The sequence below is a fragment of the Trichodesmium erythraeum IMS101 genome (genome assembly GCF_000014265.1).
Classification (GTDB): Bacteria; Cyanobacteriota; Cyanobacteriia; order Cyanobacteriales; family Microcoleaceae; genus Trichodesmium; species Trichodesmium erythraeum.
Map to the genome: position 1 here is coordinate 749,729 of NC_008312.1, position 57,671 is coordinate 807,399.

The window sequence follows — 57,671 nt, forward strand, 5'->3', positions numbered from 1 at the left end:
CCTCGGTAACTGGTATTTTCCCGCTTTTAAACCAGCTTCAGGGATTGATGTTCATTCGCTACCCTGTGGTCTATGCTGTCAACCTAACAACAAGGTGGATGGGATTTCACCATCAAGGTAATAAGAGTTATCTCCAAGTTGAGGTTGTCCTCATGTGTTACTTGGGACGGCCATGTATACCTAGTTGTATGGCTTAGTGGCCAACGAGTCGTACTAATTTATCTTACATAATGAATCCAATTTGATACATAACAGAATAGTAATGATCGAGTTTATGATTATGGCCAAGTAAAAATAGCCCATGTAAAGATTTGATATAAATTATAGAAAAATTTCAAATAGGGAATGATAGTAGCAGAGGTAACTTTACTATGGTTGATATAAATTCCCATTTAACTCGAAAAATATTTATCTATCAGTATGTAATCTGATAATACCTCATATAAAATTTATATTCATACTATATCATTAATAGTCCATCAGTAAAGTGGACAAGTTTAACATTACTATTGTTTTTTGGAGAGCGTCAAAGAATGGTAAAATATAATCAAGCTAACCTTGCTCCTAAATTATCTATACCTTCTAACTTACAAGGATTTACTCCTACAGAACGTCCTTGGGGATCATTCACAATTTTAGAAGAAGGAAATAGATACAAAATAAAGCGCATAGAAGTAAAACCAGGCCATCGACTTAGCCTACAAATGCACTACCACCGTAGTGAACATTGGGTTGTAGTGTCAGGAACTGCTAAAGTTACCTGTGGTAACAAAGAAGAAATCCTCGAAAACAATCAATCTACCTATGTACCTCAATGTACTCCACATCGCTTAGAGAATCCAGGAGTTATTCCTCTGGTATTAATTGAGGTACAGAATGGGGAATATCTTGGAGAGGATGACATTATTCGTTTTCAAGATGATTATGCTCGAACAAACTCATAAATTATACTTGTTGTAAGAAAAAAAGATTCTCAATGATTAACTTGAGTGCAACAGCAGTCCAAGAGATTATCCGTCTTCAGTCCAAACAAAATCAACCAAATATCTTATTTCGCCTAAGAGTTAAACCTGGTGGTTGCTGTAGTTTATGTTACACAATGCAATTTGATACACAACAGGATAGTAATGATCGAGTTTATGATTATGGCCAAGTAAAAGTTGTAGTGGATTCTCTACAACTTAACTACCTGAATGGATTAATCTTAGATTATTCTGAGGATCTTATGGGTGGAGGATTCCGATTTAATAATCCGAATGCTAAAGTAGCTTGCGGTTGTGGTAATTCTTTTTCTGTTTAGTATTGACAAATATATCTCACTGATTTAAGATAAAAGACTGTCTGTAAACTTATAGGAAACTAACCCTGTTATTTTCCCGAGACTTCCTAAAAATTGCGCTGTTGCACCAAATAACCCTATGAGTGTAACCATAATAAATGATGAATTTAACCGAGAAATATACCTCATAGCAAGCTGTAAAATCTTGTGGCAGGTTTTTCTGTTATGTTCCTAAAAAAATAGGAGGCTTAAAGCACTTTAAATATTGGCACTGGGGTCATTCGATGCAGCAAAGTTAAAATTGCGCTTTGGGGATTTTCCTCAAAGCGTTGTGATTTATATAATGTGTGATAATTATGCTGTATATATGGCTATTAAGAGTTTGATCATTTTGTAGGTAAAGCAGGGTGAGATTAATTTAAACTAGTGAATTATTCCCAAATCTGATAATTTAATTAGGGTTGGTAGAAAAAGTGTTACGGCTGAGGGCCGCAAATGGCTCTTAAAGCTCTATGATTAGGGTTAGCAGAAAAAGTGTTACGGGTGAGGGAGGGCAATGGCTCTTATGCACTATAGTAATGGTTGGAATGTTAATTTTTCTACATTTTTTCTTCTGGAATACTAAGGTAAATATCTAATTTTTAATATGAGTTAACTAATTTTATAATACTTTCAGTCAGTAAATTTAGCACTTAAAACTTGGAAAATTCTGTGTTTGTATATTTATTCAGCAGACCTTTAATTAAAATTCCCAGGATTTTAGGTATTATGCAAATAATATAACTTTACTTTCGAGAAACAACAAAATATATCAGTTCACAAACTGAGTATCATAATAGTAATTGGCCTAAATGTATAGATTCGGTTTTGAGAGTATAGAGAAAAAAATTGGTCAAGTAAACTTGCCTAGAATTATTCTGTGGCGAAAATATAAAAACAATTAGACAAAACTGTTGCTAATGCCCACAATTCAACAACTGATTCGTTCAGCTCGTCAAGATACAGAAAAGCAAACCAAATCTCCGGCACTGAAAAGTTGCCCTCAACGTCGTGGAGTATGCACAAGGGTGTATACAACGACACCAAAAAAACCCAACTCGGCTCTACGGAAAGTAGCTAGGGTCCGTCTAACTTCAGGCTTTGAAGTGACCGCTTATATCCCTGGTATTGGTCATAATTTACAGGAACACTCTGTAGTTATGATTAGGGGGGGTAGGGTTAAGGATTTACCTGGAGTAAGATATCACATAATTCGTGGCACATTAGATACTGCAGGAGTAAAAGACCGCAAGCAAAGTCGATCTAAGTATGGAGCTAAAAAGCCCAAAGCTTAAATTAGTAAAATGTAAAATTCTTGAAAGTCCTGGGTAAAATTTAAGTAGGGTAGCAAATATTGAACTTTACATAAAGCTATTACCCATTGTTGAAAATTAAATTTATTGGTTTTTATTATGTCTCGTCGTAGAGTTATTCAAAGACGTCCTATTCCTCCAGATCCTAAGTACAATAGTCGGTTAGTTACCATGATTGTACGACGCATAATGCGTCATGGAAAAAAGTCTGTAGCCTATAATATTGTTTACGATGCCTTTAAAGCTATTGAAGAAAGGACAGATTCAGATCCACTAGAATTATTTGAAAAGGCAGTTCGGAATTTGACGCCCCTAGTAGAGGTTAAAGCTCGTCGTGTAGGTGGTGCTACTTATCAAGTGCCAATGGAAGTACGCTCTGATAGAGGAACTACTCTGGCTTTGCGTTGGTTAGTTCAATACTCAAGATCTAGAGGTGGCAAGACAATGGCCATGAAACTAGCTAATGAGTTGATGGATGCAGCTAATGAAACGGGTAGTGCTATTCGTAAGCGAGAAGAAACTCACAAGATGGCAGAAGCGAATAAAGCCTTTGCTCACTATCGTTACTAATAGATTAGGATTAGAGAAATTTGATGGTTGTCCCAACAGTAGGCAATTTTAATCAACTCTAAAAATGGGTAGCATAGATCAACGAAGGAGGTAACTGTGGTAAGAACTATGCCCATTGAGCGTGTGCGAAATATTGGTATTGCAGCTCATATTGATGCTGGTAAAACAACAACAACAGAAAGAATCCTATTTTATTCTGGCATAGTACATAAAATGGGAGAGGTTCACTATGGCACCGCAGTTACCGACTGGATGGCTCAAGAGCGTGAACGTGGAATTACTATTACTGCGGCTGCTATTAGTACCAAGTGGTTAGACCATCAAATTAATATTATTGATACTCCAGGACATGTAGACTTTACCATCGAAGTAGAACGTTCGATGAGGGTTCTCGATGGTATAATAGCTGTTTTTTGTTCTGTGGGAGGAGTACAATCTCAATCAGAAACGGTTTGGCGTCAAGCTGACCGTTATCAAGTGCCTCGTATGGCCTTTATCAATAAAATGGACAGAACAGGGGCTAACTTCTTTAAGGTGTATGAGCAAATTCGTGATCGTCTCCGTGCTAATGCAGTTCCTATTCAAATTCCTATCGGTAGTGAAAATGAATTTACTGGAATTGTGGACTTGGTGGCCATGAAAGCTTTGATCTATAATGATGACCAGGGAACAGATATTCAAGAAACAGAAATTCCAGCAGATGTGGAAAAATTGGCTCAAGAATATCGTCTCAAGTTAGTAGAGTCTGTAGCTGAAACTGATGATGCTTTGACAGAAAAGTATCTAGAAGGGGAGGAACTAACAGCAGAGGAAATTCGTAAAGCTCTACGTCTTGCTACTATTTCTGGTACAGTTGTACCTATATTATGTGGTTCTGCTTTCAAAAACAAAGGTATTCAGCTTTTGTTGAATGCGGTAGTGGATTATTTGCCCGCTCCTCAAGAAGTTCCAGCAATTCAAGGTACATTGCCTAATGGAGAATTGGATGTGAGGCCAGCAGATGATGAAGCCCCTTTAGCATCTCTGGCATTCAAAATTATGTCAGACCCTTATGGTCGTCTCACTTTCCTCCGGGTATATTCTGGAGTCCTTGCTAAAGGCAGTTATATTTTAAATTCTACTAAAGATAAGAAAGAAAGAATTTCTCGTTTAATTGTTCTGAAAGCTGATGACAGAATAGAGGTCGATGAATTGCGAGCTGGAGATTTGGGAGCAGTTGTGGGTTTAAAAGACACCTTGACAGGAGATACGATTTGTGATAAAGATAATCCAATTATCCTAGAGTCTCTTTATGTCCCTGAGCCAGTTATATCAGTTGCTGTAGAACCGAAAACCAAGCAGGATATAGATAAATTGTCTCAAGCTCTTCAGGCTCTTTCTGATGAAGACCCTACATTTCGGGTGAGTGTTGATCCTGAAACTAATCAAACTGTGATTGCTGGTATGGGCGAACTACACCTAGAAATATTAGTAGATAGGATGCTTCGGGAATATAAGGTGAAAGCTAATGTAGGTAAACCACAGGTAGCGTACCGAGAAACTATTCGCCAACAGATTCAGGCAGAAGGTAAATTTATCCGTCAAAGTGGTGGTAAAGGTCAGTATGGTCATGTGGTCATAGAGCTGGAACCAGGAGACCCAGGTAGTGGCTTTGAGTTTGTCTCTAAAATTGTTGGAGGGACAGTACCTAAAGAGTTTATTAGTCCAGCAGAGCAAGGAATGAAAGAAGCTTGTGAAGCCGGTGTTTTGGCTGGTTATCCATTAATAGATGTTAAGGCTACTCTAGTAGATGGATCTTACCACGATGTGGATTCTTCGGAAATGGCTTTTAAAATTGCTGGTTCTATGGCAATTAAGGAAGGTGTAATTAAGGCTTCACCTGTATTATTAGAGCCTATGATGAAGGTAGAGGTAGAAGTACCTGAAGATTTTATCGGTAATATTATCGGAGACCTAAACTCTCGAAGAGGACAAATAGAGGGTCAAGGATTAGAAACAGGTATGGCAAAAGTAATGGCAAAAGTTCCTTTAGCAGAAATGTTTGGTTATGCTACTGATATGAGGTCAAAAACTCAAGGTCGCGGTGTGTTTTCGATGGAATTTAGTAATTACGAGGAAGTGCCTCATAATGTCGCTGAGACTATTATTTCTAAAAGTAGAGGGTATGTTTAGTGGTTTGGGAAATTTTGTGTTTTTTAGGTTAAAATTCTAGTTCTGAGATTAGATAATGTAAGAATCAAATAACTGATAAATAAATGAAAACTTGCAATTTACTGAAAAAGTTAGCAATTAATTGTCTAAAGCAAAAGCTAAAAAATATTAGGTAAAGGAATAAGCATGATTTTCAGAGTTTATCTTATTATTAATTAGTGTATCAATTTCCTAATTTAAGGGAAGCAGAATTAACTACGAAAAAAAAGGAAAAAGTTATTAATGGCACGTGCAAAATTTGAAAGAAATAAACCTCATGTCAATATTGGAACTATTGGCCATGTAGACCACGGTAAAACAACCTTAACTGCTGCAATTACAATGAGTCTAGCAGCGCAAGGAAAGGCTAAGGCAAGAAATTATGCAGATATTGATGCAGCTCCAGAAGAGAAAGCACGGGGTATCACAATTAATACTGCTCATGTAGAGTATGAAACAGAAGGACGTCACTATGCTCATGTAGATTGTCCAGGACATGCTGACTACGTAAAAAATATGATTACAGGTGCAGCTCAAATGGATGGTGCAATTCTAGTAGTTTCAGCTGCAGATGGCCCAATGCCCCAAACTCGTGAGCATATTCTGTTAGCAAAACAAGTGGGGGTTCCTAATATAGTTATCTTCCTTAACAAGCAAGATATGGTAGATGATGAAGAACTTTTAGAACTAGTGGAACTGGAAGTTAGGGAACTTTTAAGCGACTATGATTTTGATGGAGATAATATTCCTATCGTGGCTGGTTCTGCTTTACAGGCAGTAGAAGCACTAACAGCAAACCCAGGAATAGGAAAGGGAGAAAATGAATGGGTAGATAAAATTCTCTCTCTGATGGATGAAGTTGATGGGTACATTCCTCAACCAGAACGTGATGTTGATAAGCCATTCTTAATGGCGGTAGAAGACGTATTTTCTATTACGGGTCGCGGTACTGTAGCTACAGGACGGATTGAACGTGGTAAGATAAAAGTTGGGGAAACTGTAGAATTGGTTGGAATTAAAGATACTCGCAATAGTACTGTTACAGGTGTGGAAATGTTCCAGAAAATTCTGGACGAAGGAATGGCTGGAGATAATGTAGGATTACTACTACGTGGTATGCAGAAAGATGATATCCAACGTGGTATGGTTTTAGCTAAATCAGGTTCTATTACTCCCCATAAGAAGTTTGAGTCAGAAGTATATGTTCTCAAAAAGGAGGAAGGAGGCCGTCATACACCTTTCTTCCCAAATTATCGCCCTCAATTCTATATTCGGACAACAGATGTGACTGGTGCTATTGAGTCTTTTACTGCTGATGATGGTAGTGTGGCAGAGATGGTCATGCCTGGTGACAGGATTAAAATGACAGTTCAACTAATCAATCCAGTGGCCATTGAACAAGGTATGCGTTTTGCCATTCGTGAAGGTGGGAGAACTATTGGCGCTGGTGTTGTCTCTAAGATTGTAGAGTAGGAAAACGTCCTGAGAAATTAAGTAGTAGAAAAGCAGTTATGTAAGTTATTGATTTTTGCTTTTCTGCTGCTTATTTAACGAAAGTCTAAAACTTCGCCTTTTAAGGGGAAATGTTTTTAGAGGATTGCTGACTCATCCCTGTTACCAAAAAAACTTCTAACTTCATATTAGTCCTTTGCAAGTAAAGAAAACTAGCAATTGATAATTGAAAAATTAAAAATCTGAACCTAGAAAATTGAAAATAAATGGCCACAATTCAACAGCAAAAAATTCGTATTCGTTTGAAAGCATTTGACCGCCGTTTACTAGATACATCTTGTGAGAAAATTGTAGATACGGCAAATAGAACAGGAGCAACAGCGATTGGGCCAATACCTTTGCCCACAAAAAGACGTATTTATTGTCTGTTGCGATCGCCCCACGTTGATAAAGATTCACGAGAACATTTTGAAACCAGGACACATCGTAGAATTGTAGATATCTATCAACCTTCCTCAAAAACAATTGATGCTTTGATGAAACTTGATTTACCAGCAGGTGTAGATATTGAAGTGAAGCTATAGATAAACTAAGCCATGAGCAAATAGATAAGAGTTGATACTTGTTAATAATGCCATAGCCTTAAGAAGTAATTTGCTAATCTACAGTTTTTGATATCTTAGAGTTAGATTTACTTTGATAAGGTAAATATTAATCTTAGGGTACTGTTGAGGATAGTGTTGAAGATAGTGAGGTATATTTTGATATTAATCTCTCTTAACTATTCTCTAAGCTCCTAAAACTTTGTAACTAATAAACTCTAAAATAGCTGTAAATTAATATTTGCTCCTTTAAGCAAGAGCACGGGTTTTTAATTAACCTTAAGATCTAACTAAGGCAATATCTCAAAACCTTGGTGATCCTCAATTTTTATCTCAAAATTATCAAAAATCTCAAAATTATCAAAAATATTAAGTATATATATATCCAAGGATAGAAAAATCCGCTTATAATAAGTCTAATTACTAAGACTCTATTAAAACTGGAAAATGGCATCCTCTTCTGTAGCTGTTCGAGAACTTCCCCTATTTCCCTTACCAGAAGTAGTATTATTTCCGGGTAGGCCATTACCACTATATATCTTTGAATTTCGCTATAGAATTATGATGAATACAATTCTAGAGAGTGATAGTAGATTTGGAGTTATGATGTGGGACTCAACCCAAGATCGAGTTGTGGCAACTGGATGCTGCGCTAGAATTGAGGATTATCAGCGTTTACCTGATGATCGAATGAAGATTTTAACTATAGGTGAGAAGAGATTTAGAGTTTTAGATACGGTTAGAGAAAAACCGTATTTAGTTGGTTTAGTTGAATGGATAGAAGATGCTCCTTCTGAAAAGGAGCTTAGAGAGTTAACAACAAAAGTTGATCTCTTACTGAAAGATGTAGTTCATCTTTCGGGAAAATTGATGGATCAGAGGATAGAGCTACCAGAAGATATTCCTAATTTACCTAAAGAATTATCCTACTGGGTAGCTAGTAATCTTTATGGTGTGGCGACAGAACAGCAAGCTCTTTTGGAGATGCAAGATACTGGTGCTAGACTAGAAAGAGAAGTAGAAATTCTCACTTCTACCCGCAATCATCTTGCAGCTAGAACTGTTCTTAAGGATACTTTAAATTGACATTCTCTCAAAGTTACTTACTCTCAAAGTTGCTTAACTGCAAAACCTAATGTTTTTTTTGATTGGACATCATCTCAATGCTGCTCTATGAGACAGCATTGAGGTAAAAAAATATACCAAATGGGTTTAGTTGGAACGTATAAAGTAGAGTATTATATACTGTTTGTTAAACTGTAACATTGTTGGCAATTTCTTATGTAGATCCCGTGAGCTCTGAAGAAAAGTATAAATGCTAATACATCAAACTTATGAATTATATCCCTTGGCTACTAGGAGATAAAATAGGATAGTTTTTGTTCTTGATTAAGTCCTGGGTTTCATCATTAGCCCATTTATAATAATCTAGTAATAATTGATGGGTTAATCTTTGTTTGATTGTCATTAATACACTTTTGAGTAAACTATTACCAGTTGTTTCTAAGACTGGTAATGGTGTCAACAATAATGGAGGGGGTAATTCTACTTTAACTTCTAAATCAGCTTGACCTTTGAGATGAGTAACTCCTTTCAATTCTAGGGTATCAAGGATACCAACCAGATTCAGGTTAAAGCGTTGGTTTATATACTCTACACCACGAATTTCACATCTGTCTGACTTTAAGTAAATTTTGCCTTTAGTACTAGACCACAAGCGCATATCTACAGTTGGTTGAATGCTTAACATCATAAAGTGTAGTGGACGCATTTTTAGGCGGAAACAATTTTGATCTAATTGCTCTAATCTTGTTGGGTCAACTAAAGCATTAACTAAGCGCTTTGGTTGACGAAGATAATGTTGAATAGGAACTTTTTGTTCTACTACAGGAATATCTACTGATTGTGAAGCAGTAAATTTACAAATCATAATTTTAAAAAAAAATCAATAGCTGATAGCTAAAATATAATATTAATTAACATTGAAATAATATTAATTAACATTAAAGTTTGTTAATTTCATTAATTTTATATTAAAGTATATAGTCAAGTTTGGTCAATAACTAACATTCAGATTTAGGTAAAATGGTAATATTGATTAATTAATTCTCATAAATGATATTGCCTCACAAATGGGAAGTAAGTAAACAAATGTAATTTTATTTTGCAAAAATGTAAATTATTTGTACTTTGTAAAAATTTTGTTGGATGTAAAATTTCAAATAGAGTGAGGTTCTTATTCAAGGGGATAAAAAAAAGTCATTTTGGATTTTCTGGCCTCCGGTTTCAGTCAGAGGTACTCATAGCTGATAACTGATAACTTATAACTGAAATGACTATATCTATTGCACATCTTGGTCCTGCTGGAACTTATACAGAAACGGCAGCAGTGGCATTTTCTGAAAAACTGGGCCAGCATGGTCAAAAATCTATTCTGTGTCCGTACCCTAGTATTGCTCAAACTTTATCGGCAGTTTCTCAAGAGCAAGTGAATTTGGCAGTTGTACCTGTAGAAAATTCTATTGAAGGAAGCGTTACTGTTACTTTAGATACGCTTTGGAAACTGGATATTTTAGAAATTCAAACAGCATTAGTCTTACCTATTTCTCATGGGTTGATATCACTAGCTACTAGTTTTGAGGAGATTAAAATTGTTTATTCTCATCCACAAGCTTTAGCTCAATGTCAAGGTTGGCTAGAAAAGTTTTTACCGCAAGTAAAGCAAGTTCCAGCTAATTCTACTACAGAAGCATTAGAGCATTTGGAAAAAGAGCGGAGTGCCGGAGCGATCGCTTCTCATAGAGCTGCTAAAATTTATAAATTACCTGTATTAGCTTATCCAATTAATGATTATTCTGATAATTGTACTCGCTTTTTGGTATTGAAAAAAGGATGTACAGAAATGGAAAATTCAGCTTTTAAACTAATAATTAATACAAGAGATAAGCCAGAAAATTTAGTTTTTACTTCTTTAGGTTTTACTGTACCTGCAAATGAACCTGGAGCTTTAGTTAAACCATTGCAAGTATTTGCTAAAAGGGAGATTAATATGAGTAGAATAGAATCTCGTCCAACAAAACTATCTCTAGGTGATTATTTATTTTTTATTGATATAGAAGCTAATATTAATCATAATTCTGTTAAGGTAGCGATAGAAGAATTAAAAACCTATACACAAACCCTTAAAATTTTTGGCAGTTATATTCTTATGTCTATCAATTAATAGTGATTAGTATTTAATTACCAGTTTGGTTTTGTGATCTTTCCTGACTGTTGATCATAAATATATTCTATATATCTAAATACTTTCCTAATATCTAAATACTTTCCTATTTTATATTTTTTTTTAAAATCAATGCTTCGGTTTATTTAGTTGTTATCCTATATCTCTATATACCCATTAATATATTATACCACTTTAAAAAGAAGAATGCATTTTATGGTCGTGTATTTTGATAAAAGTAGCTGAAAAATATCAAGCACTGTGGCAATTTATTTGAGACAGGTACATCGAGCATTTTTCGCTTTTTTCCAAAATTTACTAAAATCTCGCTCTTTCTTCTAGCCTCGAAACTAGGGAGGTTCTACATAAGGTCTCTACAATTTGGAATAAATATTTATTATGTTTTTTAGCGCCAGGATATATAGCAAAAATTCCTGATATTTAGTATTACTATTTCTTCTTTTTTACTAACTAATTTAGATTATATTTTGCAGCGTAACTAGCAGACGTTGAATTTGTTTTTCCCAAGTTAAATCTTGCATAAAATTCACAGCAGCATTACTCTTAAGTTTAGCATTTTTTGGATCTGAATATACTTTTTCTAACATTTCAACTACTTCTTCAACATCAGATTCCCCCCAACCTTCTACACCTGGAAAAAGAGGGGTAGGTTTGACAGATTTTTGACAACGTAGTGGATAACAATGAGAGTCATTAATAATATCTAAATGCCCGGTATTAGCAGAAATAATTGTTGGAATACCACAGGCAAGACTTTCCATTGCTACGAGATTTGTACCCCCTTCACAACGATTTGTAAATACAGCAACATCAGCTTCTCGTAATATTTGTCCAACCATATAATTGGGAATAATACCGACATCAATAACTGCACTGCTAGGAATATCATTTTCTAGCAACCATTGAGTAATTTGTAAATGTTTATTTGGACTAATTTTAGGTAGTCCAACAACATTTCCAGTTTGCTCAATTCCTGCCATAAATTGAGGCCAAAAATTATGCCAAGCTGTAATTAATAGTGCTTCTGGATGACGTTTTTGGAAAATTTTAAAAGCTGCTATAACAATATCTTGACCTTTGCGATATTCTAGTTTTCCACCAGAAAAAATAACAAAGCGATCGCTAAAAGTATTAGATTTAGGTGCTGGATGAAAAATGGTTTGATCGATACCTTGTAAAACTTTTTGTAGAGGTTTTATACCATTACTTTCTAAAACATTAGTATTCCAAGTAGAACCTGTAATAATCAAATTGTATGCTTGGGCACGATTTATTTGTTCTGAAGTAAATTTAGTATTTTCTGAGAAAATAATTCCAATATTTTGGGTGCCTATAAGATTGTTACTAATAGAAAAATTACTATTTAATGCTTGTAATATTGGCAAGTTTACTTGCAATTTTTTACCTTGTTGATTCTTGAGTTGATTTTGCAAATTTTTTTGCTCATTAAAAGCTGGATTTAGTAAAGCTTGATGGAGAGGGTTTAAGGTTCCAGGTTGAATGGAAGGAGGTGTTAATAGTAGGGGTTTATATCCTGGGGTTTGAAGTAGTTGGAGAGTAAGATTAATGCCATAAATACCCCAGCCAGTATGATGGTTTAACGGCCAGTTAATAGCAATTATTTTGATGATTTCCGAAGTAGATTTTTTTGAATGTTCGGGTTCTTTGATATTACTATTAGTTGCTGGAATTAAACCTTGAGTTTGTAGATTTTTGGGAGAATTTATGAAGGTAGACGAAGGCGTGTTTTTTGGTAGTTTACTAGATTTATATTGTGCTAAAGCTTTTTGAATGGCTTCTTCTGGCAATTTAATAGCCGTTCTTTCAGAAATTTTATTGGTTGGAGAATTATGTTCTAGTAAATTTTCTAAGCTCTCTTTAACTTGCTTCAATACACTATTCCAATATCCTATTTTTGCCTGTCTAAATAATCTCATTGTCGGATACCAAGGACTATCTTTGCGGTCTGTTAACCACCGCCAGTCAGAATCAAAATTTAACATTACCCAAACAGGTTTACCTAATGCTCCTGCTAAGTGAGCAATAACTGTATCTATTGTAATTACTAAATCTAATTGTTTTATGACTGCTGCTGTATCAGTTAGGTCATTAAAAGATGAGCTTAAATTATGTATTTGAGTTTGAGATTTTAACCATTCATTATCTGCGACTGAGACTTCTTTTTGTAAAATATAAAAGTTAACTGTATCTATATTGATAATTTCTTCTAAATATTCAACCGGACAAGAGCGTCTTTGACTAGTTTTAATAGTACTACTTGTTTGCCAACATATTCCTACTTTGAGATTGTTTTCTGGAGCAAGTGGAATGGGAAAGTCGATTGATTTTGGTACAGATAAATAAGGAATTTCAGTAGGTATAGTTTCTAGAGTAGTTTGGAAAATTCGAGGTAGGCTCATCAATGGAATTTGCAGGTCAAAATCTGGCAATTTTTCACCTTTAACAAATAATTCATCTATTTCTGAAACTGTAGTAAATAATAATTTTAATCCAGCTTGATTACATTCAACAATTACACGGCCTCCTAATTTTTTTACCAGAGGAATATAGCGGATAAATTGAATAGAATCTCCTAAACCTTGTTCTGTATAAATGAATAAAGTTTTTCCTGGAAAATTTGAGCCATCCCATACAGGTTGACCAAAACTACGAGTTTCATAATCTTGACGTTTGCACCGCCATTCATATTCAGAAAATCCTTGAATAAAATCTCCCTGTTTTAGAAAAATTAAGCTGAAACCAAAGTGAGCATCAATATAATTCGGTCTGATACTCAGAGCTTTTTGATAGCAACGAATTGATTCTGTAATTTCACCTTTACCTTTAAATATTTGCCCTAAATTATGCCAAGCTTCAGCATAATTTGGTTTCCTAGAGAGCGCTTTTTGATTATGAATAATTGCTGCATTAAATTTATGCTGATTTTTCAGAGCAATAGCTAGATTAAGATATGTTTGTTCATTATTCGGATTTAAGCTAATTGCTTTTTGACAATAAGTAATAACTAGATTAGTTTTATCTGTTTTTTGGGCACATAAACCAAGTATTTCAAAAGCACCAGCAACATCCGGTTTATCTTGAATAATTAGATGGCATATCTGCTCTGCTTCTTCAAAGTTTCCAGCTTTATATTTTTCTAAAGCAGTTTGGAGTAATTTACTATAATTATTGACTGTTTTTTTGAGCTTATTAGATGTGTATTTTCCTAGAGCTTTCTTGACTCCAGATTCTGGTAATTTGAGACTTATAATTCTGGATTTTTTTTCGACATGGGCAGCATTTTCTACTAAATCTATTAGACTATTTTTAATTTGTTTAATTATACTATGCCAATCTCCTATTTTTGCCTGTCTAAATAATCTCATTGTCGGATACCAAGGACTATCTTCCCGGTCTGTTAACCAGCGCCAGTTAGAATCAAAATTTAACATTACCCAAACAGATTTACCTAATGCTCCTGCTAAGTGAGCAATAACTGTATCTATTGTAATTACTAAATCTAATTGTTTTATAGCTGCTGCTGTATCAGCTAGGTCATTAAAAGATGAACTTAAATTATGTATTTTAGTTTGAGATTTCAGCCATTCATTATCTGCGACTGATACTTCTTTTTGCAAAATATAAAAGTTGACTGTATCTATATTGATAATTTCTTCTAAATATTCAACTGGACAAGAACGTCTTTGACTGGTTTCGGTGGTACTACTTGTTTGCCAACATATTCCTAATTTAAGATTGTTTTCTGGAGCAAGTGGAATAGGAAAGTCAATTGATTTTGGTACAGATAAGTAGGGAATTTCAGTAGGTATAGTTTCCGGGGTAGTTTGTAAAATTCGAGGTAGACTCATCAATGGAATTTGGAGGTCAAAATCTGGTAATTTTTCACCTTTAATAAATAATTCGTCTATTTCTGAAACCGTGGTAAATAATAATTTTAATCCGGCTTGATTACATTCAACAATTACACGGCCTCCTAATTTTTTCACCAAAGGAATATAGCGGATAAATTGAATAGAATCTCCTAAACCTTGTTCTGTATAAACTAATAAGGTTTGACCCGGAAAATTAGAACCATCCCACACAGGTTGAGATAAATTACGACCGATAAAACCTTGAGTTTTCCACCGCCATTCATATTTAGAAAAACCGGGGATAAAATTTCCCTGTTTAAGTAAAGCGTTTGCTAAACCAAAATGAGCATTTACATGATTTGTGTTTAGTTCAATAGCTTGTTCATAATATTTTTTAATAGCTTGTTCATAATATTTTTGAGATTCAGCAAGTTTTCCTAATTGGAAAAAAATATAGCCTAAGGAATGATTTGCCTCAATATAATCTGGATTTAGCTCAAGAGATTTTTGACAATATTCAATTGCCAACTCAAATTGACCTTGTTTTTGCAAAATATTCCCTAGTCTACACCATGCTTCGGCATGATTAGGGTGAATTTCAATTGCCTTTTGATAATAGGTATTCGCCTTTGGTAAGTTTCCATTTTTTTCCCACACAAAGCCTAAATTAATATTGATCCATGAGCTGTTAGGATTAATTTTTCTAGACTTTTTATAGTTAATAATTGCTAAATCAATTTGACCTTTTTGTAAAAAAATCCATCCTAAACTTGAGTAGTTACTACTATTATTCGGTTCCAGTTCAATAGCTTTTTGATAATGAGCGATCGCCTCTTCTAAACGACCTTCTTTTTTCATTAGTTTGGCTAAGTTTGAATAAGCTTTAGTGAAGCCAGGATTCAAATTAATAACTTGATTCAAAAGCTGAATTGCTATGTCATTTCTACCTGCTAAATTTTCTAGTACAGCTAATAAATTGAGTACCTGAAAATCTTGAGGTTTTTCTTCAAGTATTAGACGGCATATTCTTTCTGCTTCTACTAAATTATTTTGTTGATAATATTGATATGCATTCTCAAAATTTGCTGGTAAATCTGGTAAATTTTTCTGAGATTCTATAAATTCCATTAATGCTTCTTTTACCTCAATAAGTACACTATTCCAATCTCCTCTTTTTGGCTGTCTAAATAATCGTGCTGTGGGATACCAAGGACTATCATTTCTATCTAACATCCATCGCCAGTCAGGTACAAAAGGTAATAATATCCACACAGGTTTACCTAATGTTCCTGCTAAATGTGCTACTGCTGTATCAACAGTAATTACTAAGTCAAGTTTAGTAATAATTCCAGCAGTATCAGCAAAGTCATTTAGCTGACTACTTAAATCTAATATAGGCAATGTTTTTAATAATTTAAGATCTACTCCAGGTTCTTTTTGCAGACTATAAAAACTTACTCCTGCTACGTCTAAAAGATACTGAAAATTCATTAATTTACAAGAGCGTTTAACAGCAGTTGGACTGTCCTGGTTTGTCATCCAAACAATACCAACTTTCAAGTAATTTCTTTCTGGAGATTCTAATTTTATCGACGGAATTTCAGGTATGTTTAAATTTTTAATTGGTGGAGGAATATTGTCTAAAGTAGTACCAAAAATACGAGGCAATTCTAACAATGGTGCATTAACATCAAAAGTCAAATTTACTATTTCTTCTAAACATTGCTCAATTTCAGGAATTTTTTCGAGCAATCTAACTAAAGGTTTTTGACAAGCTAGAGTTATGCGCGCTCCCTGTTTTTTAACCAATGGAATATAACGGATAAATTGAATTGTATCGCCATATCCTTGTTCGGCATAAATAAGGATTTTTTTACCTTCTAAGTTCGACCCATCCCAAAGCTTTTCTGGCTGTATTAAAAATAGAGCTTTACTAGCTTGCCAACGCCAATTATATTCTTGGAACCCTAACTTTAAATCTCCAAGAAGTAGCCAAACTAAGCTTAAATTTAGATGTACTTCAGGAAAATTTGGTTCTAGTTCAAGAGCTTTTTGATAAGAGGCAATACTGGCAGTGAAATTTCCTTCTTCCTCAAAAGTAACTCCCAAACTATTGTGTGTCATTGCATAATCTGGATTTAGCTCAAGGGATTTTCTAAAATATTCAATTGCTAACTCAATTTGACCTTGTTTTCGCAAAACAACCCCTAAATTGCACCATGCTTCGGCATAATTAGGGTTAATTTCAAGGGCCTGTTGATAATAGTTACTTGCCTTTGATAAGTTCCCCTTTTCTTGAAAGACAAATCCTAAATTATTGTATGCCTGAGCATAATCTGGATTTAGCTCAAGGGATTTTCTAAAATATTCAATTGCTAACTCAATTTGACCTTGTTTTAGCAAAATAACCCCTAAATTGCACCATGCTTCGGCATAATTAGGGTTAATTTCAAGGGCCTGTTGATAATAGTTACTTGCCTTTGATAAGTTCCCCTTTTCTTGAAATATTAATCCTAAATTATTGTGTGCCTGAGCATAATCTGGCTGTAAATTAATTGCTTTTTGATAATAGGTGCTTGCCTTTGATAAGTCTCCCTTTTCTGCCCAAGCAAAGCCTAAATTGAAGTTTCCTTGTGAGTTATTAGGATTAATTTCTATAGACTTTTCAGAGTTAATAATTGCTGACTCAATTTGACCTTTTTCTAAAAAAATAAATCCTAAATTTGAATAGTTACTACTATTATTTGGTTCCAGAGAAATAGCTTTTTGATAATGAGCGATCGCCTCTTCTAAACGACCTTCTTTTTTCATTAGTTTGGCTAAGTTTGAATAAGCTTCAGTGAAGCCAGGATACAGATTAATAACTTGATTCAAAAGCTGAATTGCTATGTCATTTCTACCTGCTAAATTTTCTAGTACAGCTAATAAATGAAGTACCTGAAAATCTTGAGGTTTTTCTTCAAGTATTAGACGGCATATTCTTTCTGCTTCTACTAAATTATTTTGTTGATAATATTGATATGCATTCTCAAAATTTGCTGGTAAATCTGGTAAATTTTTCTGAGATTCTATAAATTCCATTAATGCTTCTTTTACCTCAATAAGTACACTATTCCAATCTCCTATTTTTGGCTGCCTAAATAATCTCATTGTTGGATACCAAGGACTATCTTTGCGGTCTGTCAACCAGCGCCAGTCAGAATCAAAATTTAACATTACCCAAACAGGTTTACCTAATGCTCCTGCTAAGTGAGCAATAACTGTATCTATTGTAATTACTAAATCTAATTGTTCTATAGCTGCTGCAGTATCAGTTAGGTCATTAAAAGATGAACCTAAATTATGTATTTTAGTTTGACATTTCAGCCATTCATTATCTGCTACTGATACCTCCTTTTGTAAAGCATAAAAGTTGACTGTATCTATATTAATAATTTCTTCTAAATATTCAACTGAGCAAGAACGTACTTGACCGGTTTCATTGGTACTACTTGTTTGCCAGAATATTCCTACTTTAAGATTATTTTCTGGAGAAAGTGGAATGGGAAAATTGATTGACTTTGGTACAGATAAATAAGGAATTTCTCCAGGTATAGTTTCTAGGGTAGTTTGGAAAATTCGAGGTAAACTCATCAATGAAATTTGAAAGTCAAAATCTGGTAATTTTTCACCTTCAACAAATAACTCATCTATTTCTAAAACCGTAGTAAATAATAATTTTAATCCTGGTTGATTACATTCAACAATTACACGACCTCCTAATTTTTTTGCCAAAGGAATATACCGGATAAATTGAATAGAATCTCCTAAACCTTGTTCTGTATAAATTAATAAAGTTTTCTCAGCAAAATTAGACCCATCCCATGTAGATTTTGCAAAACTACGAGTTATATAATCTTGACGTTGACAGCGCCATTCATATTCAGAAAATCCTACTAACAAATCTCCTTGTTTAAGAATAATAAATCCTCTAGCAAAGTGAGCATTGATATGATTAGGATTTAACTCAATACATTTTTCATAAAGAACTTTTGCTTCTGTTAAATTACCCTGTTGTTTCAGAATATTAGCCCAAGAGTAATAAATATAAGTATTATTTGGTTGAATCTCTAGAGATTTTTGATAACAACAAATTGCTTCTGGAATATTGCCTTGAATCTTAAATATTACACCTAAATTATGCCAACCAGAAGCCTCATTTGGTTTCAGTTCAATTGCTCTTTGATTATGAACTATTGCCTCGTCTAGTTTTTGTTGTTTTTTCAGAACAATAGCTAACCCTAAATGAGTTTTATAATTATTAGGGTTGAGGTTAATTGCTTTCTGATAGTAAACAATTGCTAAATCAATTTTGTCCGTTTTTTTTGCACACAGAGCAAGTATCTCAAATGCACTAGTACAATTGGGTTGCTTTTGAATAATAAAGTGACATATTTCCTCTGCTTCTTTCCAGTTTTCTACCTGATATTTTTCTAAAGCTATTGTCAGTAAGTCCTGAGTTGTAACTGATAATCCTGGTTTAATTATTGATGGATAATCTGTCTTTTCATATTTATAAAAAGTCAGTAATTTAGAATATAAAGCACCAAAAACTTCTTGAGAAACTCCTTGCCAATCTCCCATTTTTTTCTGTCTAAATAATCTCATTGTTGGATACCAAGGACTATCTTCACGGTCTATTAACCAACGCCAATCAGAATCAAAATTTAACATTACCCAAACAGGTTTACCTAATGCTCCCGCTAAGTGAGCAATAACTGTATCTATTGTAATTACTAAATCTAATTCTTTTATGACTGCTGCTGTATCAGCTAGGTCATTAAAAGATGAACTTAAATTATGTATTTTTGTTTGAGAATTCAGCCATTCCAAATCTTCAGGAGAAACTTTTTTTTGTAAAATATAAAACTTAGCGTTATCTACATTTAAAATAGATTGTAAATCTTTAACAGAACAAGAACGTTTTTTGCTAGTCTTGGTTTGGCTATCTGTTTTCCAGGCTATACCGATTTTGAAACTATTGACAGTTTCTAAAAATTGATTTTTTTTTGATTCTGGTACAAATAAATAAGGAATTTCAGTAGGTATATTCTCTAGGTTAGTACCAAAAATTCGAGGTATGCTCATTAATGGAATTTGTAGGTCAAAATCTGGGAATTTTTTACCGATAACAAACAATTCATCTATTTCTGAAACCGTAGTAAATAATAATTTTAATCCATCTTTATTACATCCAACAATTACACGGCCTCCTAATTTTTTTACCAAAGGAATATAACGTATAAATTGAATAGAATCTCCTAAACCTTGTTCGGTATAAACTAATAAAGTTTTCCCTGGAAATTTTGATCCATCCCATACAGGTTGAGAAAAGCTATGATTTATATAATCTTGACGTTTACAGCGCCATTCATATTCAGAAAAACCTTGCATCAAACTTCCCTGTTTAAGCAAAACAGCAGCTAAACCAAAGTGAGCATTGAGATAATTTTTATCTAGTTTAAGAGCTTCTTGATAATACTTTTGTGATTCCGAAAGTTTTCCCAGCTCTAAAGATATAGTACCTAAACTATGATATACTTCAGCATTATTTGGTTTAATTTCAAGAGATTTTTGATAATGCTCAATAGCTGCCTCAAATTGGCCTTTATCTCGCAAAATAAGTCCTAAGTTATGCCATGCCTCAGCATAATTAGGACACAATTTAATAGCGATTTTACAGTGACGAAGGGCAGCATCAATTTGCTGATTATCTTGAAGTGCAACAGCCAAATTATTATGAGTTTCTGCATAATTATAATTAACTTTTAAAGATTTTTGATAATAAGCGATCGCCTGTTCTATTTGATTGTTTTTATAAGCACATAACCCTAAAAGTTCTAAAACTAAAAAATTATTCGGTTGTCTTTTTATAATCTTATGACAAATGTTTATTGTCTCTTCCCAGTTTCCAGATTGATATTTTTTAAAGGCTTGTTTAATTTCACCATCATCAAATTTGATGTCCATAGGCTTTGACATTTTCTTTTGACAGTAATTATTCTCCAGCAATTTTTTTTAATTATCTTTCACACCTTAAAATAGATTTTCTCAATCTATAATTTTTGACCAAAAACTTAGGAATAGCAATTCTCAATTTTTATTTCTGTTATCCCCAAAAACTATAACCCAATATTTTGATTAATTAATTTAGTTCTAAATATTAAATTTTTAACTAAAGTTAACCCCATATAATTTTAGTTTTAATCTTGCTATTGGGAGTTTTTTTGATTTCTTCAACTATTAATAATTTTTACCCTAATTACTAGGCACAAAAAAAACTAAAAATTATCGTAGCTGTGCCAGGTTATCCCATCAAACAAATAAACAAAAAAATGTGTTATAATAAAATAATAACCATATACATACTATCAGTACATTGATCATAAAAAGGTCATAGTTAAAAATAGTATCAATGTCGATAAATATCTCAAATAAATTCCTATTTAATTGCAGTAAATATTAACCAACCCAAAGACATTCAAAACCTCGGAGTAAATAATCACCCAAAAGGTTTTCATATAACATTTTCTTCTAGGACTAGAAGCCTTTATAATTAGAGTCATTAAGTCAAAGGTTTTTTGATTTAAATAAATTCCTTTATTGAAATCAGTAGTAATTCTTTAGTGCTACATAAGTATTTAGATATAGTCTATAACGCACCAGCCCACTTTGCTATGGCTCAAATGATGATAATTTATGAATTGGCCTTTCAGGATAATTAATAAATTTATTGTGCTTACTGAGGATTTGGCAAAAATTCCCCAGTTATACTTATATTTATATCTTCCTCTCTATTTTTTGTAACCAAGAAACAGTTATACCCCCTTAGTAGGGGTTAAGGGGACATTAACTTCTGACTTCAAACAGAGAAGGTTGACAAGGACTAAACGAAAGACGATGTTGAGGTGACACCCCGTAATTTATTATTCCTTGTTTATGCTTTTTTGTACCATAACCTTTATTTTTCGTCAAGTCATAAACAGGATATTTTTTTGCTAAGCGCATAATCAAAGTATCACGCCAAACCTTAGCCACAATACTTGCAGCAGCGATCGCCAAACACTTACTATCCCCCTTCACAACAGTCCTTTGAGGTATAAATAAATCTCTAATCTCTTGATTTCCATCAACCAAAACCAAATCTGGTCTCAATTTTAGCCTCAAAACAGCCCGCTTCATTGCCAACAAAGAAGCCTTGAGAATATTCAAACGGTCAATTTCCCGTACAGAAGCAATACCAATTTGACAATCCCAAGCCACTGTCCGAATCAGAGAAGCCAAATGACAACGACGTTTTTCCGTCAGCTTTTTACTATCTGTCACTCCAGTACTAGCCAAATCATCCAAAACATCTTCTGGCAAAATTACCGCTGCTGCCACGACAGGTCCAAATAAGGCTCCACGCCCCACTTCATCCACACCAGCACTTAGAAATGAGTATAAACCATCAATAATTAAGTCAGAAGAATTCTCGATTTCCACCTAATGAAACCTCCTCAAACTTACTCAAATCAAAATAATTAAATAGGTTGTTCACTTACCTATTTCATATAACCCTTAACAGACTTGCTGTTAATAGGTTTTTACTCTGGAAACTTTTTATTTTTGAGTAAGCTCTTGGTAGCTGAATATTTTTTGAAATTAATACTTGGGTTTCAGTCTTGCTTCCAGAGTCATAGAAATCCTCAGGGGAGTTAGGAAATTGCCAAATTATCGAAATTTACTCACAATAAGAATCCTACCTCTGATGTCTGAGTTACTGATACCCAACTTCTCACTTCAGCCATACTCCACACTCTCAACTCTTAATAATCTTGTCCAAAAGCCAAACTTTATGCTTATTCTTCCGCTGTAACTGCCGAAGAACGACGACGACGGCGACGAATTGGCCCAGAATCATCAGAGTCATTACTATCAGAATTCAAATCAACATCTGAATCACTCAAATCTAAATCATAGTTACCATTTTCCTCACGAACATCAAAATCATCATCTTGAGCAGAAGAAACAGATAAATCAAAATTATCTAATTCCTGATCATCATCATTTTCCTCATAGTCTGCAACTGATTCAACTTCAACCTCTTCCTTATCTACCCTTGTTCTGCTCAAATGATTCTCTCCTTCCCCTGGTTGTTTAATAGAGATAATGACTGATTTAGGATTTTTTACCATTCCCTCCTCTACAAGTGTTAATGGAGAAATACCCATCAAAGCATATACATCTTGTTCATCAAAAGTCATTTCTACCGTTACTATTTCTGGAGCTTCAGTAATGGGTCTAATTATCTCTCTTCCTGAACGTCTCGTATTACTTGTCAGAGAATATCCCTCCGAAAGGATAGGATACTCCATTCCCGATCCTAATTCTCTTTCATGCAATTCCAAACTCTCATCCTGCATTGTTTCACCAACCCCTACTCGACGACGACGACGACGACGAGTTTCCTGGTAACTAGGATGGTTCAACAATTCCAAATCAGAAGCATTATTAGCATTCTCCCCTTCTTGATATCCTTGTCTAGTCTCCCAAGAATAGTTTTGAGCCACACCCACCAAAGTTGGAGGAGTAACAGCTACAGGTTTAGTTAATTCCTCAGCATCTACATTTCGATTAACCACAGACAAATTAACATCCCCAATAGATACTTCAGATTCACCAGGTAAATGAACTAAATGTCCTAATCCATTACAACTAGGACAATTACGACCAAATAGCTCATATATATTTTGACCTTGGCGTTTGCGAGTCAATTCGACTAAACCCAATTCTGACAACTGAGCTATCTGAGGCCTAGCTTTATCAGCTCTGAGAACTTGATTAAAATGTTCCAGAACTTGCAGTTGGTCTCGTCGTGAGTCCATGTCGATAAAATCAACAATAATAACTCCTGCAATGTTACGTAGGCGTAGTTGACGGGCTATTTCCGTAGCCGCTTCACAATTTGTCCAAAGTACAGTTTCCCGAGCTGTAGCAGACCGTGTAAAAGAACCAGAGTTGACATCTATAACAGTTAGTGCTTCAGTTGGTTGGATAATAACATAACCACCAGAAGGTAAATCTACTCTTGGTCTGAGAGCTTCTCTAATCGCAGCATTCACCCGGAAGTATTCTAGAATAGGGATGCGATCGCCATGATGGTCAATTAAAACTTGCAATGGTTTACCCCCACTCCAGTTGAGCAAATGTTGCTTGACTCGCTTCACTCCCTCACTATAGTCCACTACAATTCGATTAACATCAGTACTATACATATCCCGCAGTACCCGTTGAATAAAATCATTATCACGATTTAGTAGTGCAGGAGCTCTGTTAGAATTAGCTTCAATTTGGATTATTTCCCATTGTTGCTGCAAAACCTCTAAATCTTCCAGAATTGCCTCTTCTTCCATACCTTCTGCTTCAGTACGAACTAACAGGCCCATACCTGCTGGTTTGATTAAAATTGCCAACGCTCTAAGACGATTTCGTTCACTCTCAGAACTAATACGCCTTGATAGATTTACACCCCTTCCATAAGGCATCAAAACTAAATAACGACCTGGTAGGGTTATATTACCTGTTAAACGTGGTCCTTTTGTACCAGTGGGTTCTTTCATCACTTGCACTAAGACTTTTTGTTGGGGTGTAAGTAGTTCTGTAATTGCACCAGAGGATCGTTTCAATCGCAATGGGCCTAAATCACTGACATGAATAAATCCATTGCGCTCAGGATCTCCAATATTGACAAAAGCTGCATCTATTCCAGGTATTACGTTTTCTACGGTTCCGAGATAGATATCACTAACTTGATGGCTACCTTTAGCAACAACAAGTTCTTGTATTTGGTCTTCAGAAAATACGGCGGCAATTCTGTGCTGTTCAGCGATAATTATTTGCTTCGGCATTCAATTTCCTCCTGTGCAGACTTGCTTACCAAGTCTTTCCCTTTTATAAAAATGTGGCGTTTTGACATTCTCCCCGGCCTACAACTACGGAATTCCTAGCGAGCTGAAGCTCTTCGGCGAATTGACGTGCATGCTTACGCAAGTGCGCTAACAATATGGTCGGTGCTACCTTGGCGGTAGTCTGACCCTTCCTTCCACGTCTGTTTTTTGTCTCCATTTCTCTTTCCTTTCACGATCTAAAAAACGTTTTGCTGCGCGAAATGAAAAGCGAATATCCTCTACAAGAAACAACTCATCCGTAGGATGCCTGCCCAAGGAACAACTAATATATTTGTGACTGCATTTTTATCACGGTAATATTTACTACCGCAATTCAAATCTTCTCATTCTCGCTCCTGAAAGGTCTAACTTTCCACCTAAAAACCCACAATAATAGTGGGTTTGATATGCTGCTTCCCATCTATTAATTACCCTAAAATAACGACGGTATTTTTCCCTTTTTCTTTCTAGAAATGTTCGGAATTGTCCCTAACTTAGATCGCTAATTGCCTTGGATAATTGACTATGTTTTGGTGCGTTTTTCCTTGCAACTATTATTATTGCAAGGTTGCACCACTTCTTGAGCATTTCAGACACATTAGAAACTTCCAGTACAATTATTTGGTTGTAGTTAATAATACTGGTTAATAACTTATGCAGAAAGTCATATCTTGTATCTTTAAGTTGATTATGAAATTTAGTAACTTTCAATCTAGCTTTTTCGTACCGTTTGGAACCTAAGCATTTTTTAAATAATGACTTACTCTGTAATATATACTTCTTAATTAGTTTCTTCAAAGGTTTTGGTGCATCTATTTTTTTACTATTACTTAAAGTAGTAAAAGTTTTGATGCCTAAATCTATATCTACTGAATTATCAGTTTGAGGTAATAATTCTCGATTAATTTCTACCAAGCTATAATACCTTATGGAATCATGGAAAAAAGATTTTTGTAAATAAGCCATTTAATTGTAGTAGCTGATCACTCTTGTCAAGTATCTATAAAATAAATCTTAAAGAATGCTCAAAGCTTACATTTTATAAGATATAGAGAATTACATCAACTCACCATTGAGTTTCACTATAAATGTACGCCTTTTATTTTTGCCCTTTCTTTTTGCGCTTTTGATACTCACCCCATACCATAATTTAATGTTTTACTTATAGATACCCTCTTAATAGGTTTCCATTAACATTAAATTTTATTACCTCAAAAACAACTTTTGCCTATGAGTATATACCAATTCAAACTCTAGCTTACTGACTTCTTTCAGCATATAAATTATATTTTGTGGTCTTAGTAAAGTTCCATCATTCTGATAGCTTCCTACATAACGAATAATGGCATCAGTTTCATAATACGAATTAGACTCATAAGACCAAGGTATGCAAAAATTTAAGGTTGTTGGATACTCTAAAAACTCCAATTCAAATAAACGATCACGTAAGTTAATAACTTTGACCTTACCCGACTTTGTTTTTTGTTCCCAAAGAATTAATTCCCTATTTTTAATTGCCTCTACCCACCCTTGCCAATTTAGGTTAGAACAGTCATTTTCCTCAACTTCTCTTATAGTATTGCAGTCTTGTATCAAATCTTTTGTAGAATCATTAGTTTTACTGACCCTCAAAATATACTCTGCTTTCTCCAATGTCTGAGATAAAGAAGGACTCTTAACTTCTACCTCTTCTACCTTATATATAGGTATACCAACTGGCAATTGACTCTCTAGCTTCTTCTGAAATCCTAACACATCTATTGTTTCTGTCAACTCAAAATCCACTACTTCTCCTGTACTAGTTACTCCTAGAGATAAAGCACTAGCTAGAACAATTCGTGGACTTGGATGATATCCTCCGCTAAAGGCAATAGGTATATTACTCCGACGAACAATACGAGCAAATAACCTCGCTAAATCTAGATGACTTACTAAGGCCATTTCTCCTAATTTCCCAAACCAAACTCGTAGACGTTGTACCCGATTTTGATTAGGGACAAACTGACCTACAAACTTGGGAATTGGTGGTGGTGGAATAACAATATTATGACCTAGATCTGGACCACAAACACCACAATGAGAACAAGTCCCAAAGGAGCAATCAGGAACAGTTACTTCTGCCAAAGCTTTGTGCAAATCTTCTTTGAGCCAATTTTTATCAATTCCAGTATCTATATGATCCCAAGGTAGGGGTTGGTTAAGTCGGGAATTGACTTGGTCTTCATTCCATATATTAAAATTTTCTTCTGTATTTGAAAATACATTCCACTCACCCTTTTCTACTTGACGGTACTTCCAACTCAAGTCTGATTCTGCAATAGCATCACTCCATGCAGCAAAAGCTCTATCCAAACTTTCCCACCAAGAGTCCATGCCAGCGCCTCGTTCCCAAGCACGCAGAATTACAGATGCTAAACGGCGATCGCCTCTACCCAGAAAATCCTCCATTGCTGAGAGACGGACATCGGTAAAATTGGCTTTTACACCTTTCATCCTCCGAAATTCTGCCTTTAGCAATTCTTGCTTACGTTCAAACTCAGTCACAGAAACCGAATGCCATTGAAAAGGAGTATGAGGCTTCGGGGTAAAATTAGAAATTGTTAAAGTAACCTGTAGCTTTCTCCGACCTTTAGCTCGGCATTCTTGCTGCAACCAATTAACTGTTTCGGCGATACCTAACACATCAGCATCAGTTTCTCCAGGCAAACCAATCATAAAATAGAGCTTAACTTTATCCCAACCTTGGTCATAAGCAGTTTTTACTCCCCGTAAAAGTTCCTCATTTGTCAATCCCTTATTTACAATGTCCCGCATTCGTTGGGTACCTGCTTCTGGAGCAAATGTCAAACTACTTTGGTGACCACCACCAATAATATTGGCAATATTTTTATCAAATCTATCTACTCGCTGACTTGGTAGAGATAAAGAAATATTTTCATCCTGGAAACGGTTTCTAATTTCAGTTCCCACTGCTGGTAAAGCCAAATAATCAGAACAACTCAAGGAAAGTAAAGAGAACTCATTATGTCCAGTTGCAGTTATACCTTTTTCAATAGTATCCACTACTTGTTCTGGTTCCACATCTCGTGCTGGTCTAGTTAACATACCTGGTTGACAAAAGCGACAACCTCTAGTGCAACCACGTCGAACTTCTATTACCAGTCGATCATGGACTGTTTCTACATAAGGAACCAAACCTATAGAATAAGCCGGCATAGGAGTTGCAACTCGACGCAGTATCGTTCTTGGCACATCATGACGAGTTGGGAAGACTGAGCCATCTTCAGCCATGCTATAAAATTGTGGCACATAAACACCGGGAATTTGGGCTAAGTCCAAAAGTAATTCTTCTCTGGTTAATCTACCCTTCTTACCCTCGTCAACTATTAGTCCAATTTCTGGAAGTAACTCTTCTCCATCTCCTAAAGCAATAAAGTCAAAAAAGTCTGCATAAGGTTCAGGGTTAGAAGTTGCTGTTTGGCCACCTGCAAAAATTAAAGGAAATTTGTCTTCATCTCTATTCCCTAGTTTAAGCCGTTCTTGCCAAGTTAATGGGATACCAGCCAAACTTAGCATCTCTAGAATATTTGTCGCTCCTAATTCATAGCTAAGATTAAAGCCTAGAATATCGAAATGAATCAATGATTGCCTTGATTCTACAGCAAATAGTGGAGTTTCTGTGGCCCGCAATTTTTCTGCTAAATCTGGAGCTGGTAAATATGCGCGATCACATAGTTGTCGTGGCTGAGAATTCAAGATATTGTAAAGAATTATATGTCCTAAATTAGAAGCTCCTACTTCATAAACTTCTGGGTAACTCAATACCCAGCGCACTTGAGAACTGTCCCAAGGCTTATGAAAAGCACCAAACTCATTACCAAGGTAACGAGCTGGTTTGTGGATATGGGGTGTAAGTAAACTCTCTAATGCTACTGCCACTATTAGTATTTAAGGTATATTTTTAAGTTATACATATTATCAAGATAGCACCAAAACTTATGGTGTTAAACTAGAATTCATAGACCTTCCTCATTTTGGCCTTAGGGTCTTAATGACGAATATCACTTTCTCGTATAGTATTGAATCACCTATAAGGTTAAATATGTACCAGAGAATTTAACTATATAGAGTTTTTATTTAGATTAGCCATGGAACCAAACTGTGTGATTCGGAAACTTGTATCTAAAGCTCTCTATTTTCGGCGATTAACCCCTGAAATCGAAAATCAAATCAACTCTGAGTTGACACGACTTGGCTATATTTCCGATGTAGACTATGAGGCATTAGAATTATTAATGGAAGAGATGGATGCAGGACGAATTCATCTCGTCCCTACTATGTAAGTAATTGGAATTTTTTTTATTTTTACATTTCTTCTCCTTAGCAAAACATTTTAACAGCAAAAATAATCTTTTGCATGGATATCAGTTATTAGAAAATAAATCTTTAGTAAAACTATCAAGTTAACAGTAAAATTCAACAAAGCATGAACTGAAATAGATATAATTTCCTGCGTATTTTTTTGTATATATTTTAATAATTCTTAATTCAGTAGATGGTAAAACCGAAACACAGGAATGACTAAATAAATAGTTATGATACTAAATAGTTTACCTTTTAATTAACCCCTCTAATCTGTTTTCAGCATAAATGATTTCTACCTTTTGCCTTATTCTCCTTATCAGTAAATAAATAGTTTGCTAATTTAAGTAGTATATTCTTTTTACTGATTCTCTTAATATTTTAAGACCATTAAATTCTTTACTTGATGTAAACTTTAGTTGGGTATGGTACATGGTAATCTTATTATAAACATTCAAATGCTCACATCTGCTTACATCTCATACTTAAAAATTATGTGTATTAATTTTAGATTGTTTTTGTATTAATCGGAAAAAAAACTATAGGGTGTTTAACAGTTGTATAAAAAAAGTATGACATTTCCCATACTGTTGAAGTACAAAATTAATTTTTTTTAGTTAGGAAGCTTCACATAAGGTACCTTAAAGAGTAGTAAACAAGGAAAACAAGATATAGAAAAGAAGAAAAAAACTGTACCTCAGTAACTTGAGAAAACTGATGTAGAATTGCCTAATCAAAATGTTTGGAAAAATTGTTGTTATACTTAAATATATTTTTTGAAACCTAAATCTAGAAAACAAAAATTGACTAGCTATAACTGAACAATATTTTAATTTTTATTTAAGAAAACTACCTCAGCAACTTTCAAAATAAACTGTACTATGTCCACATTAATTAATTGCAGGAGCTAATAAAAAATAATCATGGAGTTTGCCAAAAAACTAGAAAAAATATCGCCTTATCCCTTAACCGAAATTAACCGTAAAAAAAATGAATTAATCGACAGAGGAGTTGACATTATCAATTTTGGTGCAGGAGATCCAGACCAACCGACACCAAATCATATTGTTCAAGCAATGCATGAAGCAATTAAAGATTCAACAAATCACCATTATCCTCCTATAAAAGGTCTAAAAGAATATAGACAAGCCGCAGCAGATTGGATGAAGCGTAGGTTTGGCATTGAAGATTTGAACTCAGAAACAGAGGTAATTTCCTCTATAGGTTCTAAAGAGTCAATTCACAATCTTTTTCTGGCTTTTGTAAATCCAGGGGATTATGCTATAATACCAGACCCTGGTTATCCAGTTTATCGGACATCAACAATTTTTACATTAGGTCAACCTTACTCGATGCAACTTAGGGCTGAAAATGGATTTTTACCAATTTTAAGTAATATTCCTCAAGAAGTAGCTGAAAAAGCTAAATTATTGTGGATTAATTATCCTAATAATCCTACAGGTGCTACAGCTAGCTTAGAGTTTTTTGAAGAATTAGTAGGTTTTTGTAAACATTATGACATATTGTTATGCCACGACAATGCTTATTCTGAAATAGCTTATGATAATTATAAACCTCCTAGTATATTACAAGTTCCTAACGCTAAAGATATAGCAATTGAATTTCATAGCTTATCCAAAACCTATAATATGTCAGGATGGCGCATTGGTTTTGTAGCAGGAAATAGTCTAGGAATAAAAGGATTAAGTCAAGTAAAATCCAACATAGATTCTGGAGTATTTCAAGCCATTCAAAAAGCTGCAACCGAAGCTTTTGTTTCTACAACCGAAAAACACTTACAAAGTCTAGTGGCAGTTTATCAAAAACGACGAGATATTCTCATCAAAGGTTTGCAATCTTTAGGTTATCCCATTAAAGCAAACTTAGCCAGTTTATATGCATGGGTTCCAGTTCCTAAAAATTATACATCTCAAGAATTTGCTACTCTTTTACTAGAAAAATGTGGCATTATCGTAGTGCCTGGAAACGCTTATGGTACATCAGGAGAAGGATTTATTCGTATTGCGTTAACAGTAGAAGACAAAAGAATTTCTCAAGCATTACAAAGAATTAAAGATTCAGGTCTTAATTACATATAAATATTTAGACAAAAAAACTATCCTTTTAAATTGAATTACTATATTTAAGTTTTATTTAATTATTCTCTATTTTTTTTCAACTATTTTATTATCTATACTAATCTTATTCTTATATTTTTCATCCATCTTGCAAATTTTTGAGATGGGGGTTTGGAGGAGTGGCACCAATGAGCAATATTTCAGAGCTTATTTGTAGTTTTTGGACTTGTAAAACCCCTTGATGGAATTCTATATTTTTGTCATCTTCCCCGGTTTTTAGGCAGGGGGAGAAAGTTGATTTGTATATCTGATGAGAGCTGACCTCTCATCACCGGCATAACCAGCTCCTCTTAGGGGAGATTTTAGCCGGCATCCAAGTCTATTTAAAGTCTCCAAATACCCGAGCGCGACTGACCAAAAAATATTGTGGGTTTTTATTTGTACCTTGCTGGAAAGAAGCTGTTCCGAAACCTGAAAGCTTCCTAAGTTCTCCTCAAGGTCGTGGGGAGAGTTTTGAGGCACCTCTTCTTTTCTACAGTATTTATAATAAATAGAAGAGGGGTAAATAATCAATCTTATTTAAACATGGATTGTCGTCAGATTGGTGGGCGAGGCTTTAAACTCAATTGTTCGGTAATCAAAAAAATAATGCTCTCAATACTAGACTGTTTCATTTTAAATGAAAGTATGTATGTTAAGTCGGTATTTACAAAAAAAAGCTTAATTATATTAATTTTTATAAATCAACTTCAAGTTTTTCAATTAAATATGTTCTCAAACTTTTTATAAAAAGGCTAGCGTAAATGCTAAGATATGCGCCATTAGTTTTTGTTTAGATGTTAATTCTGAAAAAAATGAATGATGAAAAAACTGTGATTGGTTCTAACTATTCTGGTATTTCTTATCTATTGGATAATAATCATAATCAATTTACTGTACCTGTAAATTTACTAATTCCATATTCAGCAGGTCTACAAGCTTTAGATGGAAATGATACAATAATAGGCTCATTAAGCCCTGAATTGATTAATGGTAATCAAGGTAACGATAATATTTTTGGTGGAAGTGGTTCTGATACTTTACGAGGTGGTAGAGGTAATGATTTTATTGAAGCTGACCAAGGTAACGATCAAGTTTTTGGAGATTTAGGTAAGGATACAGTTTATGGAGAAATCGGAAATGATCAAATTTATGGAGGGAAAGGAGAGGATATTTTATTCGGAGGCAATGGTAATGATACAATTTATGGGGATTTAGGAAAAGATACATTAATTGGAGAAGCAGGCAATGATATATTTGTTTTGCGAGATTCACCAAATAATAACAATTTAGATACTGCAGATATTATTTATGATTTTAATCCTAATTTTGACAGTATTCAAATGCCAGCAAACTTAACAGAAAGTGACATTCTATTAAGAGAAGATTTTTATTATGGAGGTACATTAATTCAAGTTCAGGCAAATGGTTCCATATTAGCAATAGTTAAAGACATATCTAATACAAACGTTAAAAGTGAGTTAATTTTTGGAGATACCGCAAATACTAATGAACTTTTACAAACGAATAGTTCTGTAAGACCAACCTTTAATAATATTTTTGGATATGGTTTAGTCGATGCCTCAGCAGCAGTAGCCAGTGCTATTGGTAGTACTTCCTTTCCAGAAGTTCCTGATTTAGGAGGAAATCAGTGGGGACTAGACTTGGTTAAAGCACCCGAAGTTTGGAATCAAGGCTTTCTGGGAGATGGTATTGTAGTAGCCGTTATTGATAGTGGTGTAGACTATACCCATCCAGAATTAACAGGCCAAATTTGGAAGAATAGCCGTGAAATTCCTAACAATAATATTGATGATGATGCTAATGGCTATGTGGATGATTTTCAGGGTTGGGATTTTATCAATGATGATAATGACTCAAGAGATGAAAAAGGTCATGGAACTCATATTGCAGGCACTATAGCTGCCAAGAGAGATGGGATAGGGACAACTGGTATAGCTCCAAATGTCCAAATTATGCCTCTCAGGATACTTAATGATCAAGGAACAGGTAAAGTTAGCGATGGTATAGAGGCTATTCGTTATGCTGTTGATAATGGAGCAGATGTGATTAACTTTAGCTCTGGTGATAGAAATTTAGTTAGTGGGGAAATTGAAGCTATTCGTTATGCTGCTGAACGAGGTGTTGTATTTGTTTCTGCTGCAGGTAATGGTAGTTTAAGTAGTCCTGATTATCCAGCAAAGTTAGCTGATAAACAGGGAATTGCGGTTGGGTCAGTAGAGAAAAATGGGAAATTTTCTTCTTTTTCCAATGAAGCTGGAAACCAACCTTTAGATTATGTCGTTGCTCCAGGGGGGGATGGTTTTCCTGAAGATGCAGGAGATATCTATGCCCCTGTACCTCTTTCTATAAAAGGTAATTTATATAGTTTCTTGACAGGTACTTCAATGGCTACACCTTATGTTACAGGTATAGTAGCTTTAATTAAACAAGCTAATCCAAGTTTGTCTGTTGAGGCCATTGAAAATATAATTACTTATACTACTAACTCAGCAGATGTGATTGTCTAATTTAGACTACTGAAGAAAATATGAATGGGAAAGGGACTGGGAATATCCTGGACAGATTTTTATAAAATCCCTGTATACTGGGCGCAAAAATACTTAAGTCAGAGGTCAAAAATTGTCCTGGTCCAAAATTAGTTTTATTTTTCATAACCAAAGTTGCCCTCTATTTCTCTATAGGCTTTATGATCATGACTGTGTGTGGTGTGAAGTGAAGGAGTAAGATGACTGCCGATAGCCAATTCATCTCTGGTAAAGTAATTAGAGGATTTACAGGGCGAGCTTTTCAGCCTTTCCTCCCCAGAGATAAACACAAAAGTCAAATTCATCAAGTCCTAGAAATAGGATTTTCCAAACGATTATTCGATATCCTGTTTTCTCTATCTGTTCTCATATTGTTTTCCCCTGTTTACGTCCTGATAGCTTTGCTAATTGCATTCAGTTCACCAGGTTCAATCTTTTATGTTCAAGAAAGAGTAGGTAAAAATAGAAAGCTATTCCGTTGTTTAAAATTTAGAACCATGGTGCAAAATGCAGATGAAGTGTTAGGAGAAATTATGGAAACTTGTCCTGATCTACGTCAAGAATTTCAAGATAGTTTTAAATTAAAACATGACCCTAGAATTACATGGATCGGTAGATTTCTAAGAATTACAAGTTTAGATGAATTTCCTCAATTTTGGAACGTTTTGAAAGGTGACATGAGTGTAGTAGGCCCGAGACCATTAGTCCTTGAAGAACTAGCAAAATATGGTCATCACATGGATAAAATTCTTACCATTAAACCAGGAATAACTGGTTTGTGGCAAGTTTCTGGTCGCAATGATATTCCTTATCCTAAGAGAGTTCAAATAGATCTTTACTATGTAAATTTCCGAAATTTTTGGATAGATATATGGATCATGTTTAAAACTATTGGTATTGTTATTTTTCCAAAAAACAACGGTGCTTACTAATCCTGAATCATTAGGACTAAGAGATTTCAAATTATCTTAAACTATTGTAGGGTTAGAGGTTGGTGATATTTTTACAAATATTGAACCTCTAACCCAAATTTATAACTTGAAATAATAGACGTTTTATTTAGGAAGATAAATATTTTGAAAGAATACAAGTTGATAAATTAGTAGAGAGTCAAACTTTGCTATGGGGTAAAAAATAAAAAAATTTATCAAAAATTAGCCTCATAACCAGTAACAAATGTGATAAACTCGCGGGTACAGATAATTGCTTCAATATGATTAAAGGATAAATTTCACTAAAAGCTAACTGCTAAAAAACGAGTTGTTGTCTGTATAGATATTGATATAAATACTCTAGTAACTTGTAGTGATGGAAGAAAAGTATGCTAATGTTAAGCACATTGTCCGACTCGTTCAATTTGAAAAACGATTTGTATTGTTAGCTTGAGTTTCAAGGGATTTTAAGCTTGCTCTAGAATATAAGTTGCAGGCTACCCTTAGAGTTTTTCTATAAAACAGGAAGTTAAAGTCCTGAACTTAAAGTAGACCCTGGGTAAGTTTGGGAAAGTTCAGTAGAATGGCTTGTATTATAGTAAAAAGAAATCTTAAATGTTACAGAAATTGGTGTATCTAAGGCCGAGAGTATGTAACTACGTTGCGTTATGAATATTAACTATAATGAGTGAAAGGAAACGAGCGCTAATTACTGGTATTACAGGTCAAGACGGTTCATATTTAGCTGAACTTTTACTTGAGAAAAACTATGAAGTTCATGGTATCATTAGACGTAGTTCTAGCTTTAATACAGATAGGATAGAGCATATATATCAAGATTCTCATTATCCAGATGCTAGATTATTTCTCCATTATGGAGACTTAACTGATGGGACTACTCTACGTCGAATTATTGAAGCAGTTAAGCCATTAGAAATATACAACTTAGGTGCCCAGTCCCATGTTAGGGTGAGCTTTGATTCTCCAGAGTATACGGTAGATTCAGTGGGAATGGGCACTCTACGTTTACTCGAAGCAATACGAGACTATCAACAACGTACTGGGATTGAAGTTCGTTTTTATCAAGCTGGATCTTCGGAAATGTTTGGTAAAGTTCAAGAAATACCTCAGAAAGAAACTACACCTTTTTACCCCCGTAGTCCCTATTCTTGTGCTAAAGTTTATGCCTACTGGCAAACAATAAATTATCGAGAGTCGTACAATCTATTTGCTTGTAATGGTATATTATTCAACCATGAAAGTCCTCGTCGAGGTGAGACTTTTGTAACTCGTAAAATTACTCGTGCTGTAGCTAGAATTTTAGCAGATAAACAAAAAAAACTTTATCTTGGTAATCTTGATGCTAAAAGAGATTGGGGATATGCAAAGGATTATGTTCGAGCTATGTGGATGATGCTACAGCAGGAAGCACCAGATGATTATGTGATTGCTACTAATGAAACTCATTCTATTAAAGAATTTCTAGAAATAGCATTTACTTATGTAAATCTAGAGTGGCAAGATTATGTGGAGTTTGACCCTCGTTATCTACGTCCTACTGAGGTTGATTTGTTAATTGGTGATTGTACAAAAGCACGAGAAAAGTTACATTGGAAACCATCAGTTACATTTACGGAGTTGGTACATTTGATGGTTGATTCTGATATTAAGGTTTTGGAAAAAGCTGTTATTAATAGTAATGGTTTTGATTAAAAATTTAGGACTAAGTTATTAAGAGGGTTAAATTATTGAGGTAATCCTTAATTTTTTTGAGGTGATAGTGCTTTTAGTTGACTTTTAGCACTATCAAAATTAACTAAATTTATGATTAAAAAGTAGCTAAAAAGAGAAAAAATTATCCCATGTATCTAAATAATATCTAAATGAGTCAAAGTAGATACTAATTCAATAAAAATATTTTTAGCAATAGAATAAGTATGAAGTGTAACGTTGGGATCAATATAGGATAATATTTAGTTACAATCCTAGCTAGATAATAGTTTATAAATTATTAGTCAAGTTTGGGATGTAAATTTTTTTTCTATACCACTACATATTTAGGGATCGGAAATTAGTAAATTATTTTGATGTTTTCCGTTTTTACTGACACAAAAACCTGGGCAATATAAATGGGCAGAATACTACAGGAAAAGATTTGGGTACCGAAAATTGCTTCAGAGATTAGTTGAGATTTGTGAATATATTACTGTTGAATTCCCGTAGTTCTATATACAGCGGTTTCCTTTGCCGGTGAGGTATTCTAATTGAGAGTAAAATATTGCACTACAATATTTTCATTATTTACCCTGTACGTTATTTTGTCTCTCAGATGCTATGTCATCGACAGAAAGTCAAAGTTTCTGCGAAACTCATTAGCTGAAACAAAATATTGAGTAGCTATTAAATCCCAGTCATAAGAAATAAGAAAGATTATCAAAAACTTTGCTATGCTTGGATTTGTATTTCTCAGTACTATTTATTTACTATTATTTATGTTTAATTAACCTCTATGATTTATTTAGTTATTTTTACTGCCTTACAAAGATAGCACTAGCCCATAAAAAATAATATGTTAGGCTTTTGTATTTTTAAAACTTAATACTAATGAAAAAAAAGAATGTGACAAATGAACTGTTGTAAATCACTTCTGAGAAAGCCTTAGACTTTGGAGGAATTATTCAAATTGGTATGACAGAATTACTGTGGCGAATGTGGCAATGATTTTCATCTACAATACTTGAAGGCTTATGATTGGCATAAATCTCGGAGGCTTTTGATGATTAAATTAGAGTTAGAAAACAAAAGAATTTTAGTAACCGGTGGAGCTGGTTTTCTTGGACGCCAAGTTGTAGATAGACTTCATAAAGCAGGAGCTAATCCTGATAATATTACTATACTGCGATCGCGTGATTATGACCTTCGGACTCTAGGAGCTTGCCAAAAAGCTGTTCAAGAACAGGATATTATAATTCACCTTGCTGCTCATGTAGGAGGTATTGGTCTAAATAAGGAAAAACCTGCTGAATTATTTTACGATAACTTGATGATGGGAGCACAATTAATTGACTGTGCCCATAAAGCAAATGTAGAAAAGTTTGTATGTGTAGGTTCAATATGTGCTTATCCTAAATTTACTCCTGTTCCTTTCAAAGAAGAAGACCTTTGGAATGGTTATCCAGAAGAAACTAATGCTCCTTATGGTATTGCGAAGAAAGCTCTTTTAGTTCAACTGGAAGCTTATCGTCAACAGTATGGTTTTAATGGTGTTTATCTTTTACCTGTTAACTTGTACGGACCTGAAGATAATTTTGATCCTAAAAGTTCTCATGTAATTCCTGCTTTAATTCGGAAAGTACATGAAGCTCAAGTAGGAGGAAAGAAAGAATTATCTGTTTGGGGTGACGGTAGTCCGAGTCGTGAATTTTTATATTCTACAGATGCGGCCAGAGGAATTGTTATGGCAACTCAATTTTATAATGAATCTGATCCTATTAATTTAGGAACTAATCATGAAGTAAAGATTCGTAATTTAGTAGAGTTAATTTGTGAGTTAATGGATTTTCAGGGAGAGTTAGTTTGGGAAATTGATAAGCCAAATGGTCAACCTAGGCGATGTTTAGATACAAAAAAAGCCAAGGAAAAATTTGGTTTTGTTGCTGAGGTAGATTTGAAGCAAGGGTTGAAGAATACAATTGAATGGTATCGCCAAAATGCTGATTAAGTTGAAAGGTATAGACTTTATTGTAATCAATTGATATAGTAAAAAGTTGGAGGTAATTTACTTTCCAGCTTTTTTCTATATAAAAGCTTTTATAGTTAAAAATTACTACTAGATAAAATTATAAACAAATCCTTTGTTGAGAAACAGCTTCGGTACTTTAATTATTGTATTAACCTCCACAAGCATTTATAGGTTATACCAAATCTGCAAAGTGTGAGTGATATTTTTTAAAGTTATAGCTATTGCTAAATAAGGGATTGGGCGATGAGAAAAATCTGCTTTTATCCCTGTATTGGGTATAAAAACTTCTCATCAATTAAATAATGGGTGAAAAAGGCACTGAAGTCCTGTTTCAAAACTCTTTGGAATAGAGAATTTTAAGTTACGAAACTATGGTAGTATCTAAGTCTATTAGGTTTCTTGGGTTGAGGAAATTTTAACGATACTCAAAATTTTTTTTAACACAAACAAATCCTAGGAGCTATATTAAAACTTCACCCTTAAGAGCAAGGACTTTATTTTTAAAGGGGTATAGTTACATGATAAAAAAATTAGGATAAAATACCTATATCTAAGGTTAGAAAAATGGTCGATCAGAATCTTCTGGAAAAAATTAGTAAACTTCTAGCTCTTACTAGTTCACCTAATGAACATGAAGCTGCATTAGCAGCAGAAAAAGCAGCAGAGTTATTGGCTAAACATAATTTATCTGTAGCAGATTTAGGACAAGATAAAGATGAAGATATTACTAAGAGTATTGTTGATAAAACAGGTCGTTATGTAACCTGGAAAATGTGGATTTTAGCAGGAATTGCTAATGCTAATGGGTGTCAAGCAATGCGTTCTACTTACAGTGGTGAAATGAGAATAGTAGGAACAGAGACTAATATTACAGTTTCTAGGTCCCTTTATGAATATTTAACGGCTGTAGTTGATAAATTAGTTAAACAACATAGAGGTAAAGGAAGAGTTTTTATTAATGCATTTCGGGTGGGTTGTGCAACTAGATTAAGACAGAGATTAGAGCAGCGACGAAAATATATGGAGGAAAAGGGTATAGCTAGTAATGGTGATGATGATTCAAAATCTGCATCTGCTATAGTTGTGCGTTCGATGTTTGAAAAACATACTTTAGCTATTCAAGCATATTTGAAACAAGAAGGTGTAAAATGTAAAACTCAGAAATCAAGTAAAGTTAATAGTGATTTAGGTTTTTCCTTTGGGTATATTGCTGGAGAAAAAGTCCGTTTAAATTATTGGAATCAAAATTTACATCAAGATAAATTTATCAAAAAAGTAAAGGTGTGATAATTAGCACATCAGTTATTATTCACTAGCTTTTTTTACATCTTAATGTAAGACTCTAAGGAGTGATTATTATGAAAAAAATTACATTAGATAAAATATTAAAAGAAAAGATTAAATAAGCTTGATATTAGACAGTGTAAGTGTTAAAGTTTTATGAGTGAATATTTCAACGTAAATAGAGAAAATGGCTAAAACAACAACAGAAAAAAATAACACTTCAGAAGAATCAAATACTCAACTAATTGGTAAAGCATTGTTGAAAAAAGTTAAAGATCTTTCACATAAGTCAAAGAAAGAAACTGCTATTGCTTGCGGGTATTATACAACTACAAAAGATCAGCAGAAGCGAGTAAATCTTGGCAAGTTTTACGATGCAGTTTTACAGGCAAAGGGGGTAAAATTATATGAGAGGGATACTAAAGATGGAAGAGGACGTGCGCCTACTTATCGTGCTTGTGTTCATAAAAATGGACAGTTAGTAATAGGTGCTAACTATACAGATGAAATGGGACTAAAACCCGGAGATGAATTTAACATCCAGCTAGGACATAAACATATTCATCTCAGGCAAATTAACACTGAAGTTGAAAACGAACGTCAAAATAATGAGGAAGAATAGATAAGTGAGGTGGGAGATAGCTATTGTCTCCAAATCTCTGAGTATAACTCACTGAGAGCTGATTTATAAAGTAAATTTAAGGTGCTGAATTAATTGCTATACTTAGCTTTCAAAAATTTTGTTCATTCAATTTGCTAATTGCCAAAAAGTGGGTAATATAATACTTCTAGTAAAGTTTACAAATCAGCTCTGATATATATCAAAATGCTGCAAAAGACTAGAGTTATTTACAGTATTTGAAATCTAGTTTTTGCAGCCAAGATATTTTTATAAGTACAGTATATTCTGTATTCTATGAAGTAGAGTAATGCTACCTTTAATATGATTTTGTGAAGTATTAAGTTAAAATTCCATTTTTGCTAGGAAAATTGACTATAGTTATCCTAAACAATGGGTCTGGATCTTCGTCTTTTTAGAGAAAGTTTTTATTGATGAAAATAGTAATAAATATGGTATTATATTATTAATTTATATCATAATTGTGAAAACTATATTTAATAGTAATTATTGTTAATTAGCCATAATAAAAATGCTTTTGCATTTCAAATGGCTCCTAATTCCCAATTCCTAATTACCAATTTTCTAAAATTATTCCACGGTGGTTATTTGAACAGACATGATATAAGTATTGTATTTATCCTAAACCGATACAAAAAAACTAGAGAGTTTAAAGCTGTAATACTTTAGCTTACTGTCTGGAGTTATACAAATTAGGCTTCAATAAATCATTATTATCTAAGCGGTAGAAGTTATTTATGATTCAAGCTAAAAAAACTGAATATAGAAAACGGCTAAGATTAAGATTTTGATTATACTATAGAGATAAATCATTGAATGATTTGAATGATCTGAGGGTTTTCCTTCGGAATAGTGGGAAAAATATTGCGGATCACTCAGGGCAGGTCGGCTTTACAAACTTTTTGAGCTTACTAAAGTAAGAGAAAGGTAAACCTCTTCAACCTCTAAAGTTCAAACTTAGGAATTCGCCCACAAAATGCTAAGTTTGTCTTGAGAGGCTTTAGAGTACATCAAGAAAAATTCTATTTGGATAACATTAGAAAGCCTAAAATTTTTGGGTCAAGAGAATTAAGCATTTAAACAATAATTTTTATTCACCCTAGTTGTATTTGAGATATAGAGTAAACGGATTTAGCATAACATATAGGTGTAATTAATTTTCTACAATGCTTACCTACTGCTAGATTATCAGTAATAGTCATAAGCATCATTACACTCATTTTTTGCCTGATCTAGTTATACTTGAGTTATATAGTATGAGATTATAAGAGGTTAAGTATCGCAAAATGTATAATTAATTTTGTGTGCCTACTTAGGATTAATATATTTTTTGTCTTATTGGGTGATGCTTGTGGTATGGAAGCACGAAAGTACAGAGGCATGGATAAATGGCTTGGTAAATAGGTCTGGTATAGTAAGAATTGTCTCTTGATTTTTCAGCCTAGGTATGCCCAATATCTTCTTTATGGATGGGCTTGAGGCACGGAAAAGCTGGTACTTTTAAAAATTAAAATTTAGCTAAAACTTTATATCTGTCAATGCTTTGAGAATTAATTAGCAACTCTTACTTAAAAGATTTAACTAATAGATATTTTATCCGTTTTGTATTATAAGTGAAGTCATAAATTTAGCCTCAAAATGATGAATTAATAGAGATAGATATATGAATTAAATTTTTTGCTATTTTGAGTGATGGCAATTGAAAAAAAAATTGTAAGTCTAAACCTTTAAAAAACGATTAATAAGCAACCTATTTTAGAGGATATTTAAAGGACGAAAGTTCAGAAATTAAATCTTTATATTAAAAAAACTATAGGGTCTTAAAGCTCTTAAAATACTAGGGTAAAAAATTCTAAAAATCATGCCTATTTATTAATTTCCTAAAATTTTTATTGTGGCATCATAGTAATTAAATTTTAACTTTAGAATGAAGATTGATGATAAAAATAAAAACTTATAGGAAAGAGATAGAAGCATTTTTTATATGTTTAGAAATCATTATAGGATTTTAGGTATATGATTATAATTAACTTATAAATTAATAGATAAAAAAAATCAATAATTACGACAAAAGTTAATAATAGAAAAGTTATGTCTTTAACAGAAAAAATTCTCGACCAAATTCCAGGAAACCCTTTAGAAGGTCTGCGACGAGTCGATCAGATTTGGCAAAAACTTCGTTCAGAAAGTATAATTATTCCTAGTACTATTAGTGAAGAAAATAAACCACTAAAAGAAGATGAATGGGATGTAGTAATTTGCGGAGGTACTCTTGGTATAATAATTGGTGCTGCTTTGGCAAAAAAAGGTTGGCGGGTTGCACTGTTAGAACAAGGTATTCTTAAGGGTAGAAAACAAGAATGGAATATTTCTCGCAAAGAACTAGAAACATTTGTAGAATTAAACCTTGTATCTCAAGAAGAACTAGAAAAAGCGATCGCTACGGAATATAACCCTGCTCGAATTAGCTTCCCAAATAGTCCTGAAATATGGGTCAAAGATGTCCTCAATATTGGTGTAGATCCAGTTTATCTTTTAGAAACTCTGAAACAATGCTTTTTAGAAGCAGGGGGTCAACTATTTGAAAATACATCTTATGAAGCAGCAGTAATTCATCCAGATGGGGTAAATATCCAAACTAGCAATGGTAGATCATTCAAAACTCGACTACTTCTGGATGCAATGGGTCATTTTTCTCCTATTGTCAAACAAGCAAGGGAAGGCAAAAAACCTGATGCTGTTTGTTTAGTGGTTGGTACTTGCGCTACTGGATACCCAAAAAATGATACGGGGGATATTTTTGCCTCGTTTACTCCGATCAAAAATCAATGTCAATATTTTTGGGAAGCATTTCCTGCTAGAGATGGACGAACTACTTATCTATTTACTTATTTAGATGCTCATCGAGATAGATTTTCTTTGGAATTTTTCTTTGAAGAATATCTACGTCTATTACCTGAATATCAAAAAGTTGAACTTAGTCAACTTAAATTTCAACGTGCTTTATTTGGTTTTTTTCCTTGTTATCGTCAAAGTCCCTTGAAAACCCCTTGGAATCGTATTTTGCCAGTGGGTGATAGTAGTGGAAGTCAGTCTCCTCTTAGTTTTGGTGGTTTTGGCTCTATGGTACGTCATTTGAAACGTCTGATGGTGGGTATTGATGAAGCTTTGCAAACTGAAAATTTGTCTGCAAATGCTCTGGGACTTTTACAACCGTATCAACCTAATGTATCAGTTACTTGGCTGTTTCAACGTTCTATGAGTATAGGGGTAAATCAATTTGTTGAACCACATCAAATTAATGAATTATTGGCAGGGGTGTTTCAGGTAATGGAAAAATTGGGTGAACCTGTACTGAAACCTTTTTTGCAAGATGTTGTACAGTTTCCTGCTTTGGCGCAAACTTTATTTGTTACTTCTTTAAAGCAACCAGGTTTAGTAATAAAAATTATCCCTCAAGTGGGAATAGGAAATTTGTTAAATTGGATGAAACATTATTTAAATTTGGGAGTATACAGTTTTTTATATCCTATTGGGGGAGTTATGGAAGGTTTAACGGCAAAAATGTCAGAAGAACAAAGGTATTATTATAACCGTTGGATTGAACAATGGAAATATGGTTCAGGAGGAGATTATATTGAGTGACTTATCTACACAAACCTATCCGTTTTCTGTATAGGCTTCTGATGCTTTTTAAGATTTAATGTTGCAGGGTGTTTCATATTAGTTGAAGATACACCCGCAACAGGAAAGATGTCTATGCTATAAATGCATTACTAATTAATTAAAAGTTCGACTACTTTATTTAACTCTACAGAATGAGAAGCCTTAAAAAGAACCCGATCACCAGGCTGTAAAAACTCCTGTAAATATTTGGCTAAATTATGATGAGCATTATCAGCAGTGATATTTTCTACCTTGATAAATTGCAAACTAGCAGCACCTGTAGCCATTGCTTTTGCTTCCTCAAAATCAGCTAAAATAAATAAACCATCAATATTCAAATTTTTGACAACATTACCAACTTGTTGATGAAATAAAATTGATTTGTTTCCCAATTCTTTCATAGTTCCCAATACAGCAATATGTCGTTTACCAGGAGTTTCAGCTAACAAATTGAGAGCAGCTATCATTGACTCTAATCCAGCATTATAACTTTCATCTAAAATTACAATATCATTCTTTAAATCATATTTTCTTGCCCTACTTCCTGGTAATTGAACGAATAAGTTATTAGTCAAAGATTGAAACAGAGTTTTTGCGGGAATATTTTTTCCATGAAGCACTTTTAAGACTGCTAATGCTGCCAAATAATTAGAAGCATTATGACTACCAGGTAAAGGTAAAGGTAAATCCACACCCTCAACATTTATCGTTTGAGAATCAATTAATTTTCCTTGTAAATTTCCACCTTCTAAACCATAAGTAAAAGTTTCTCCAGACCAAACTTTAGCCGCAGTTTCTATCAACCGTTGATTATCATAATTCAGAATAGCAATACTACTATCAGACATTTCTCTTAACAATTCACACTTAGCTTCAGCAATGGCTTCAACAGAACCCAAACGACCAATATGAGCAGTACCGACATTAGTAATTAAACCAATTGTCGGGTTAGCAATATGTGTTAACTCTGCTATTTCTCCTGGTCCCCGCATTGCCATTTCTACTACTGCATAATTCTCTTCATTAGAAAGTTGTAGTAGAGTTTTAGCTACACCTATTTCATTGTTATAATTAGCTTCAGTTTTCATGACTTTACCCTGAGTTGCTAAAACTTCAGCAATTAATTCTTTAGTAGTTGTTTTACCTACTGAACCTGTGACCGAAATAACAGGAATATCAAATCTATCTCGCCACCAACGAGCAATTTTTTGGTAAGCTTTTAAAGTATTTTCTACTTGTAATATAGGTATATTATTTGATAGTTGTTGAATCTCACTATTTAAGGTATATTCTTGTTCAACAATCACACAAGAAGCTCCCTTTTCGATTGCTTCGTCAACAAAATTATGGCCATCAAAATTATTTCCTCGTAATGCCAAAAATCCTTCACCAGGCTGTAAGTTACGAGTATCTGTATTTATGCTTGTAATTAATGTTTTTTCTGGAGTATGAAAACCTGTAAGTGTTGTAGTAGTTAATATTTCGGTCAGTTGAAATAAAGTCATGCAACAAACCATAGCTATTGGCAGTTCTCCTAAAAGATATATTATAATTATAGAAGAGTACTTGTGGTTCTTAAACTAAACTTATTTTCTGGGAATTAGCTGATTAACCAAGGCAAAATCAAAAGTATAATAATTTTTTTTAAAGTTAGTAAATATACTGATAACTAGTGAACTCAGATAGGGGAAAATAGTTCAAAGAAGCTTACCCTAATTTTAAGGAAAATTATGACAGGTTAGACGTTAATATTTTTGCTAAAGTTCCTAAAAACTATTAATTTTTTTTTAGGATATATCTTGGCTTCCTATGAATAATATTGGTATTAGTTTAGAAGTTAATATTATTTATAGCTATATATAGTGTTTCTTAAGCAACTGAGGTACAGTTTTTAAGTCCGCAGTTTCGGGAACTTTTATAACCTAAGTCAGTTGTGTGGAACGTCCCTATTAAATAAACGAATTTAAGTACTAACTGCTTATGGGAATTGTTTTAATCTACTAAAACTTCATAAAAACCTAAATATATTAGTAAGTAAGTAATGATTAATTAGAGTTATTATAAAGAAAACACCAAATATTACCAATGTAATTTTCAATTTTGGATAAGAGATAGATCTGGTTTTTCACACATTCCTAGGATATCCTTTGTCTTTATGCATTATTGGATCGCTCAATTTTAGAAGTCTTCTCTGTTTTTTTTCCTACTGCTATGTCCTTTACTGGTATGCAGCCCAAAAATTAGTATATGCTATTCCACATAGAGGATAAATAGTAAGTAAGAACTAACAAAAACTCCCAACAGCTTTTCCCTCTCATGAGTTTATATAAACACAAATAATCTCATGCACATCTACTTCCATTACAAAACATACTCACTGCTTGTTACTTTTTTGTCTATACTCTGATTATAATTTATCACATCAAATCACATTGAATTGTGAGCCTCTATTTTTTTTGCTTGAACCTTTACCTTTCCGGGTAGCTGTGCTTATGTCTCATTGACTAAAAAAGAAAATCAATTAAATATAATGAGATTAAAGAAATTATACCAATTTCATAAACTTAAGCTACACTGCTTTACTTAATAAGATTACTGAATTAGGGTTATATGATTTCATTCTTAAGTATGATGTGTAGCCATACTTAAGAAAATTGGAGTTATTAAATTGCATAATTATATTATTTATCAGGGTACTATGATCTAAAAAAAATCAATTAGGAAATATATCAAATGAAAAACTTTATAGATAGAAATGAACAAGAAAAATCCCAGTATCAACAGTATATCTATAACCATTTTCTCCAGTTGATAGATATAGAATCATCAGAAGAGATAATTAAAAGGTTTAGAATTTTATTTATTAATTGTTCTGAATATCCTGATAGAAAAGTATCTAGAGCACTAGAAATAATTATCGCATTATTGGAAGATAAAGAAGAATTTAATTTTTTCTTAAATCGTTGTTTTCATATAGTTATTAATAGAAAGCAACCTTATAACTATAAAAAAGATGTGTTGCTAGACTTAATTAAAATTTTTGATAGCATTAACAATAAACCAATACACCGCCACTACGGTTCTCGTAGTAGTCAGAAACTGTTAGACGTGGTTCGAGCATTTACAAAAAGTGAACAGTATTTTAGTTTAAAACGTTTAGCAGAAGTAATAAACCAAGAAGTAATAAGTTATAGAAACAATGATAGTGCTTTAGTTGAACCTTTGAGAACTTTAATTCCACGTTATCCTTACTTATATCAACATTGTTTAATTACCTTAGACAATAGCTATGAACATCAGGAAGCTATCAAGAAGATGCAACGACAAAAACAAAAAAAATTTGAAATAGATTTATCCCACTACATAACTCATCAAATTAGACATGGGGTAACAACTACTTCAAATTTTCAAAGTTCAAGTTTTACAGAGTCTAGTTGGGAAAACACGAATAAAATTAAAAATCCTACTCTTTTGAATGACCGGGAATTATTATCAGCTACTAGACAATTTGTAGGTAAAGTTGAAAATGGCAAGAGCTACCAAGACTATGCCAAAAGTTTTCTAATTTATACCAAACAACCTCAATCCTATAGTAGCTTTAAAAAAATCTTCTACCAATACTTAAGCACATCCTTTAATGTAGGCTCTAGGTATGTTAAGGATCATTTCAAGAGAGAACTATATAATCAACTCAAAAATACTATGTCTCACAATGATAATAAAAAATTAAATGACTTTTTAGTGATGAGAACCTGTAATAAAATATTAGGATTTTTAGTGGTAGAAAGCACTAAAAAACCAGAGCACTTTTTCTTTGATAACCTGATATCTAATATAGGTTCAATAGCAACTACTAGCCTTCTTCTCAAAATAGTTTTAGTTTGCTATAAAGTCAAATCATACTTAGAAAAGCGATTTGCAATACTCTTTAACCATTATGAAAGAAGCACAAGAGAATCAGTTAAGTGGTTAGTAAAGGTATTAGAAAATCTACAAGTTGCATTCAGTACCAACTTTGGAAAAGTTGATTTATCTTTTATTTGTTAGAAGATTTAAAACCTTTATGACACACTCCCAATTCCCAATTAAATTTGAAGGTGCTCTAGTGGAATAGCACAAAATCACTGAAGTTTTCAAGTATCAAGGCTAATATTAAAAATGAACATTCTTTATTGACAGCAAACGTACAACTTTGTCTATTTTTTGAGAAGGTGTTATATGATAATAATAAAAGAGTCCCTGAAGCTAAGTGCTAATAGGTAAACTATTAAAAATTAATAACTAATTTGTTCAAGAATAGAATAAAAAGTAATGACCCAAGTGTTACTAGGCGAAAACGAAGGTATAGAGTCGGCCCTCCGGCGATTCAAATGTCAAGTTTCCAAGGCAGGTATTCTTGCAGATGTTAAAAAAAACGTCGATTTTTTGAAACCCCTCAAGAAAAACGTAAGAGAAAGGCAGTAGCAGCACAGCGAAAAAAACAATTTTATTAAAGTGTTAATTTATGGCTACAAAATCAGAAAATTTAGACTAGAAGCTAATGAGGCTTGAAAAATTTTAGCCTAGAGTTTTTTTTTGAGCTCACCTCCAGTTTAAAGGTGTGGATCTTCTATCTAATCAATAGTTACCCAAATTAAATCAGAATAACTGAACAGGCCTTAGGGAGGATTGACATTTTGCATTAGCTCTACTAATAAAGAATCTTACATTCAGGCCAACCCAACCAACACTTTAGGCGTTGGTGGAGAGCTACAATGATGGTTATACTTACATCCATATCTTTTTTGATATCTCGATCGTCCCCTTACGAGTAATATCACTGAACATAGTTGAGTAGTACTTGACTAATAATTTAATTACTGGATTTAAAGGGATTAATGCCTTGAGAAGGATATATTTATTTAAGTCACATATTTTTGCCAGTTTCCGCGCGGGAATTTTTATAATCCTGAAGAATGGTTGAATTAAGGTTTTAAATTCTGGTTTCTTCCCTATATATTATTTTGTCGGGGCAACTTTGGTTTTTTCCAGTTTTAGTTCTAATCTTACTTACCTTAACCATTCTTGTATTAAGGCATGAGCTTGTGTTACTACTTTGATTTCTTCCTGTAGATAGAGTAATTAAAATTCCATGTTTAGATCTGTGTTCCAGTAAAAGTAATGTTATTTATTTTCAAGCTAAAAATATAAGTAAGAAATACCGGAAAATGAATCTCGACCGAGAACTAGACGAAACAATATCAAGCTTTGCAGATATTCAAGCAGAACTTAATATCTGTAATGCGAAAGATGCCTTAAAAGAAATCGTAATTAATTTAGACTTAACTCCGGAGGAAAGGGCAGGATTAGACTCTGAAATTTCTGGGTTAGAGTCAATGTTAGAAAAGTTAGAAAAAGCTTCTGTTTATATTGCTGTATTTGGCATGGTAGGCCGAGGTAAGTCTTCACTTCTTAATGCTTTATTAGGAGAAAAAGTATTTGAAACTGGTCCAATTCATGGTGTTACTAAAACGACAAAAATTAGACAATGGCAATTAGGAAGAGATAATTTAACGGAAATAGAATCATCATCTACAAATTCTTTAACTTCCTACAGAATATCTCAAGTGGAATTAATTGATACTCCTGGTATAGATGAAGTAGACGGAGAAACTAGGGAATTAATGGCCCGACAGGTGGCAAAACAGGCAGATTTACTTTTATTTGCTGTAGCGGGAGATATTACCCAAGTAGAGTATGAAGCTCTTTCTTATTTAAGAGATGCTGGTAAACCAATTTTACTTGTGTTTAACAAAATAGACCAGTATCCAGAAACAGATAGGTTAGCTATATATAATAAAATTCGCAATGAGCGAGTTCGTGAATTACTCTCACCAAATGAAATAGTTATGGCTGCTGCTTCTCCACTACTTCCTAAAGCGGTGCCAGCTTCTGATGGTAGTCTCAGAGTAGAGATGGTGCGAGGAGAACCTCAAGTAGAAGACTTAAAGCTGAAAATATTGGAAATTTTAGATGGAGAAGGTAAGTCTTTGGTGGCCCTCAATAGTATGCTCTATGCTGATGATGTGAATGAACAGTTAGTACGCCGGAAAATGGAAATTCGCTCTCAAAGTGCAGATGGGGTTATATGGAAGGGGGTGATGACAAAAGCAATGGCGATCGCTCTCAACCCTGTGACTGTGGTAGATATTCTCAGTGGGGCGATTATTGATGTATCTATGATATTGACTTTATCAAAGTTATATGGTATAAAAATGAATCAAAGAGGAGCATTAGACTTATTACAAAAGATAGCTATTAGTATGGGTGGTATAACTGCGAGTGAATTAGTGGCAAATCTAGGATTAAGTTCTGTGAAAGGATTATTGGGTTTAGCTGCACCTGTTACTAGTGGGTTATCTTTAGGGCCCTATTTGTCTGTAGCAGCGACTCAAGCAGCAGTAGGAGGTGTATCATCTTATGGAATTGGGCAAATAACTAAAACATATCTTGCTAATGGTGCTTCTTGGGGAGAGGAAAGTCCGAAAACAGTAGTTAATAATATTTTGGCATCTTTGGATGAAAATTCGATTATGGGTCGTATTAAGGAAGAATTAATAGCTAAATTAAATATCAAAAATTTTAGTAATCAATAAGAATAGAGACTTTTTCAGCAAATCCTAATTATAGTAAAACTTTCAAACAATAAGGCTCAAAACTCCAATTAATTAAAAGTATCTAGTATCATCTCTACTATTAAGTAGGGTACTTTTCTATATCATAATGATATTAGTTGTAAGATCCGCCTTGTTTCATCAATACTGTAGAAAAAAAGATGAGGTGGAAATTGCTTAAGTGGAAAAACTTACAATAGCTTATAAGTTATCTGTAAAATTATGGGTGATTTATTAAATATTTTCGTGACTTATAAGAGATGGTAATTGATAGTCAAAGAGGGAGAATGGGTTATGGAACTTTGATATTTCCCATTCTCCCTGGTCAAAAACTCTGGCAGAAATTTTAACGACTATTTTTTCTTATTAAACTGTTCTAACCATTCTTGAATTTGAGAAGAAGCAATATCTCGTCCTCCCAAACCAAAAGCTAAAGCAATAGCTACAGCCATTGCTCCCATGAAGAGTCCAAAAGCTAGATTGACAATACTAGGAGCAATACCCATTTGTTGCAGAGCCATAGCTGAGACTAATACGATAATTCCAATTCGAGCAAGCTGCCCTAAAAGTTTTGCTTGGGAACTACCAGAACTAGTAATTAAGTTGTAAGCAAAGCTAGCTAAACAAAGACCTATAGCCAATACCACTAAACCGTAAAGAACTTGACCAGCAATATAGATTAACTGATTAACAATTAAACTCAGAGCCTGAAGTTCCATAATTTGAGTAGCTGAAACTGCAGCAAAAAGGATAATACCCACAAAAGCTACAAAGCCAGCAATTTGTGATGGAGTCCGAGTAATATCAGGTTCACCCTGAATTACAGTTGTATTTGGGTCTTTAGATGGGGAAGATGATGGAGTCGAAGTTAAACCAAGCCAATTGAAAAAGTCATCAAACCCAATACTGGTAAGAAGATTAGTAATTAAATCTTTAACAAATTGACCAACAAAGTAAGCAATAACAAGTACTACAAGAGCCGCAAAGATTTTGGGGAGGAATGTCAGAATATTGTTAAGCATTGCCACTGCTGGAATGGTAATTGCCTCAATATTTAGAGCACTCAGAGCAGCGATCGCTACAGGAATTAATATCAATACATAAACAATTGTACCAATAATCCCAGAAATATTTTGACTGCTACTGGTTTTATTCATACCCAACTTGCTACCCATTTGGTCTACACCTGTAGCAGCAAGTAGATTAGTAACAACTTTCTTAACAACAGTAGCAACTAACCAACCAACTGTAGCTAAAATAACAGCCTTAAGAATTCTAGGCAAAGCTTGTAAGATTTGATCTACTATGCTTTGAACAGGTTGTAAAGCAATCTGTAGTTGCAAGGCTTCCAGGATTAATGGCAAGAATAGCAGGAAGATCAACCAATAGATAGCATTAGCAATAGTATCGCTAATATCTAATTGACTTTCTTCTTGTCCATCACTGATCTGCTCATTCAGACGGTCATTTAGACCAAATGTTTTCAGTCCTCTGCTTGCTGCTAATTTAGCTATACTTGCTACTGACCAGGCAATACCCAGCCAAATGAAAGCACCAGCTATCTTAGGTAAGAAGCTAGTTATTTCTGTGAGGAAGACACTTAGAGGTTGAGAAACTGTTGTGAGATTAAGCTCTTCAAAGAAGGCCACCAAAACAAAGATCATAATGATCCAGAACACCACAGAGGATATCCATTTCTCCACAGGTAAATCCTGACCGTTTTCCTGACTACCTGTCACCCAACCAGCAATTTTGTTATCAACACTGGTCTTTTTTAAGAGTCCTCCAACTATAACATTAGAAATAAACAAAGCCACAAGCCAACCTATGAATAAAGTTCCAATAGCTATAGCTATTTTCAGGATTGGAGCTTGGGACAATTGATTTAAAGGATTTCCATTAGCTTGTGCCAAAATATGTGAGGCTAAGATTAGATTAGCCTGAATTGGCTCGTCGAGGTGAATTAATTGTGTAATATTTTGCCAAGTGCCATTCATGGTTTTCTTGGGTTAATGTGAGTGTTAATTAGCAATCATTTAGATTGCTTGTATATGTCTAATAGCTTGAAGGTAACTATGCCATTTAGTCAAGTTTTCGAGCAATGTATTTTAATTTATGCCAGTGCCACTACTGTAGAACGTTGTATTACGGATCAAATTCTTATGCATAAGTGGTTAAATCCAATGTTGCGTTGTGAACCTGTGGGTAATTGGAATACATTTGTGGGGAGTCGTAGTAGATTTATCATAAATATTCCTTTTTTACAACCCTCTTTATATAGTGTTGTAGCTGAACGAGAACCTGGTTTAATTGTTTGGGAATTTCAAGGTTTTTTCCGAGGCCGCGATCGCTGGGAATGTCGACCGGAGCCTGAAGGAACTCGTTTATTAAATCGTTTTGAGTTTGAGATACCTAATCCTATAGTAAAATTTGGTTTTAACCAGTTTGCTGCCTCGTGGACAAAAGTAGATATGGAAGCTCAACTAAGACGTTTGAAAAGGGTAGCAGAGGAGCAATACTATTTGTAAATTAATTCATAATTAGGAGGTAGGCAACCTTTTTAGGGACATTGGATACAACTTCTGTACAAGTAGGGATAGATGAGAATTATAGAGTAAGTTATTGGATGTAACTCAATGACTACTTAATTGTCTCTTTTTCTCTCTACTATAGTCAGCTTTAAATATTAATTTAACAGATGATACTAGACACTTTATAGATTAATATTATACCAGATATTCGGAGGTGAAAGATAATTATAAAGCTTATTGTGGGATAAGTCTAATTAAATAATCTTTTCTTTTTAAGAACTTGCTTATAATATTAAATTAGCTTGAATAGTTATTATATAGTTGAGGGGGAGGGAAGTAGGGTAGACTGAAGTAATTATAGAATTATAAAAACAAGACTTTAGCCACACATATAAAATCATAAAATATCTATAGGTTTTAACGGCTGTTAAACCCTAATCAATAGGATGGTTATAGGTAAGTCCAGCAATACTATATTAAGCAATATTAACCAGATTCTATATAAGGATAGGGTTTAAGAGGAAGTTTTCAATTGTTAATTATTGAACTATAACTAGGGTAAAAATTGATGCTGAAATGGAGTTAGTAAGATTTAAATTCGGTACACAAAATTAATTACATATTTTGTGAACTTGAATCTCAATTACTTTATGTCTCATATAAAATTAGGATAAGCATCCAATTAGTATTTAAGTACTTAAAGGGTAAAAAAAATGATTTTTTGCGCAAAATAAGCGAATCATAATTATTAACTCCTACTCCCTACCCCCTACTTACTAAAAAAGATAAAATGATATCAAATATACTTAATTTGGGATCAAAAAAATTTTCATTTTTAGCCATCTACTCCAAGAATAATTTCTTGTTCCAATGAGTTCTTGGTTTGAACTCCTAATTAACTATGTAAATTATACTAATATTAACAGATTTGTATTATCCGCAAAATATTTTTTGCAGGGAGGGTTGTTCTCTCACAAAATCTATTCCTCTTTTGGCAAATTCTATGGTTTCTACCAAAAATGTTTCAATACCTTTAGCATCAACGACAATTTTATCTGTCCATTTAAAATTTTGTATCAGCTCTAAAAATGATACTTCTCCATCAGCAATAATGTTGTTAATTGTATCAAGAATATTATCAGTTATTTTAGATACATTACTATCTGGGAAAAAATGGCGACTAAATTCGTCAATAGCAAGTTGACCATAACGAGATTCTAATAATTTATTCAGCAAATCTGGTTTTACCTGTAACTTATAAATTAAAATTGCCTGAATTGTATCAATATTTTTCTGACTAGCATTCGTTGTTAAAAATAGTGACTTTAATTGCTCAGACTGTTCTCCTGTATCTGCAAATTTCTCTAAATCAGAAATAGTTATTGTTATATTAATTGATTCATAAATAATTTGAATTTCATCTATCCCATCTGCTGGTTGAGCAGTAAATATTAAAACACTAGGAATAATTATCAAAATTCCTACCAAAGAAACATAGAAAAACTTTGATAATTTTTTTCTAAAATCTGCAAATTTGAAGAAATTTTTGAGCAATTTCCGTAAACTTAAAATACTTTTCATTTTGGTATTTATCACAAATAGATGAACATATATATTTATATGTTTAATAGCTTTTTGCTCTTATGCCTAAAGTCTGAAATATCTGATTTTAGGTTACCCATATTGGTAATATTTATACTAATTCACTTATAGCTAATTTATAAGGTCAATATTAACGTGCTAAATTAATTGCTATACTTAGCTGTTGAACATTTTGTTGATTAAAGTGCTAATTGCTAAAAACTAGATAATATAAGACTTATAGGAACCTTTATGAGCCAGCTCTTAAGGGCGTATTTCATTAAAATAGATTAAAAATATCAATTTTTTAATAACTCTATATTAAATTTAAGAGTACTTATTTCTAATACCCCTGCTCTTTACTCCCTATTCATGACTCCTTACTCTCAATAAAATATAGCAATACTTTTGATATTTGTTATTATTGATATTGACTAATTTTAGCCAGTAATTTTCTAATTATCTCTGCATCATCAGCTTGAGGAAGATTAACTATATAACTTTCTAGATCTTCACGAGCTTTTGCCCAAATATCTAGTTGATAATATAATACACCTCGGTCTCGCTTTTCCATAACTGCATTTGGAAATAATAGTAAAATCCTATCAATAGCTGCAATAGCTTTTAACCTCTCATTTTGACTCCAGTAAATTCCTTTAATATTTGTTAACATTCGTGCTAAAAATTGCTTATTACTTACAGTTGCCAAAAACTGAGGTTGTAGTTTTAGTGGTTGACCATAAATTTTGGCTAACTTTTCTTGACAGTCTTGAGGAAAAAGAATTTCACCTTTATTAAAAGCATCTACATATATACCAGCTTCTTCAAAATTAGGTCTAATTAAAAAATGTCCTGGCATTCCAATACCTACCATTGGAAAATTAATTCTTTTAGCAATTTCTAGATAAACTAGGGATAAAGTAATTGGAATTCCAGTGCGTCTTTCAATTACTTGATTCAGACAACTATTCCTTAGATCATAATAATCAATTGTGTTTCCAGAAAAACCTAAATCATTATAAAGATAGTTATTAATACTCTTAATAATTTGTAAAGGATATAAAGTTGCTGGTAATGTTTCTTGTACTTCATTTGCCATTGTATTAAGAGCATCTAAATACTTATTGGGTTCAAATTCCTTATCATCTTCCAAAGCTAAATAAAGAGCAGCTTTAGCTAAATCTATTTTTTCATCAGATTTATTAACTTCTGAATAAAATAATTGTCGATATGGGGAAAGATTCATATTAGTTATTAGTTATTAGTTATTAGTTATTAGTATCTCTTATCAAGGAGGATACCTGAAACAGATTTTTTTTAGTGGTCATTAAAATGACAGAAATCACCTATTTGATAAAGTAGGTATATTGATATTTTTAGGAATAAGGAAATAAGTAAGTATCTCTAGAAAAAATGAATCAGAGGATAGGTAAGAAGTAAAAAATATTTACTGTTCCAATTTCACCAAATTAATTACTAATAGAGTAACTACTAGATTGGTGAAACTATAGTTAAAAATTAGGGTATTATGGATAATAAATCCGAAAAATTGGTTCTCTATTGCCTTCCCCACTCATGGAGTTACTTTTTAGTTGTTTTTGTTATTTCTTTTTAAATATATTTATTAAATACATATTATAAGTGTTAATTAATTAGTCGCAGGAAGGGATTCCGAGACGAAAAACTGAGGACAAGACAGGGGCAATATAAGGGTCAAGTTTCCCTGGGGGATAAGAGTATGTAAATATTTTTGCCTAGAAGGATGTGAATTCTTGAATTATTTTCAGTTAAATTTTGCCTAGATACTTCCTTAAATTGATCATCTAGTAATTAAGAAAAATATATTTTTTTATCCTTGCTATCTGCTAGTTTTTCAGAGTTATGAAATAGAGTTATCTATTAGTTTTATTATAACTTGATTTATCATTATTTATCAAATATTTTCGTATCAGGTAATCAGTCAATAGTTAAGGTTTTTTCATTTTGATAATTGGTGCAAAATCTTAAATTTATTTATTTTTGCTTTTTGTCTTTTATTTTAAATACCATGACTTTTTCCAATCACCCAATTTCGACGAAAGAAACGAGATAAAGCTGATTCTTCTAAAGGTAAATAAATTGGTCTACCGTGGGGACAAGTACGAGGGTTATGGGTAAGTTGCCATTTATTTAATAAACTTTGCATTTCCGGTAGGCTTAAAGGAGTTCCATTTCTAATAGCACTACGACAAGCAGTGGCTACTTTAGCAGATTCTAGATCGCCACCTTTACTAAGTTCAATTAAAGCATCAGCACAGTCATTTCTTTTTGCTAACATTTTGGGAGCACTACGAGCAGCCCAAAGTAAATCTCCGAAGGTTTCTATGTCTATATTTAAGCGTTGAAGTTGTTCTATTTGAGCTGGGGATAAATGATGTAAAATAATCGGAGTTTCTAAAAAAATTATTTCCCAAGCATCACATAATTCTTCATATAAAATTCTTTCGTGGGCAATATGTTGTTCAATCAACCAAATGCCACTTGGATGTTCTGCTACTATATAAGTATTGTGTAATTGAGCGATCGCTTTTAATTCTATTAGTCCTAATTTTGATTTTTTTTGTTCTGTATTATCTGGAGAAACTTCTATAGCTCGACTAACTTGATAATTCCCAGTATTTTCTGAGACTTTTAAGAGTTTTTCCACTCTTTCTGACAAAGGAAATTCTGGCATAATATCCGAACTAAATTGTAATGCTTTACCAATTACTAAATTGATTTGTTGTTGCCAAAATTTCAAATTATCTAGATAAATTTCTGTTTTTGCCGGATGACGGTTCCAGTTAATTTGATAGGGAAAAATTTGTAAATGAATGAAACATAGAGGATAGCGATCGCCAGGACAAGTCCGCGCTAAAGAACGAATAATTGTTTGTTCTAATTCTGGCACTTTTACTACCCTACCATTAATACCAACTTTTACCCAATCAGGTCGTCTACGATGACATCTATCTGGCAAACCTAACACTAATTCTAATGATTGTCTATCCAAAAGTTGAGAATCTTGAGATTGGGAAAAACTCGATGTTTGAATATTTAATTCTTC

Annotated in this window: 33 protein-coding genes and 1 pseudogene (1 of these 34 cut by a window edge); 22 read left to right on the forward strand and 12 right to left on the reverse strand. The window is 33.5% G+C overall.

Annotation, left to right across the window (positions count from 1 at the left end):
• Positions 1–533 precede the first annotated feature (533 nt).
• The 8 genes from TERY_RS02220 (at position 534) to TERY_RS02255 (ending at position 8,531) form a co-directional block, all read left to right on the forward strand.
• Positions 534–944, forward strand: a complete 411-nt coding sequence (locus TERY_RS02220; protein ID WP_011610322.1) for a cupin domain-containing protein — start codon at positions 534–536, stop codon at positions 942–944.
• 32 nt (positions 945–976) lie between these two features.
• The gene (locus TERY_RS02225) at positions 977–1,300 is read left to right on the forward strand and encodes an iron-sulfur cluster assembly accessory protein (protein ID WP_011610323.1); all 324 of its coding nucleotides are present in this window, start codon (positions 977–979) and stop codon (positions 1,298–1,300) included.
• Positions 1,301–2,238: 938 nt separating this feature from the next.
• Positions 2,239–2,613 carry a 30S ribosomal protein S12 gene (gene rpsL, locus TERY_RS02230; protein WP_011610324.1) on the forward strand — a complete coding sequence of 125 codons (375 nt, stop codon included), beginning with the start codon at positions 2,239–2,241 and terminating at the stop codon, positions 2,611–2,613.
• 117 nt (positions 2,614–2,730) lie between these two features.
• Positions 2,731–3,201, forward strand: a complete 471-nt coding sequence (rpsG, locus tag TERY_RS02235; protein WP_011610325.1) for a 30S ribosomal protein S7 — start codon at positions 2,731–2,733, stop codon at positions 3,199–3,201.
• 96 nt (positions 3,202–3,297) lie between these two features.
• Entirely contained in the window at positions 3,298–5,373 is a 2,076-nt protein-coding gene (gene fusA, locus TERY_RS02240) for an elongation factor G (RefSeq protein ID WP_011610326.1), read from the forward strand.
• A 261-nt stretch (positions 5,374–5,634) separates the two neighbouring features.
• Positions 5,635–6,864: an elongation factor Tu gene (gene tuf / locus TERY_RS02245; protein WP_011610327.1), complete on the forward strand. Its 1,230-nt coding sequence runs from the start codon at positions 5,635–5,637 to the stop codon at positions 6,862–6,864.
• A gap of 254 nt (positions 6,865–7,118) precedes the next feature.
• Entirely contained in the window at positions 7,119–7,427 is a 309-nt protein-coding gene (rpsJ, locus tag TERY_RS02250; RefSeq protein ID WP_196797285.1) for a 30S ribosomal protein S10, read from the forward strand.
• Positions 7,428–7,892: 465 nt separating this feature from the next.
• Positions 7,893–8,531, forward strand: a complete 639-nt coding sequence (locus tag TERY_RS02255) for an LON peptidase substrate-binding domain-containing protein (RefSeq protein WP_011610329.1) — start codon at positions 7,893–7,895, stop codon at positions 8,529–8,531.
• 253 nt (positions 8,532–8,784) lie between these two features.
• Here TERY_RS02255 and TERY_RS02260 read toward each other — a convergent pair whose 3' ends face one another.
• Entirely contained in the window at positions 8,785–9,375 is a 591-nt protein-coding gene (locus tag TERY_RS02260) for a DUF1997 domain-containing protein (RefSeq protein WP_011610330.1), read from the reverse strand.
• Positions 9,376–9,777: 402 nt separating this feature from the next.
• Here TERY_RS02260 and pheA point away from each other — a divergent pair, with 402 nt between their 5' ends.
• A complete protein-coding gene (pheA, locus tag TERY_RS02265) occupies positions 9,778–10,668 on the forward strand; it encodes a prephenate dehydratase (RefSeq protein ID WP_011610331.1) in 891 nt (296 codons plus the stop codon).
• A gap of 476 nt (positions 10,669–11,144) precedes the next feature.
• Here pheA and TERY_RS02270 read toward each other — a convergent pair whose 3' ends face one another.
• The 6 genes from TERY_RS02270 to TERY_RS02290 all read right to left on the reverse strand — a co-directional run bounded on the left by TERY_RS02270 (position 11,145) and on the right by TERY_RS02290 (position 28,468).
• Positions 11,145–20,582 (reverse strand): tetratricopeptide repeat protein, encoded by a 9,438-nt coding sequence (locus TERY_RS02270; RefSeq protein WP_011610332.1) that lies wholly within the window; start codon positions 20,580–20,582, stop codon positions 11,145–11,147.
• A gap of 867 nt (positions 20,583–21,449) precedes the next feature.
• Entirely contained in the window at positions 21,450–22,085 is a 636-nt protein-coding gene (locus tag TERY_RS02275) for a ribonuclease HII (RefSeq protein ID WP_011610333.1), read from the reverse strand.
• A gap of 356 nt (positions 22,086–22,441) precedes the next feature.
• A complete protein-coding gene (locus TERY_RS02280; RefSeq protein WP_011610334.1) occupies positions 22,442–24,490 on the reverse strand; it encodes an Rne/Rng family ribonuclease in 2,049 nt (682 codons plus the stop codon).
• Between the two features lie 165 nt (positions 24,491–24,655).
• On the reverse strand, positions 24,656–24,805 hold the full coding sequence (locus TERY_RS34380) for a hypothetical protein (protein ID WP_196797203.1): 150 nt from the start codon (positions 24,803–24,805) through the stop codon (positions 24,656–24,658).
• A 213-nt stretch (positions 24,806–25,018) separates the two neighbouring features.
• On the reverse strand, positions 25,019–25,495 hold the full coding sequence (locus tag TERY_RS02285; RefSeq protein WP_011610335.1) for a transposase: 477 nt from the start codon (positions 25,493–25,495) through the stop codon (positions 25,019–25,021).
• Positions 25,496–25,735: 240 nt separating this feature from the next.
• Complete coding sequence (locus tag TERY_RS02290) at positions 25,736–28,468, reverse strand: TIGR03960 family B12-binding radical SAM protein (RefSeq protein ID WP_011610336.1); 2,733 nt, start codon at positions 28,466–28,468, stop codon at positions 25,736–25,738.
• A gap of 209 nt (positions 28,469–28,677) precedes the next feature.
• Here TERY_RS02290 and TERY_RS02295 point away from each other — a divergent pair, with 209 nt between their 5' ends.
• From TERY_RS02295 to TERY_RS02340, 9 genes are all read left to right on the forward strand, one after another.
• Complete coding sequence (locus TERY_RS02295) at positions 28,678–28,872, forward strand: hypothetical protein (RefSeq protein ID WP_011610337.1); 195 nt, start codon at positions 28,678–28,680, stop codon at positions 28,870–28,872.
• A gap of 942 nt (positions 28,873–29,814) precedes the next feature.
• A complete protein-coding gene (locus TERY_RS02300; protein ID WP_011610338.1) occupies positions 29,815–30,990 on the forward strand; it encodes an LL-diaminopimelate aminotransferase in 1,176 nt (391 codons plus the stop codon).
• Between the two features lie 833 nt (positions 30,991–31,823).
• The gene (locus TERY_RS02310) at positions 31,824–33,539 is read left to right on the forward strand and encodes a S8 family serine peptidase (RefSeq protein ID WP_052845740.1); all 1,716 of its coding nucleotides are present in this window, start codon (positions 31,824–31,826) and stop codon (positions 33,537–33,539) included.
• Between the two features lie 218 nt (positions 33,540–33,757).
• Complete coding sequence (locus tag TERY_RS02315) at positions 33,758–34,489, forward strand: sugar transferase (protein ID WP_011610340.1); 732 nt, start codon at positions 33,758–33,760, stop codon at positions 34,487–34,489.
• Positions 34,490–35,173: 684 nt separating this feature from the next.
• Positions 35,174–36,202: a GDP-mannose 4,6-dehydratase gene (gene gmd, locus TERY_RS02320; protein WP_011610341.1), complete on the forward strand. Its 1,029-nt coding sequence runs from the start codon at positions 35,174–35,176 to the stop codon at positions 36,200–36,202.
• 1,063 nt (positions 36,203–37,265) lie between these two features.
• Entirely contained in the window at positions 37,266–38,210 is a 945-nt protein-coding gene (locus TERY_RS02325) for an NAD-dependent epimerase/dehydratase family protein (protein WP_011610342.1), read from the forward strand.
• Positions 38,211–38,795: 585 nt separating this feature from the next.
• Positions 38,796–39,518 carry a DUF7168 domain-containing protein gene (locus TERY_RS02330; protein ID WP_011610343.1) on the forward strand — a complete coding sequence of 241 codons (723 nt, stop codon included), beginning with the start codon at positions 38,796–38,798 and terminating at the stop codon, positions 39,516–39,518.
• Positions 39,519–39,702: 184 nt separating this feature from the next.
• Positions 39,703–40,137 (forward strand): AbrB-like transcriptional regulator, encoded by a 435-nt coding sequence (locus tag TERY_RS02335; protein WP_011610344.1) that lies wholly within the window; start codon positions 39,703–39,705, stop codon positions 40,135–40,137.
• A 2,109-nt stretch (positions 40,138–42,246) separates the two neighbouring features.
• Entirely contained in the window at positions 42,247–43,800 is a 1,554-nt protein-coding gene (locus TERY_RS02340; RefSeq protein ID WP_011610345.1) for an FAD-dependent oxidoreductase, read from the forward strand.
• 131 nt (positions 43,801–43,931) lie between these two features.
• Here TERY_RS02340 and murF read toward each other — a convergent pair whose 3' ends face one another.
• The gene (gene murF, locus TERY_RS02345) at positions 43,932–45,338 is read right to left on the reverse strand and encodes a UDP-N-acetylmuramoyl-tripeptide--D-alanyl-D-alanine ligase (RefSeq protein WP_011610346.1); all 1,407 of its coding nucleotides are present in this window, start codon (positions 45,336–45,338) and stop codon (positions 43,932–43,934) included.
• 1,216 nt (positions 45,339–46,554) lie between these two features.
• Here murF and TERY_RS02350 point away from each other — a divergent pair.
• The 3 genes and pseudogenes from TERY_RS02350 (at position 46,555) to TERY_RS02360 (ending at position 50,456) form a co-directional block, all read left to right on the forward strand.
• On the forward strand, positions 46,555–47,868 hold the full coding sequence (locus TERY_RS02350; RefSeq protein ID WP_011610347.1) for a hypothetical protein: 1,314 nt from the start codon (positions 46,555–46,557) through the stop codon (positions 47,866–47,868).
• Positions 47,869–48,132: 264 nt separating this feature from the next.
• Positions 48,133–48,314, forward strand: a pseudogene (gene rpsU, locus TERY_RS02355) (30S ribosomal protein S21).
• Between the two features lie 714 nt (positions 48,315–49,028).
• Entirely contained in the window at positions 49,029–50,456 is a 1,428-nt protein-coding gene (locus TERY_RS02360) for a DUF697 domain-containing protein (RefSeq protein ID WP_011610349.1), read from the forward strand.
• 371 nt (positions 50,457–50,827) lie between these two features.
• On the opposite strand, the gene TERY_RS02365 is transcribed toward TERY_RS02360, so the two are convergent.
• Positions 50,828–52,471 carry a mechanosensitive ion channel gene (locus tag TERY_RS02365; protein ID WP_011610350.1) on the reverse strand — a complete coding sequence of 548 codons (1,644 nt, stop codon included), beginning with the start codon at positions 52,469–52,471 and terminating at the stop codon, positions 50,828–50,830.
• Positions 52,472–52,549: 78 nt separating this feature from the next.
• On the opposite strand from TERY_RS02365, the gene TERY_RS02370 reads away from it, so the two are divergent.
• Positions 52,550–53,002 (forward strand): SRPBCC family protein, encoded by a 453-nt coding sequence (locus TERY_RS02370; RefSeq protein ID WP_011610351.1) that lies wholly within the window; start codon positions 52,550–52,552, stop codon positions 53,000–53,002.
• Positions 53,003–53,938: 936 nt separating this feature from the next.
• Here TERY_RS02370 and TERY_RS02375 read toward each other — a convergent pair.
• The 3 genes from TERY_RS02375 to mutL form a co-directional block, all read right to left on the reverse strand.
• Entirely contained in the window at positions 53,939–54,586 is a 648-nt protein-coding gene (locus TERY_RS02375) for an alpha/beta hydrolase (protein WP_011610352.1), read from the reverse strand.
• Between the two features lie 421 nt (positions 54,587–55,007).
• Positions 55,008–55,832 (reverse strand): tetratricopeptide repeat protein, encoded by an 825-nt coding sequence (locus TERY_RS02380; RefSeq protein WP_011610353.1) that lies wholly within the window; start codon positions 55,830–55,832, stop codon positions 55,008–55,010.
• 792 nt (positions 55,833–56,624) lie between these two features.
• Positions 56,625–57,671, reverse strand: the 3' portion of a protein-coding gene (mutL, locus tag TERY_RS02385) for a DNA mismatch repair endonuclease MutL (protein WP_011610354.1). Its footprint extends 717 nt past the window's final position; only the last 1,047 of its 1,764 coding nucleotides appear in the window; its start codon lies off the right edge, out of view; the stop codon is at positions 56,625–56,627.

What these genes read in the sequence shown, in the direction of transcription:
- rpsG (WP_011610325.1), top strand. Translation starts at nt 2,731, where the DNA reads ATGTCTCGTCGTAGAGTTATTCAAAGACGTCCTATTCCTCCAGATCCT.
- TERY_RS02220 (WP_011610322.1), top strand. Translation starts at nt 534, where the DNA reads ATGGTAAAATATAATCAAGCTAACCTTGCTCCTAAATTATCTATACCT.
- rpsL (WP_011610324.1), top strand. Translation starts at nt 2,239, where the DNA reads ATGCCCACAATTCAACAACTGATTCGTTCAGCTCGTCAAGATACAGAA.
- TERY_RS02225 (WP_011610323.1), top strand. Translation starts at nt 977, where the DNA reads ATGATTAACTTGAGTGCAACAGCAGTCCAAGAGATTATCCGTCTTCAG.
- TERY_RS02255 (WP_011610329.1), top strand. Translation starts at nt 7,893, where the DNA reads ATGGCATCCTCTTCTGTAGCTGTTCGAGAACTTCCCCTATTTCCCTTA.
- TERY_RS02365 (WP_011610350.1), bottom strand. Translation starts at nt 52,471, where the DNA reads ATGAATGGCACTTGGCAAAATATTACACAATTAATTCACCTCGACGAG.
- TERY_RS02285 (WP_011610335.1), bottom strand. Translation starts at nt 25,495, where the DNA reads ATGGCTTATTTACAAAAATCTTTTTTCCATGATTCCATAAGGTATTAT.
- tuf (WP_011610327.1), top strand. Translation starts at nt 5,635, where the DNA reads ATGGCACGTGCAAAATTTGAAAGAAATAAACCTCATGTCAATATTGGA.
- TERY_RS02330 (WP_011610343.1), top strand. Translation starts at nt 38,796, where the DNA reads ATGGTCGATCAGAATCTTCTGGAAAAAATTAGTAAACTTCTAGCTCTT.
- TERY_RS02310 (WP_052845740.1), top strand. Translation starts at nt 31,824, where the DNA reads ATGAATGATGAAAAAACTGTGATTGGTTCTAACTATTCTGGTATTTCT.
- TERY_RS02280 (WP_011610334.1), bottom strand. Translation starts at nt 24,490, where the DNA reads ATGCCGAAGCAAATAATTATCGCTGAACAGCACAGAATTGCCGCCGTA.
- TERY_RS02380 (WP_011610353.1), bottom strand. Translation starts at nt 55,832, where the DNA reads ATGAATCTTTCCCCATATCGACAATTATTTTATTCAGAAGTTAATAAA.
- TERY_RS02270 (WP_011610332.1), bottom strand. Translation starts at nt 20,582, where the DNA reads ATGTCAAAGCCTATGGACATCAAATTTGATGATGGTGAAATTAAACAA.
- TERY_RS02325 (WP_011610342.1), top strand. Translation starts at nt 37,266, where the DNA reads ATGATTAAATTAGAGTTAGAAAACAAAAGAATTTTAGTAACCGGTGGA.
- gmd (WP_011610341.1), top strand. Translation starts at nt 35,174, where the DNA reads ATGAGTGAAAGGAAACGAGCGCTAATTACTGGTATTACAGGTCAAGAC.
- TERY_RS02335 (WP_011610344.1), top strand. Translation starts at nt 39,703, where the DNA reads ATGGCTAAAACAACAACAGAAAAAAATAACACTTCAGAAGAATCAAAT.
- TERY_RS02295 (WP_011610337.1), top strand. Translation starts at nt 28,678, where the DNA reads ATGGAACCAAACTGTGTGATTCGGAAACTTGTATCTAAAGCTCTCTAT.
- TERY_RS02350 (WP_011610347.1), top strand. Translation starts at nt 46,555, where the DNA reads ATGAAAAACTTTATAGATAGAAATGAACAAGAAAAATCCCAGTATCAA.
- pheA (WP_011610331.1), top strand. Translation starts at nt 9,778, where the DNA reads ATGACTATATCTATTGCACATCTTGGTCCTGCTGGAACTTATACAGAA.
- TERY_RS02260 (WP_011610330.1), bottom strand. Translation starts at nt 9,375, where the DNA reads ATGATTTGTAAATTTACTGCTTCACAATCAGTAGATATTCCTGTAGTA.
- TERY_RS02315 (WP_011610340.1), top strand. Translation starts at nt 33,758, where the DNA reads ATGACTGCCGATAGCCAATTCATCTCTGGTAAAGTAATTAGAGGATTT.
- murF (WP_011610346.1), bottom strand. Translation starts at nt 45,338, where the DNA reads ATGGTTTGTTGCATGACTTTATTTCAACTGACCGAAATATTAACTACT.
- TERY_RS02340 (WP_011610345.1), top strand. Translation starts at nt 42,247, where the DNA reads ATGTCTTTAACAGAAAAAATTCTCGACCAAATTCCAGGAAACCCTTTA.
- TERY_RS02370 (WP_011610351.1), top strand. Translation starts at nt 52,550, where the DNA reads ATGCCATTTAGTCAAGTTTTCGAGCAATGTATTTTAATTTATGCCAGT.
- TERY_RS02300 (WP_011610338.1), top strand. Translation starts at nt 29,815, where the DNA reads ATGGAGTTTGCCAAAAAACTAGAAAAAATATCGCCTTATCCCTTAACC.
- TERY_RS02360 (WP_011610349.1), top strand. Translation starts at nt 49,029, where the DNA reads ATGAATCTCGACCGAGAACTAGACGAAACAATATCAAGCTTTGCAGAT.
- TERY_RS02375 (WP_011610352.1), bottom strand. Translation starts at nt 54,586, where the DNA reads ATGAAAAGTATTTTAAGTTTACGGAAATTGCTCAAAAATTTCTTCAAA.